This window comes from Clostridium sp. (assembly GCF_032576335.1).
Classification (GTDB): Bacteria; Bacillota; Clostridia; order Oscillospirales; family Acutalibacteraceae; genus Faecalispora.
The window spans coordinates 1-57,671 of the sequence record NZ_JAWFXC010000003.1 but is presented as its reverse complement, the minus strand read 5'-3'; the positions used below and the strand labels follow the sequence as shown (position 1 = coordinate 57,671).

The following is a 57,671-nucleotide window of genomic DNA, read 5'->3' as shown; positions in this document are numbered from 1 at the left end:
CATTTTAAATAGGCGTTTCCCATGGGTTGCCTTAAAATAGCTCACTTGCAAAACCACAGATAGCATTTCGCAGAGATATACTATGCCAATGGGGAGCAACAGAATGGGAAGATTCAGCCCGAAAGCAAGTGCGCATATCATACCACCCAAAAACAGCGAACCGGTGTCTCCCATAAAAACCTTTGCCGGATTAAAGTTCCAAATTAAAAAGCCTAGGCAGGCACCTGCGAGAGCACCTGCGGCAATACCAATGCCGTTCATTGTTAGCACACCAGAAATTACTAAAAAAGATAATGCAGCAAAAAAAGTAACCGAAGCATTGAGGCCATCAATTCCATCTGTAAAATTAACGGCATTAACCACTCCAACAATAATAATCATTGCCAGTACCCAATACAGCATCCCTAAATTAATGCTGCCCATAAAGGGAATTAAAGTTGAGGAGCCCACCCCAGAAAGATACAAAGTTGCAAGGTAGGCACCTGCCGCCAAGAACTGCAAAACCAGCTTTTGGCGAGCGGTTAGGCCAAGGTTACGCTTCTTGACTACCTTAATGTAATCGTCAAAGAAACCGATTGCACCAAACGCCAACGCCATACCAAGGCCGCCAAAGATACGTGTTCTCATATTTAAGGGTTCTAATAGTGCATTACCAGAAGCACTGCCAAAGTAATAAACGGGAATAAAAATCACGATAGATGCTGTAATCCCCAAAATAAACATGATTCCTCCCATGGTAGGAGTACCTTGCTTTTTTTTATGCCATTTAGGGCCGTCTTCCAAGATTGTTTGCCCAAAATGCACCCTGCGTAAAAATGGAATTAACCATTTACCTGAGATTCCGGTAATTAGAAATGCAGTAATTGCCGCTGCTCCTATTTCAAACCCTGTCATTTGCTGTTCCACCTTTTATGTTCTGTTATTTTCTCCTGTACTTTAGCCAAAATTCCGACTCAAACGCGGAATTTCATTGAGCGCATCTGTAACCCGTGCAAACGGAATGCCGCAACGGGTTGCAGCGAGTGCTGCCACCAAAGCCGGGCGAATCTCCTGCTCCTCCGCCATTGCCACACGGCCTACAATCCCTCCGCACTCCAGCTCGAATACCACCCCATAGCTATTGGGACGTATATTGCGGGCAAAAACGTCCGCTTCCGGGCTATGCACGGAATAGCAAACCCGCTGTGCACCCGGAAGAACCGGGAGAGCCGTTTCATATTCTACCGCGTGGTAGCGGAAAGGGCAAGAGATACTTTGCGAGAATATTTCTGAACTTTCCAGTAATGTATAGTCTAATCCTTCTAAGCGAACCGGCGTACTGTCTGGAGAGACCAATAGAAAATCAGTTGCAGGTATTTCCGATAAATCGCAAGTTACCCGGTAACCACTGCTCTCCAGTAAATAGTATAGTAATCTTGCCGCCTCGGGATTTTCGATTGCCAATAGCTTTACTTGGGGCTTGGTTTGCTCCGAATACCACGGTTTCATATTCCATCCTCCGTAAAGTTCTGTGGTTTTACACACAGAAGCTTTCTAAAAGCGATTGTATTCTCGACCCCGCCCTGTGACGGGGTTGAGAAAAGCGTTCGTTAACTCATTATTGCACTTGGTCAAACTCAATAAAGCCAACATTTACAACCGTTCCGGGAGACACCTTTGTTCCCGCAGTAATGCTCTGCGAATGTGATTGTGCCTTACCGCCGGTTAGTGCTGCACCAGACACCGTAATATTAATGCCTGCCTCTGCCGCCGCACTATTTGCCTGCGATAAGCTAAGGCCTACCAAATTAGGAACGGTAACCTGACGGTTGCCGCTGTCTGCATCGGTCATCAACACTACCGTACCGTTTTGCGGTACACTCTTGCCGGGTTCTGGAATTTGCTTTACAACAGTATCACCGTTTCCATACACTTTCTGCTTTAGGTTCACTTTTTGAATTGCTGCTTTTGCAACGTCCAGCTTCTTACCCGTTACGTCTGGTGTGGCAACATCCAGTTTCTCCATTTCTGCATCCGTATATTTCCGTTCAACACCCAAATACGGTAAAATTTCTTCCATCATCTTTGCAAACACTGGGCCTGCAACTGCACCACCGTAGTAACTGTCCCCCTGCGGTTCGTCAAAGAATACAAGCAAAGCAATCTGCGGGTCATCTGCGGGTGCAAAGCCGCAATAAGAGGCAATGTACTCCATCTTTTTCTTACCGCCGGCAATATACTCTGCCACTTTTTCAGAGGTACCTGTTTTACCCGCCACTCGGTAGCCGGGAATGTAACCGTTCTTTGCTGTACCTGTAGTCGCATTCATTTGCAAAATCTTGCTCATACGGCGCGAAACATCTTCCGAAATAACCTGACGTTTTACCTTAGAATCAATCGACTGTACAATATTTCCATCACTGTCGAGCACCTGGCTCACCACATGAGGCTGTACCAGATTACCGCCGTTTGCCACTGCCGCGGCAGCGGTTATCATTTGAATGGGAGTAATACTAAAGTTCTGGCCAAAAGATTCGGTTGCCAGCTCTACGGGGTTCAGCTGGCTGGCTGTATAATAAAGGCTTCCCGCTTCGCCGGGCAAGTCAACACCTGTTTTTTCGGTAAGACCAAAGGCGGCAAAATATTTAAAGAAGCGTTCTGCACCCAGCATCTCGCCTACTCGGATGAACACCGGGTTACAAGAGTTCATTAGTCCCTGCACAAAGGTTTCGCTGCCGTGGCCGCCATGCTTCCAGCATCGAATGGTGGTACCTGATACAACTGCTGCACCATTGCAAAAGAACTGTGTGTTTTCATTTACCACACCTTCCTCCATTCCCATGGAGCCAGTTACCATTTTGAAAACAGAACCAGGGTAGTATGTATCACTTACCGCTTTGTTTCTCCATTGAGCCTGCTGGGCAACCATTTTGGCCTGCGATTTCGCTTGCTTTATTTTTTTGCCTTCTTCCGTGTTATTATCACCATCCGGCATATTTGCAACACGGGCTGCTTCAGTGGGGTCTGAAATAATCAGAGGGAAGTTCGGGTCAAAATCACCTTTTACCGCAAGACCAAGAATTGCACCGGTCTTTACATCCATTGCAACGGCGGTTGCGCGGTTCTTAACCTTGTTATTTACTACGCCCTCTTCCAAATACTTCTCCAGAAAATGCTGTACGATTTCATCAATCGTAAGCACCATGCTGTAACCATCCTGCGCCTCCACCTTTTGTTCATATTGGAAGGGCATATCGGTTCCAATCGCATTTTTGGCTGTAACAAGACGCCCGGCAGTGCCGGTAAGCTGTTTGTCGTAATATGCTTCTAGACCGGAAAGGCCTTGATTATCGGTTCCCGTAAATCCCAAAATGGAAGCAGCAAAGCTGCCGAAGGGGTAATATCGTTTATAATCTTCTATTAAACGAATACCATTACCAATCTTCTTTTCTTCCTTAAATTTTAAAATTTGATCTTTTACTTCCGTATCTACTTTCCGCTTTAAAACATCATAATAGCTTTTTTTCTTGGCGTGCTCCAGCACCTCGTTTTTGTCCATACCAAGTATTTGGGACAAGCCCGTGGCGATATTTTCCCGCTGTTCATCCGTTGTAAGGTAGGCAGGCTCCAGCACCACTGTCCAAACAGTAGCGCTCTGGGCAAGGGGACGCATATTGCGGTCATATATTGTTCCACGCATCGCTGGAATCGTTGTATCTTTCATTTGCTGCTCTACGGCACGCTCCTGAAGACTTTGCCCTTCCACAATTTGCAGCTTAATTAAACTGAAAATGATTGCACCAAACCCTATCACCATAAATACAGCCAGCAGAAAGAGTGTTCTGCGCCACATTCTTATGGTTGTTCCCTTTGCCATAACACAATCCCCCGTACTTTCCGGCATACATGCTTTTGTATAATGAGTATTCAACTTCCAGCTTTGAAAGACTGGTATCGGTAAAAAACTTTATTACTCATAATTCTGATTTTACTAACTAAATTTGTAAACTATTGTTACAAAAACGAGAGTTAAGATTATCTCTCAACTCTCGGCTATCCATTCCCGGTTTACAAAACTCCGGTATTCATACTTATTTGTAAGCCGCCATAATTATGACAGCAGGTTTTGTAGCGAATTCCAAGCGGAGGTCCACCAGTTACCTGCCGCATTGGGATCAAGAACATGCCCTTTGTCGCCGGGAGATAATTTAATGCACTCTACCTGATTATATGTAATCTTACGCATACCTAGTTGATCCTTCGCGTACACCTCGGCGGCCTGGAGGGTCATTCGGGAATCGGACTTTACTTTCAGCTGTGTATGCACGCTTTTCTGCTCTTCCATTCTTTTGGTGGCAACGTTTATCTGCTCGGTAAGCTCAGTAAGCTGAACCTGACCATACACCAAAGTTCCCAGAATAGAAACCATAATAGCCATAAAAAAGAAGGTAGCAACCAGTCTGAATGATTTTCGCTTAGGGCGTCGATTTTCCTCTAACTGCCTGGAAGGCAGCTCAATGACATTACTCGGCTTTCTAGGCAATTCCTTTTGCTGGGGCTCAAATAGAGAAAAATCGTATGCCGTATTTTGTTTGCTCATTGACTGGTGACACTCCTTCCTAATGTTCGTACTCTAAATTACAGTTTTATGCACACTCTCAACCGAGAACTGCGACTACGTGGATTTTCAATTAATTCTTCTTCGGAAGGCGAAAGCCCTCTTTTATAAAGAAGCTCCGCCTGCGGGGTTTTACCGCATACGCATACCGGGAAATCTGGCGGACAAACACAACCTTGGCACCACTGTGCCATTCTCTTTTTCACAATGCGGTCTTCTAACGAATGAAAGGTGATTACCGCGAGGCGCCCACCTGTATTTAACAATGAAAACGCAGCGTTAAGCCCTTCAGAAAGACGATCAAGCTCACCGTTCACTTGAATCCGAAGTGCTTGAAAGGTTTTGCGAGCCGGATGCCCCGGTTCTCTGCGCACTGCCGCCGGAACAGACTGCCGAACAACCTCAGCAAGCTGCAAGGTGGTGGTAATAGGGCTTTCTTCTCTGGCTGCTACAATCCCTTTGGCAATTCGAACTGCACTTTTCTCTTCACCGTATTGGCTTAATATTCTGGCAAGCTCTTGCCAAGAAAGCGTATTTACAAGGTCTGCCGCGCTTGTCCCCTTTTGACTCATACGCATATCAAGAGGTGCATCCTGATGATAGGAAAAGCCGCGCTCCGCTGTGTCTAACTGGTGGGAGGAAACGCCAATATCCATTAATATACCGTCCACCCCATGAAAGCCACACTCTTCAGCGAGGGTTGCCATTTGAGAAAAGTTCCCCTGCCGAACCAACACATTCGGGTAATTCCCCAACCTTGTTTTTACCGCCTGAATCGCATCCGGGTCTTGGTCAATTGCCAAAAGGGTTCCCTCTGAACCAAGGCGCTTAGCAATTGCCTCTGAGTGGCCACCGCCACCTGCGGTTCCATCCACATAAATTCCATCTGGCTTTATATTCAATGATTCAATTGTTTCTTGAAACAATACTGGTACATGCCCAAAGCTCACAGTTATTCACCCGCTCCATAACGAAAATTAGATACCCGCTCACCGGCGAGAACTCCAATGGTTCATCCTCAAGCGGCGGTCATACTCCCGCTTCGAGTACTTAGGCTGTATCACTTAACAGCCATTTTACAGTTCCAGTAAATCCATTGCTTCTGCAATGCTGTCTTCCGTTAGGCCAGAGTTAAACTCTGCCCAGCGTGCTGCATCCCAAATTTCGGCTCTGCTGGAAGCACCAATCACTGCTACGTCTTTTTGGATTTGTGCATAATCCCGTAGCTGCTGTGGAATCAATACACGTCCCTGCTTGTCCGGTTCAACCTCAGCCGCACCGGAAAAGAAAAAGCGTTGAAGGCCTCTGGCTTTCGAGATTGGCATCTGCCGGATTTTCTCCTGCAAACGCTCCCACTCAATACCAGAAAGCACAAAAAGGCACCCATCCAAGCCCTTAGTAATGTAAAACCGCTCTCCCAAATCTTCGCGAAATCGAGCGGGAATAATCACTCGGCCTTTTGGATCAATATTATGTTGGTATTCACCAATCAACATAACTGTTTGTCCGGGCAGTAAATGCAAACCACTTTGCTCTACTTCCCTCCACCTTTCACCACTTTTGTATAAATTATAAAGGATGAGAGGGAAAAAAGCAATCTTTTTTTTCGCCCTGGATACGACACAAATCAAGTAAATTCGGGGCTTAAAAGCAGTATCCATTCTAATTATTGGAAAGTATTTCCACTCCATTTTTTTAAAACTTATTAGTTAGTTTTCCCATAAAAAGCAAAAAGCCATTCTTTTTTAGCTATACGTCCCCCACTTTGACCGCAAAACAGCTCTAAAACCAAATTATATATTCAAATACGAACTAAATAGCCACTGTTTCAGTCAAAGGTCTGAATCTATTCTAGAATCTATCTATAAGGTAAAAAACGAGACGAAAATCTTTATATGCACTTTATGTTCTTCTTTCGCATAACTTCTTTGCTGCAATTTAAATTGTAGCTTTTTGTGGTATCCAGCTAGCTCCAAAGAAAAAACCAAAAAAATGAGAAAGAAAAAATGAAAGACATCCGCTCCTTTGAACTAACTAATGGTATGCCTCGTCAATTATTTGAAAAAGAGAAGCCGGCGTCTAATAGACGCCGGCTTCAATCAGGCTTCAATGCTATCAAATTGCTTTCCTTAAATAGTCATTCGTTGCAGTATTCGTCTAACTATTTCTAACGTAATGGATTTTTTTAAATTCTTCTTTTCAACTTTCTCACATTTGAAAAACATATGTTATTTAACTTTGCTACCCACCACAGTATGGTTTTTTATTGCAAGTTGTCTGAAACGATCATAGCTACTTTGCCTAATTCTTCTGTGACCTTTTCAGCATTTGATTTATCTGATCTTCCGTCAACCCAAGTTCTTTGAGCTGACTTTTTTTCTCTTCTGTAATGGTTCCGTTTGTGGTAGATTGCAATATCTCCATAGCTTTTTTCATCGTTTCAAAATTCATTCCATCAGGAGCACCGCGTTCCATTTCGCCTTTATCACCTAATACAGTCAAATTTACAGAAGAGGAATCTATTAATGAACTTGAATTTGTTTTTTGACCCTCTGTTGTAGAAGGAATGGTGCCACTAAGCTGACCTTGAATACTCTCTGCACGAAGCGCACCTAATTTCTTTAGCTCTTTAACCGCAGTCTCATACTCCTCGAAACTGAAAAATGCGGAGGGGTCATCTTTTACATAACTTGAAATTAGGGTATTGACTTCATTTACCTTTTCTTCAAATTTCCCATTTGTAAAATAATTGTCTAAAATTTGCTGTAAATATTCATGGTATTTTTTCAGGTTTTCCGGTACCTCCAAAAGCTTCGATATCATGGGACGATCTTCCATAGAGACTCCAGAAACGGGAGTATCAATTGGAAAATTCACAACCGAGCTTGCATCTTTAGATTGGAACCCCCCAAAAGCCATGTTATAATCCCATGGCAGCATACTGATTTGTCCGTTGTTTTCATAAAGATAATAGTTGTGTCCCATATTACTCGAGTAGCTATCTAAATTTACTACGGCCGTATGTGCCGCCAGATAACGCAGTGTCGCATCTACATCCACATACTTTTCCAAATCGGTTCCACTATTTAAATTTTTAATTGCCTCAATCACACGCTTGTGATCCGATTCATTGGTTTTTGTTTCTGCATTATCAAATATGGAGGAATAACTGGATTCTTCATCATCTGTATAGATCAGCGCAGTGGCATCGTCAGACTGCATTCCTCCCCCCTTCTCAAAATCGGGTGGAAACTGTTTGTCTTTATCATTTTTCTGCTCGTTTGCATTCGACGAAGCGGTGGATGTCTGATTTGCGGAAGATGATGATGATGCGCTACTTTCTGTTCGTGCAGGATTGCTTGACTGTTCGCCCTGCGCATTCCATACGATACCTCCACCCATCTTTTGGCTATCCGGTTTATATAATTCACCCTCGCCGTTCTTCGTGCGTTCCAGGTAACTGCTGTCCAATGCTTCAACCGCTAGGTAAAAACCCCATGATTTATCATTTACACTAATGTTGGCATAAGAGACCAACGGCGCATCCACTCCAATGTAATTCATTATATCGTAACTAAGATATTCCTTCATAGAAGTCGCATCTGAATAATTGTTATTCAATGCCAATATATCTAGGCCCATCCACGTTTGGCCATCCACATATTCATCAAACTTTATTTTAAAGCTGTAACGTTCGCTGTCGTCATTTTCTGCAATCGCCTTAAGGCTGGAATTCCCCTTAGGCTTAATGCCAACGTTCTTAATGGTTGTCCCATTTATGGTAACATCCGCAGAAATGTATTCTTTTTGCGACGCATTGTCTAGCATTGCTTGCCATTTTTCCGGGTCAGCCGAAATTTCAACTGTCATCACAGAATTTTTGTTTATTTGTGAAGCATAAGCCACACTGGATTCCGATGAAGACGCTTGCCCTGTACCCGCTGAACACGACGGTAACAATAAGGCCATTATTAGTAGTATAGTTATAACCGGGATGAATTTTCTTTTGTGTATCATGTATATCTCCTCACTAAATATTTCATTTTTTCTCTCGCCGATGAAATTTTATGGTATTATAACATCCCATTCTGAAATCAATCTGAAATAAAAACCAACGCCAGCAAAAGCTGACGTTGGTTTTTATTATTTTAAATATTTGATTTTAATCGGTTAACAGCTTAATCCAACTAATTTCATCTCGCATGGTTTGAGATTGAGATGCCAATTCCTCGCTGGAGGCGGAGCTTTCTTCCGCCGTGGCCGCATTTGTTTGCACAACCGCAGATACTTGCGCTAAGCCTGTATTAATTTGTTCAATCGCTTCTACCTGCTCTGTGGAAGCTTTTTCTATTTTGCGCATCGACTCTTCTACCACAGCCGCTTTTTCTGCAACTTCAAGCAGTACTGCAGCCGTTTCTACCGACATTTTTTCGCCATCTGCAACTACTTCAGACGAATGCTCAATCAAAGCAGTAGTCTGTTTTGCTGCATCCGCCACTTTACCTGCCAGTTCACGAACCTCTTCGGCAACTACAGCAAAGCCCTTACCGGCCGCTCCTGCGCTCGCAGCTTCAATCGCTGCGTTGAGCGCAAGAATATTCGTCTGAAAAGCAATATCTTGTATTACCTTTATTATATTTGAAATTCGCTCGGAAGCTTCTGCTATTTCATTCATGGCCTTATCTAGCTTTTGCATGTGTTGGTTTCCTCTATTTAGTCCTTCACTTGCAATTACCATGTATTCCCCAGCCATGCGAACCGTTTCTGCATTCTCCTCTGCCTGCTGCGCTACGCTGCTAACAGAAGCATTCAGTTCTTCAATGCTTGCGGCCTGCTCCGTAGCACCGGAGGCCAATAGCTGGGCACCAGAAGATACTTGGTCGGCACCTGCAGCTACCTGATTAATAGAATCTCTAAAATCCCCAAAAATGGTATTCAAATTAGAAATTACTCCATTCAGTGCTGATTTGAGCGGATCAAAATCACCTTTGAGATCCAACTGAGCACTTACCGTGCAGTCTCCTTTTTCAACACTGCCTAATACAAAAGACATTTCTTCAATAATTGCTTTGAGCGTGGCAACCATATTAGTAAGAGACTGTGACAATGTACCGATTTCATCTTTCGTGCGGAACTGCGGTACCTCAGTATGTAAATCGCCTTCCTCTGTAAGCAGTGCTAGCCGACGCACAATGCTAATAATCGGGTTCACAATGGGATTCGCAATTCTCGCTGCAAAAAAGAACGAAGCAAGGATAAACAAAACCAACAATACAATCATGATACGAATAGAGGTGTAAAAACTGCCCATCATTTCTGAAGTTTTTGCAGATACACCAATCGACCAACCGTCCGTATCGGCAATCTTGGTGTAGCCTACTGTTAATTCACTGCCTTGGAACTGCACTGTCTGTACATTTGTGCTACCAGTAATCATATTGGTAATAATTGTGGCAACTTGTGTATAACTATCATCTTTTTTTGCCAACTCAATATAATTGGTTTGCTGAGTCACTGTTTCCTGATTTTTATGAGCAACAATAGTGCCGGTTTTGTCCACAATAAATCCGTACCCAGATGTACCAATAGAGATATTCTGAATCATTTGACTGAATAAGTCGCTGGAAAGTCTCGCATAAACCACTCCAGTTCCGCCGTTGAGTTGCGTGGAAATAATTAAAACCATTTTACCGGTAGCTTTGCTTAATAAAGGAGAGGAAAGGTAGGTTTGCCCTGCAAGTGATTTTTGAAAATACTCGCGTTCCTTTACATTAACCCCATCTGAAGTATCGCCGTTGGGATCAGCAATAATTACGGATTCAAAGCCATACTTTTCCGCAGCCGCAGCCAAAGCAGCATTCCTTTGATTTACACTTTTCGTTGGGTCAGAAATAGTGGAATCATGAGCAATCGACTCTATTTTTGCTTTGTATATATCAATCGCATTTTGAACAGACTGGCTATATGCAGCAGCTCCCTCCTGTATCCGAAAAGTCATGTTCTCCTTTGCATCATTCATTAACAGTACAGAACTGACCATACTTAAAATAGATGAGACCGCTATCACTAACACTATAATGCTGATTTGTAATCTTTTTTTAATAGAATCGCCACTAAAGATTTTTGTAAAAGCAATTCCTCGCCTTGGAACGCTTGCTTTTTCTTGTGCCATATACTCTCCTCCATAAAAAATATATTTTGTAGGGATATAGTATACATATTATATTCTATTAATTACGTTGTTTCAAGCTTCAATGCAAAAATACGCGAAAAAAAGAAGAATCTGTCATAGACTCTTCTTTTCTGTAAGGTTTTGCTTATTCATTTATAATTGCTTCGATAATACGCTCAACCATTTGAAGCTGCTCTGGTGTCAGGCGTTTGCATTTTTCAGCGATGCCTGAAAGAATTGTAAGTTCATTCCACTCCACACTATCCTGTACAAAGTAATCCAGCGATCGATGCAGTACATTACAGAATTTAATTAATGTTGAAATGCTGGGTTGATATTTTCCAGATTCAATTTGCCTGACATACACAGCACTGATATTACATTCCATGGCTAATCGCTCAGAAGTATATCCATTTTCCTTACGTGCAGCCGACAATCGTAATCCAAGAGCTTTTCGATCCAGTAAACCCACCTCCCAACGTAGATAATACGATACAAAAATCTTACTATTAGTTTACTTTCTTTCTCTTCATTTTAATAGCAGGATATAAAATACAACAATGTATTTTATATCCTGCTATTTAAATATTTATACGATTTTTTAGTTATTCTAGCAATTTTTCTCGCAGTCCTCGTAAAATCACCTTTTCTCTGCGAGAAACCTGCACCTGGGTCATTCCCAAGGCTTCGGCTGTTTGCGCCTGCGTTTGGCTTTTAAAGTAACGGTACACTATAATGCTTCTGTCCTTTGGTTCGAGCTCACCAATCACCTGCTGCAAAGACAACAGTTCTGAGATACGCTCATCCGGCGCTTCTACCGGCACATCTATTTGCCCGCCGCCCTCATCATCTCCCGCAGTGAGCGAAAGAGGCTGCTGCCCGGCATTTACCGCCTGCGCTGCTTCGGTAATTTCTACCCCAAGCACCGCTGCCAGCTCCCCAATGGTGGGGGTTCTGCCATGAATGCGATTAAACTCTGCCGTAGCTCTTGTTGCTTTTAAGGAAAGCTCTTTGAGGGAACGCCCCACCTTAATGCTGCCTCCGTCTCGAAACAGACGGCGCATTTCGCCTAGAATAACCGGCACGGCATAGGTAGAAAAACGCAGCCCGCGTTCTTCTTCAAAATGATCGACCGCCTTGACCAGCCCCATACATCCCGCCTGAAACAAATCCTCATACTCCACACCGCGCGCCTTAAAGCGTTTGGCACACGCGTGCACCAGCCCGATGTTCTCGCTGATCATGCGGTCACGGTCAATCATTCGAAGCCCGCCTGCGGGCCAGCTTCTTCTTTAGAGTAACCGTAGTGCCTTTCTGCACGCGTGACGTAACACCAACAGCATCCATAAAGCTTTCCATCACAGCAAAGCCGAGCCCGGCACGTTCTTCGCCGCCTGTGGTAAACAGAGGCTCTCTCGCCTTGGTTACATCTTCAATTCCACAGCCCTTATCACGAATACGAATTTGCACTGCACCGTCTTCAAACAGCTTAGCGGATATGTAAATCATGCCCAGCGTATCTTTATAAGCATGTACAATGCAATTCGTTACCGCTTCAGAAACAGCCGTTTTAATGTCTGAAATTTCATCAATGGTTGGGTCCATTTGCGCTACGAATGCGGAAACAACCGCCCGTGCAAAGCTTTCATTTGCAGAACAGCTTAGAAAGGACACGTTCATTTCATTCATCGGTTTCACGGTATACCACTCCTTTTTCAAATTTCACCAGCTTGTCCAATCCCGCCATAGAAACCACCTTTTCCACTTTCTGTGGCAGGTTCGCAATGGTGACGGTTCCCCCCAGCACCTGCATCAATCGATAACGACCCATAATAAGCCCTACTCCTGAGCTGTCCATAAACTGCACTCTGGAGAAATCCAAAATCAGCTCCTTTGGTTTTGTTTTTCCAGCCGTTTCATCAATGGCTTCCCGAATACCCCGGGCATTATGATGGTCGATTTCACCACTGAGAAGGGCTGTGAGTGTGCCTTCCTTTAAAATCAGCCTGACATCATTCATGTTTCTTCCTCCCGGATTCACCCGCATTTGTTTTCTTCTTTATTATTTCCAGATTTTTCACATTATTCTTTATATTCTAATTTTTTTGACAAAATTAGAGCTTTTTCTGGAAAACTTATTTGGGAAAACAGCCTGTCCCATTCTCAGAAAAACCACCGCGGGAAATAAAAAAACCTCTACCCATAAGGATAGAGGTTCATCGTTAAAATTTTACTCGAATTATGCGGACGGGGACTTCTCTTTTAAAATTTCAATCGCAATTGGCCGAATTTCTGCCGCAAGGTACAGCGAACCGCACACAACGATTGAGCCATCATTACCGGCATGCTCCAGAGCAAGCTTAACAGCATCCCGGGGAGATGCTGCTGCTTTGGCAGAAACGCCCATGTCCTGCCAAAGTGACGCAAACTCCTCTGCCTGCATTGCGCGGGGATTGTCGGGAGTAAGAGTATACACTTGATCAAGCAAGCCGTTTAAATAGCCAATGGAAGCGTGGCTATCTTTGTCTGCTAGCATTCCCATAATCGCTGTAATTCTGCGGTCGGAGAGATACTGCCTGAGCGCAGCCGCAAGCGCCTGCACTCCATTGGGGTTATGCGCACCATCCAGCAAAAAGATGGGATTTTTAGAGAGCAGCTCCAAGCGTGCAGGGAATGCAACCTGAGCAAACCCTTGTGCCACTGTAGACAATGGTAGTTGAAAGCCTTTTCGGCGCAACACACCTAAAACCGCCAAAACAGTTGCCGCATTGAGCACTTGGTGCTCGCCGATAAGCGGCATATGCATTGATTCACCACGGTAAACGAAGCGTGTACCTAACAGGTCGCTTTCTACATTCTCCATTTCCTCCGGCTCTGCTACACAGAAACCATTATTGTGCTTGCGAGCCTCTTCACGGATAACCTGCATAGCACCGTATTCCTGCCGTGGGAAAACAACCGTATCTCCATCTTCTTTAATGATACCGGCCTTTTCAAATGCAATTTTCTCTACCGTATCGCCAAGAATACCTGTGTGGTCAAGTGAGATGGACATGATTACCGATACAAGAGGAGTTTTTATTAAATTGGTAGCGTCAAAACGGCCGCCAAGGCCAACCTCTAGCACAACAACATCACAGTTGCTGCGGGCAAACCATTCCATGGCCATCGCAGTAATGAACTCAAATTCAGTTAGGGAATCCCCCTCCTGCTCCATTTCATGAATCAGCGGAAGAAGTTCCTCGGTTAGCGAGGCAAGCTCTTCCTTCGGAATCATCTGCCCGCAAATCTGCATGCGCTCACGGAATTCAATAATATAGGGGGAAATATACAAACCTGTTTTATAGCCCGCCGCAGTCAACACAGAAGAAAGCAGCGCGCAGGTAGAGCCCTTGCCATTGGTACCGGCTACATGCACAAACTTGAGGCGATCTTGCGGATTGCCCATTTTGCTCAGCAGCTTGACCATACGCTCAAGACCCGGTTTAATTCCAAATTTAGCTTGTGAGGAAATTTGTTCCAGCGCTTCTTGATATGTCATGATGCGTCCCCTTTCCGACCATTCGCCGTAAAGGTGCAGCCACCAAAATGGCGGCTGCACTCAAATGAGTCGGTTCGATTTTATTTACTTAGATTTTGGATTGCCAAACGGATACCGGCAGCTTTTTCCGCCAGTTTTTCCGCATTTTTACGAACACCATCCACAACATTGTCTGGTGCCTTCGAGAGGAATGTGTCATTCTTCAGCTTCGCTTCCGCGGAATCAAGCTGCTTTTGTACAGACTCCAGTTCCTTTTCGAGTCTTGTAAGCTCTGCCTTTTTATCTACCAGTTCATCGGTGGGGATATACAGAGTTGCCGCATCCGTAACAATTGTAACAGCATCCGGTAAATTCCAAGCATCCGCAATTTCAATTTGGCTTGCATACGCAAGGCGTGAAATCACGTCAATATTCGCACGGAATGTATCTGCGGCAGTACCGGTAACAGCTACGGAGAGGTGCGCCTTACGCGACGGCGGCACGTTCATTTCTGCACGGCGGTTACGAACAGCACGAATGGCATCCATAACGCGCTGCATCTCTATTCGATCCTGCTCAAAGCTCAGCTCTGTATTGTACTCTGGCCATTTTGAAACCATGATGGACTCGCCCTCATGCGGCAGAGACTGCCAGATTTCTTCCGTAATAAACGGCATGAACGGGTGCATGAGCTTGAGTGTATTCGACATAACCCATACCAAAACCTGGCGAGCACTTTGAGCGGTTTGCTCATCCTCACCCTGCATACGGATTTTGGCAATTTCAATATACCAATCGCAGAAATCATCCCACAAGAAATCGTAAAGCTTCTGCACAGCAATGCCAAGCTCAAATTTCTCAAGATTTTCGGTAATCTCTTTGGCAACCTCATGGAACGTGCCAATAATCCAACGGCCTGCCTGTGTGAGGTGCTCTGGCAGTCGGTTTTCTACCTCATGATCTTCAATATTCATGCGGATAAAGCGAGCGGCATTCCAAATTTTATTGGCAAAGTTTCGGCTGGCACTAACTTTATCGTCGGAGAAACGCATATCGTTGCCCGGGCTGTTGCCGGTTGCGAGCGTAAAGCGCAGTGCATCTGCGCCAAAATCTGCAATAACTTCCAGAGGGTCAATGCCGTTACCAAGGGATTTTGACATTTTACGTCCCTGCGCATCACGTACCAAGCCGTGAATAAGAACCGTGTTAAACGGAACTTGATCGGTTTGCTCAATTGCAGAGAAAATCATGCGAGCTACCCAGAAGAAAATAATATCATAACCCGTTACCAAGGTGTTAGTCGGGTAGAAATAGTTTAAGTCTTCGGTATTCTTCGGCCAGCCAAGAGTAGAGAAAGGCCACAAAGCAGAAGAGAACCATGTGTCGAGCGTGTCGGGGTCTTGGTGCAGGTGGTGGCTGCCACACTTGGAGCAGGTGCTGGGTTCTTCTTTGGCGACGATCATTTCGCCGCAATCTGCACAATACCAAGCCGGAATACGGTGACCCCACCAAAGCTGGCGAGAAATACACCAATCACGAATGTTCTCCATCCAGTGATAATAAATCTTTTCAAAACGCTCAGGAACAAATTTGACTTCACCATCGCGTACACGGTCAATTGCAGGCTCTGCCAAAGGCTGCATTTTAACAAACCACTGCTTGGAAACGCGCGGCTCAACTACGGTAGAGCAGCGGTAGCAAGAGCCAACATTATGCTTAATGGGCTCCACTTTCAGCAAGAAGCCCTGCTCGTCCAACTCTTTGACGATTTGCTTTCTTGCTTCTAGGCGATCCAACCCCTGGTATTTGCCGCCATTCTCATTAATGATACCTGCTTCGTCCATCACGTTGATTACAGGCAGATTGTGGCGCAGACCAACCTCAAAGTCGTTCGGGTCATGCGCGGGTGTAATTTTCACCACACCGGTTCCAAATTCCGGCTCAACATAGGTATCTGCAACAATCGGAATTTCCTTGCCTACGAGCGGCAAAATCACGGTTTTACCAATCATATGCTGGTAACGCTCGTCATCTGGGTGAACGGCAATAGCAGTATCACCTAGCATTGTCTCTGGACGGGTCGTAGCAAGATGAATGTCGCCGGAGCCATCGCTCAGCGGGTAGCGAAGGTGCCAGAAGTTACCCTCATGCTCGCTGAATTCCACTTCAGCGTCAGAAATAGAAGTACGGCAATGGGGGCACCAGTTAATAATGCGCTCACCGCGGTAAATCAACCCTTTTTCGTACAGGTGTAAAAAGACCTCGCTTACTGCTTCAGAGCAGCCATCATCTAATGTAAAGCGCTCACGCTCCCAATCGCAGGAGCAGCCTAGCTTTTTCAGCTGACCAATAATGGTTCCGCCGTACTTTTCTTTCCATTCCCAAGCACGTTTTAAGAATTCTTCACGACCGATTTCTTCCTTCGTGATTCCCTCTTTACGCATCGCCTCCACAATTTTTGCCTCAGTTGCAATGGAAGCATGGTCGGTACCCGGCAGCCAAAGTGCAGAGTAGCCCTGCATTCTGCGCCAACGGATTAAAATATCCTGCAAAGTTTCATCCAGCGCATGCCCCATGTGAAGCTGGCCGGTAATATTCGGCGGCGGAATAACAATGGTATACGGGTCTTTCTTCGGGTCCACCTCCGCGTGAAAATAGCCGCCAGAAAGCCAGAATTGATAAATTCTGTCCTCTACCTCCTGCGGCTCGTACGTTTTCGCAAGCTCCTTGCTCATTCTGTTTCCTCCTAAAATCGATCCAAATAAAGGCGGCGCTATTCAGCGCCAAACGGGCAAAACGCCCGGTGTAATGGGTACAAATTATAGATACAATTACCGCCTGAAAAGCACAAAGCGCGGGGATTCCCACGCCCTGTTTTCCGCAAAATCCGGTTCAAAATAAGTCATTTCGCGGCTGTTCGCATCATTCTCATATTATCCCATCGCTCTGGGGCTTTGTCAATGCTTAATTGGCAGGCACCGCACACCCCGGGCCACATAATGCGGCATTATCTACAATAACGGCAAGGCATAATGCAAGCGGTACATCCGGCTGTTGCTCCACCTGTATCCCGTAGCCGTCCCCGTTAGGGGTCCAGCATGGCGCATGGGTCATACGCACAACACCCTTGCTGTCGACCGCATCAAAGCAACGGGTGAGTAAATCGCCCCGCAAGCTCCAATCCGTTTTACTTAGCTTTAGGCTGCTGCTTGATGATGCCAAATTATACGTAACGCGAAGCTGCTCCTGCTCCTCAATCTGCACACTGTATTTACATAGGCCATGAATACCCACACAGCTTATTTTGGCTATTTCGGCTCCGGAAGTGTCTTTTAAATACATCTTCCCCCCAAACGAACCCCATTCGCCTTCTACCGCATAAAGACAGGCACCGGTTGTGTCATATACATCAAACAGAGTGGAACCTGCTTCGGTATGTCTGTTCAGATAATAATCCATCGGTTGTCCCCTTTAATCGTCTATCGATTTCCGTTGGCGTATGAATGGAAAATAAAATATTCCAAACTGCCCTTATCCTTATTTTCTGGTAAATTGGTAAGAATATTCCGTTTCTTTCATAACAACTGAGCCACCCAGCATTTGCTCAGCCATGCGCTGCGTTACCGGTTGTGTACCGTTATTGACTCCGTAAGGCGCTTTTACCACATATAAAAGTGCTGGGCGATTCTGCGGATTTTTCTGGAAGAATATCTCCGTTCGTTTGGAAGGCAGCTCCACACGCCAAAGCGATGGTGGTGCCGGTCTTTGCTGAATGCACATATAACCAAACGGCAATAGCTCATTGAACATCACACGCCCATTGCCCGACGGCACGGAACTTTGAATATCCTCCACGAGGCCAGTATAACGAGCCGCCGCAGCCGGTGTGGTATAAAGCCCTTTTGCCGGACCTGTGGTAAGCTGTGTGCGCAGGTAAACAATCGGTTCATCCCGGTAAACAGCCTGCGCGCGCATCACCGTATTGCACAGTACCAAAAGTACGAGTGAACTGGCAAATGCCGCCCAAAGGGTTTTCAGCATTCTGCGGCGTGCAGCGGGCGCCTCCCGCTCTGCTGTATAAAAATCATATGCGATTAAAACCAAAGCCAATGAGGAAAGATTTAAAATATACGACGCGCCCGTCATGCCATTATTGCTCGCCGTATAAACTGCCCAGCTAAGAACCAGCGACGGTAAATATAAAACCCAAATGACAATCCGGCTACGGCGCTGAGGACGATAGGCAGTTAGTATCAGCGGCCAAAGTCCTGCACAAGCCTGAATGTAGTTTACTTTAGAGGTAAAGACCAAGTCCGATTGAATGAGTACCATACCAACATTCACAATCAGGCTAAGAGGCATGCAAATCCAAATCATTACTTCTAGCACAGGTGCCAAATCCAGCTCGGTTTTTAATTGGCGAGATAATAAAATTAGAATTAACAATGTAATTTCTAATAAAGAAAGGATGGTCAGCATCTGGTAATCCTGCAAAAACAGCGAGGTTTTCACAAACAGGTTTTGGTATGAATGCTCCGGATCTTCAAAAAGGTATTTTACATTATCATGTATTCCCCAAATACCACCGCTTACTAACAAAAGATATGCGCCCGCCAAAAACAACAGTAACGCGCCTCCGCAAAGCATGCCAAACAGCGGGGCAAGAGACTCCGGCTCAAGGCCATTTTTTCGCACACGAGGGCGAATTCGGTAGAGTGCCAATAAAAAAATTGGCACTGCCATGATAAAGAACGGGTAGGAAATGCAGGCAAACGCCAGTAGAATTCCGGAGAGAGAGCCAATCAAAAAAGCCCCGTGAATAGAAAATGAATCGCCATACAAAATAAACACCAACATGGCGGCAGAAATCGTAAAAAGATACCCCATGCTGTTATAAGAAAAATTATTAATTCCAAATGGGGTAAATGAAAAAAACAAACCTGCGCAAAGCAATGCCGGCATTCTGCGGCGAAACAAGCGGAATACTGCACGGTATACCAATAGAGCAACTAGGGCATCTACACAAATATAGAATATTCGCATGAACAAAAGCACCCCGGTCATATCCCCCACTACCAGACGATACAGCCATAAAATAGGTGCAATTAACAAAGCACCGGTCTGGTGAATGTCCCAAGAGTCCAGAAACGGGCGGTCTCCCAAAGAAAAGCGATAAGGAAGCGCCAAATAGTAGGTTTCGTCGGACCAATCGAATCCGAAAACAGAACGGACCAAAAATAAAACCGTCATCCCCGCGATGACAACATAAGGCAAAATGTGAAGCAATTTAGAACGAGACTGTGTAAGAGATTTTAACATGGCCTGCTCCCGTAAATGATGTTAGAACAGCGTTACCTGAATTATTTAGCTTTATAAACAGCAACTAAAAAACTTACAGATTATTTTCCCAAATACAACGCCATTTTTATGAGTTATTTAGAATTTTAAGTAACGCAATTCATAAATTAATATGAATTTTATTGTATCACAATCGACCAGCTTTTGCCAAGCGCAGAAACCAAGATTGCCCTAGAAAATAGACGTTGCTTTCTGACTAAAATATAGTTCTGAATGGAAAACAGACTATTTTCTTTTACTTTCAAGAATTGGTATTGTATAATTAATTTATTGCAACCTGTTTTTGGTACATATGAAATAGAAGTCTTTACGGACAAGCCCTATACCAATAGATTGCAGGTGACGATTTAAAGGAGAAAAATGAGTTGAAAAAGTTCATTTCATACAAGCGAAGCTGGTTTTCCCTATTGCTTCCACTTTCGCTGGTGGCATTATATCTTTTTTCATTAAACCCAGACTGGGCGGAGTGGTACTGTGTAACCCTCTACCCGGTATTCTCGCTGTTTATCAATCGGATCAGCTCTTTATTCCCTTTTTCACTTATAGAATGTATTCTGGCAATTTTAATCGTACTTCTTCCCGTCTTACTGATACGCCTGATTGTTCAGCTAGTTCGCAATAAGCAGGAGCGAAAGGAGCGGTTGCTGCGCGCACTGGCAACACTGCTTTGTGCATTCGGTATAATTGCCCTTAGCTATACCTTAAACTGCGGGCTAAACTACTCACGTTATCCTTTCGCGCAGGTAGCAGGGCTGACTGTACGCCCCTCCTCTACGGAAGAACTAAAAGCGCTATGCACGGAGCTGGCACAACAGGCAAATCAAGAGCGGGTGGGCATAGAAACGGACGACCAAGGCGTTACCATTCTTTCAGACCGTAAAAAAGCGGCAGAAACCGCCCGCATCACAATGAATTCCATGGAGAAAACATACCCTACCCTAAAAAGCGGCTACGGTAAACCAAAACTCGTAATGGCATCACGAGTGATGTCGTACCTAAACATTACAGGTATCTATTTCCCTTTTACAGTAGAATCGAATGTAAATATGGATGCCCCCGCTTACAACATACCCGTTACTATGCTACACGAGCTAAGCCATGTACGAGGATACATGCGCGAGGATGAAGCCAATTTCATCGCTTACCTAGCATGTCGAAATAGTAACAGCCAGGCATTCGCCTATTCTGGCACAATGCTCGCTTTTCTACACGCAAGCAATTCCCTATATTCTGCAGACGAATCTGCCGGACGGGAAATCTATGCGCTTTTAAATGATGGAGCTCGAAAAGACCTCGCCGCCAACCAAGCTTACTGGAAGCGCTTTGAAGGTCCTGTAGCAGATGTAGCAAGTAAAGCCAACGACACATATTTAAAAGCAAATCGCCAGGAAGACGGAGTGAAAAGCTATGGCCGCATGGTAGACCTTTTGCTGGCAGATTACCGGCAGCGCCACGGTTTACAATAAATGATTTGTTGATAATTCTCCCACACAGATATTTTAAGAATCAAACTGATTCGTTTAAATATTATTTTAGGATGCAAAAGCGATTTTAGCTGCCATAGATTGTAAATATTTATTTAACTGTACAAATCCTTTTCTAGAATTGCATTGTAAATATATATAAAAAGAGGATAGAGCAAATGCTCTATCCTCTTTTTGCAGGCAAAAACAGCCTATTGATTGAAATCTAATCATTAACTTAAGAAGGCAGGCGGAAAATCACTGGCTTTACGGTAGAATCCAGCTTATCGAAGCGGTAACCATTCTTCTTTAGTGTTTCAATAATCTTCGGCAACTCTTTTACTGTATTCTGTTTCGTGGAAGCATCGTGGAACAAAATAATTGCTTTTTCATATTGGAGCGCTTCATTAACCGTGTTTTGGTAAATGGATTGTGCTGTTGCGCCCTTTTCTGCATCACCGGCACTCACATTCCAATCGTAGTAAGTGTACCCTCTGCGCGTTAGTTCATTCGCAACCGGGCGGGCAATGGTTTTGTTGTAGCTGTTCACGCTACCACCCGCAAAACGCATAACTTGCGGTTTAACACCAGTCGCGTCAACAATTAAATCGCTTAGCTTCGACATATCGGTAAAAAACGCAGTCGGCGAAGCATAGATTTGCTTGTAGTTGTGTGAGTAGGTGTGCATACCAATGGTATGGCCTTGATCCACTATGTCCTTCATCCATTTTTTAGACTGTGCATCGGTGCGCCCAATTACAAAGAAGGTTGCCTTGGCATCGTTATCAGCCAATATCTTTAGTACTTCCGGTGTTAAATTGGAAGGGCCGTCGTCAAAGGTAAGGTAAGCAACCTTATCCCCTTTTTGATGCGGAATGATTTCCGAACGATCCACATAAAAATTCGGGAACATCGTCTGAATCGCCTGCATTTCTTTCGAGATTGCACCAGAATTCACAGGTGCCTGGGAAGAAGATGAGGATGACGGTGCTTTAGAAGGTGTGGAAGAAACCGGTTTGGAGGACGGTGCTTGTGAGCTTTGAACCGCCGATGATTCCGGTTGCTTTGAAATTGGTATTGATGTTACCAGCTGTGCAGACACATCTTCATTTGATACAACAACGGAGGAGGCGTTTGGCTTCGATGACGTTGTAATATAACCAGCAACGGAACCAATAATAACCCCCACGCCAATTGCTGCCACTAGCATAGAAGCAGCAATAATAACTCTTTTTTTCCCGACAGACACCTTCAGCACTTCCCTTTTCTTAGGTTTATATTAATTTTTAGTAGCATTTTTACCAGTTTCAAAATCGTATTTTACGACGATTAATGAAACGTTATCTAGTAATTTTAATGGAAGCATTTGTGTGCTCTCATCATTTACTAATGTGTTGCTTATTATAGCACAAGCCGTTCAAAAAAGAATGCAGTTTAACAGGATTGTAACCTTTATTTTGTTTCCATTATGCACCATCTCCACAACATCATGAAAACAACTACTATTTTAGAGGACTGCCTCCAGAAAAGCAGAGAGCCGGTTATAGCAATATAACTCTGTGTTTATACTAGAAATTCTAAGATTATTAAATTCTAAGATCATTATTTATTTACTCGTTAATAAAGGAGATAAAAACTCGAACTCGATTACCGCATTTTCACGCAGTTAACGAGTTCGAGTTTTTATCTTGTTTCAATATGAAAGCTCTCGGTCTAATTTATACAAAATTGAAGGAGTTGGTACGTGCCGCGTATTCATACCAAACCCTAAAATGCAATGCCGTGGTTTTTATTCCGTAAATAGCGGAGTGGAAAGATAACGCTCACCAGTATCCGGTAATAAAACCACAATCATTTTACCGGCATTTTCGGGTCTTCTGGCAAGCTGCTCTCCTGCCCAAAGAGCGGCACCGGAAGAAATACCAACCAGCAAACCATCGGTTTTTGCAACCTCTTTGCTCTTTAAAAAAGCGTCTTCATTTTCTACCAAAATTATTTCATCGTAAATAGTGGTATCCAGTACCTCCGGTACAAAGCCTGCGCCTAATCCCTGAATTTGGTTTGGTCCGGGAGTCCCGTTCGACAATACCGGAGAATTTGCCGGCTCTACCGCAATAATCTTCACTTGCGGATTCTGACTTTTTAAATATTCACCCACACCAGTAATAGTGCCTCCTGTTCCAACTCCGGCAACGAAAAAATCCACTTTGCCCTCTGTATCCTGCCAAATTTCAGGTCCAGTAGTTTCTTTGTGAATCTCCGGATTGGCCAAATTCTCAAATTGGCCCGGTATAAAGGAGTTTGGTATTTCTTTTGCAAGCTCTTCTGCCTTTATTATAGAGCCTCTCATTCCCTTGGAACCCTCTGTAAGCACAACCTGTGCGCCATAGGCCTTCAAAAGATTTCTTCTTTCTATGCTCATCGTATCAGGCATAGTTAAAATAACGCGGTAGCCTTTTGCAGCGGCTACGGATGCAAGACCAATACCGGTGTTTCCGCTGGTAGGCTCAATAATCACAGAACCCTCTTTTAAAACTCCACTTTTCTCAGCGGCATCAATCATCGCTTTTGCAACACGGTCTTTCACACTGCCAGCGGGATTAAAATACTCTAATTTTGCAAGTATAGTTGCATTTAACTCCTGTTTTTTCTCATAATTCGTTAGTCGCAACAAAGGCGTTTTTCCTATTAATTCAGTTATGCTATTTACATAATGTGCCATCTTGCAAACTCCCTCTCCCTATAATTTTAATCTTCAAGCTCAGGGTACAGTCGAATCAAAACCGCTGTAAACACCCAAGTATACATATCTATTTATTATGTTTTATTATAGCACTCAAATATCATCTGCATATTTCCATAATAGAAATTAGCTGTTCTCTATATTCGTAAAGCAACAAAGGCATTCCGGCATGCGCCTTTTTCGCTACTCGCACATTTTCAAAACCAGTACCGGTATCCCGGTACTGGTTTTTACAACAAAAATGAAACTGCTAAGCTTCTTTATTAATAAACATGATTGCAAAACCGATTAGCAAAAATATTGAACTTACTATAATTGCTTTCTCATACCACAAATGGATGCAAAGACTCCCTGTAATTGCTCCAATGACAAAGATTCCAATAATAGCCAAATATAATAAACCGGTTTTCTTTTCTTCTTTATTTTTGGTAAAACCATAATTGCAAATATTCTGCACAGCAACTCGTAAATTGCCAATACACATTGTAGTGGCAATTCCATTTCCGTTCACTTTTCGAAAACTCTCCACCTGCGCACCACAGGCAAATGAAATCAGGCTATTTGCAAACAGATTCAGACTTTGGGGAATAAATGCAACAATAAATAGAATAACGACTTCTGCCATAAGTACAGCCTGACGCCAATGGAATCGCCGCGCATTCTTAAAATACATTTTAATAATTTCCGCAACAGCAATACCAAAAGCAAAAGATAAAACAGGTAAAGCATATTGCCAAGCTAAATGAAAATTGCCCTTTGAAAGATTAACCCCAAACAATAATAGATTTCCGGTTTGGGCATTTGCAAAAACCTCATCTCGACATATATAAGAATACGCATCCATAAACCCACCGGATAGCGTTAATAAAATTACAAGAGGCAGGGACTCGGACATTTGTTGAGATTTCTTCACTGGTTTCTCCTTAATTTACTCGCTAAATTAAAACGAATTCTGTTTCTCAATATTTTAAGCACAATTATATAACACATTTCTCAGACTTACAACCGCACCAGGTTAAATATGTATAGTACTTCCTTCCCACAATCTTCTTACATAATATGAAAATAAACGCTCCAGCTTTCTTTAAACTTCATGCAAAAAGGAGCCCGTCAATAAAGACGAACTCCTTTTTTTTAACATTTGGGAACTGCCTGTACGACCCTATCATAAAACTCGCCATAGGAGTTGCACCCTTGCATTAGGCGAAGCTGATCCAATTCCGGGAGAGCATCAAAAAACTCTTTCAGCTTACGGTCTTCCGATAGAGCCTGAGAGAACGAAAAGTCGGAATAATCCATACAATATCACCTCATAGATAGTCTATGGAAAATCCGTTCATTCATACTGTGCAATACAAAATCGTGTTACCTAAAATGACCTAAAACCACCAGCAACTATTGCTGCGATTGCACCAAGGAATACAATGACCATTGTAACAGAACCACCATCTACAATTATACCATACCCACACATTGAACCCTCCTTTTTTATAGGGTACCCTATTATATGTACAAATCATAAAATTGGACAATCATCTAAGATAGAATCCTTTACGGGTTTTTTAGCAGAAAGAGAACAGGCTAGCTGATTTACAGCACGCCGGTTCTCTTTCTAAAAATTATATTTTTTTATAATAATACGAATCCAAATTTGTCCCCTGTATTTAAATGGTCTTTACAGAATGTTATTGGGATATGGCATTTCCGTATCTTTTAATGTATGGATTTGGTTCATAGCGCGGCTGCATTCTGCTCTAGCTTCATCCTGTGTGCCGGTTTCTAAAAAAGACTTTGTTGTTGATAGTGATTGACTTACGGTTTCTAATCGCTCATGCGGAATAAAAAAAGACATTATATGGTGGTACCCATGCCAAGTTTCTACCGCATCCTTAATAATTACTTTTGAATTCTCTTTGTCACCACTGTCTATGCTATTCTGGACTTGTACCAGCATTTCTGAAACCTCACCTGTCATTCTGTCTACCTCATAGGCTCCCCAAATACTAATACTGAAAAGAACCACCAGAATCGCAAGCGCTGCCCAAATACGATTCATTGTGTCTTCCCTTCCTTTTTAATGATTTGAAAATCACCTGCTGTATTGGCGGTCATCAAAAACACCTGGTCTAAGGTCAGATTTTTCGATTTTACTACGCCTTCAACCCACGCAACCGATTTTTTACATAGCTGAGCGGAAACCTCCGAAACCACACCATCACTTACAACTACCGTTTCAATTCCTGTATCCGGAACAATTAGCTGAAGCATGTCTGGCGTTACGGAATCTTTTCCGGGCTTTTTAATCACACTCAATTTGCCATTTGTTTCTACAATGGCATAAGCTACATCCGAAAGTGAAAGAATACTGTTTTGGCGCAAATCTTCGAATAAATCTTCAATGGACATACGCAGCCGCCTAAGCTCACTTTGTTGAATTTTCCCATCACTAATTACTACTATAGGACTGCCACAAATGATTTTGCGAAATCCTCCACTTTTTAGCATTAATATAGACAGGATTATTTCAATCGCTACAAGCGTAAAAATAGGAACCAGCCCACTGACCAAGGGCTGGCCTGTATTTTGCATCGGAATGGATGCTATGTCTGAGATAAGGAGGGTAACAACCAGCTCAGATGTTTGTAATTCACTAATCTGGCGTTTTCCCATTAATCTTACTGCAAAAATAATGACGATATAAAGCAGAAAAGTTCGTATTAAAGAAACAATCATTTTTATCACCTGACTCTATTCTGGCCTTGAAAGCAGGTTTTATACGGCAAAACGGCTTCCCCATATTACGGAAAAGCCGTTCTGTTTTTTTGTTATTATCTCTTGTTTTATCGTATTTTTTAGCCTAAATCATGAAGAAATGCATCGGCGGTTTTCTCTAAATAATGAATCGAATAACCTGAGCATTTTGAGGTTTCACCTAGAACCATCTACCGTGATTTGGAGTGCATTAATCAAGCGGGAATTCCTATTGTATCTACCTCTGGCCCCGGAGGTGGTGTCGAGATTTTAAAAAGCTATAAAATTGAGAAACGATTATTTTCTGCTACCGATTTAATCGCTCTTCTTATGGGTCTAGGGAGTATTCAGAGCAACGTTCCCAATAAGCATGTACTGGGACTAGATAAAGCAAGCTTTTCACATGTTGATTTAGTAAATGTGACACTACGGGTTCATGAAAACATAAAAGATACCATCTCAAACCGATTTGGCGAAAACTGCTTAACTCCAGACGGCGACCGTTTTTATATTGCACACGTACTAATGCCAATTGATCAACTGGCTTGCAGCTATTTATTGAGCTTGGCAGATAACTGTGTATGCATTGAGCCGGATAGTCTGAAAAGCCGGGTGCGCCAGCTTTCTGAACAAATATATTCTCAATACCATTCTACGCACTTTTCCTATTAAAAAATGCACAAAAACCTCCTGCCATCAATCATACGGCAGGAGGTCTTTATTGCTTTATACAGCCAATGTTTCTAGTAAATTAAAGCTGAAACGTAATATCGTACCGCTTGAGCCAGAAGTTGATTTGCAATAGATAAGCCATTAGTTGGGGTCCTGCCATTAGCTGACCAAACCAAGGTTTACCGTAATCTGATTTTTCGTGGAGCAGTTCTTTGGCTGCACTTTCATTAATTAAGCGATGAATTGGTTCTACCGGGTCTTCCAAAATCCTTGCTAAACGGTGGCGAACCAACGCTTCATAGGATGGATTATGCGTCTTGGGGTAGGGACTTTTCTTACGCATGAGAATATCTTCCGGCAGCCATTCTTTTGCTGCATCGCGCAGAAGCGCCTTTGTAATACCGCCGTGGTTCTTATAATCCCATGGGGTATTAAATACATATTGAACCAACCTGTGGTCTGCATACGGCACACGAACCTCCAGCCCGCAGGACATGCTGCAGCGATCCTTTCGGTCTAACAGAGTAGACATGAACCAGTGAATATTGAGGTAGCTTATTTCTCTGCGTCGCCGCTCTTCATCGCTTTCCCCTGCAAGGCGTGGGGTAGCCTCAACAGATTCGGTATAGCGATTATCCACATATTCATCCATTCCCAGTTCATTGAGAATTTCGGGTTTTAGAAGCGCTTTACGAATGCTTAAATCGGGTGACCATGGGAACGTATTGCCCTCAAAGGCTTCTTTTTTATGGAACCAAGGGTACCCGCCAAAAATCTCATCGGAGCATTCACCCGATAAAGCAACCACGTGCCCGCTCTTTACTTGCGAGCAGAAATGCAGTAAAGAAGAATCTACATCTGCCATTCCGGGCAAATCCTTAGCAATAACGGCATCGTAGAGGCGGTCCGCCAAGGTTTCGGTATCGCACTCCAAAAACCGGTGATTGGTTCCAAATTCCTGAATCATCCGGTCAACCCAAGGTCTATCCTCATCCGGTTGAAAAGCGGTTGGTTTAAAGTATTTTTCATTGTTTTTATAATCAAAGGAATACGTGTCGAGCATCCGGCCTTCCTTTTTATACTGAGCGGCTGCCAATGCTGTAATAATACTAGAATCCAGCCCGCCAGAAAGAAAGGTACACAAGGGAACATCAGAAACCAACTGGCGGCTAACTGTGTCTGACAACAGCTCTTTTACACGCAGAACGGTGTCTTCGTAGCTATCCGGATGTTCATAGCTTTCCAATTCAAAATACGGGTATGCCCGTAAACCTTCACGGTTATATACCGCGGAATACCCTGGCTTTAACTCTCGGATTCCCTGAAACACACCGCACCCTGCTGTTCTTGCCGGCCCTAAGCCGAACAGCTCACACAAGCTCGTTTTGTCAAGCACCGGATTAACCCCCGGGTACTCGAACAGTGCCTTCATTTCTGACCCGAACACCAGGCGATCATTTACCGCAGTGTAAAACAGCGGCTTTACCCCAAAACGGTCTCGGCATAAAAAGGTACAGTTCCTACGCTCATCATCAATGGCAAATGCGTAAATTCCATTCAGCTTTTCTGCACAGAACGGCCCAAAATGAATGTAGCAATACAGCAGCACCTCTGTATCGCTGTGCGACTGGAACTTGCAACCCAATAAGCGCAATTCCTGCCGAAGCTCTTCCGTATTATACAGCTCACCATTGTAAGTTATGGTGTAGCGGTAGCCATCCTGCAGGCGGGTCATTGGTTGCTTACCGCCCTCTATGTCCACCACTGCAAGCCGGGCATGCGCAAAAGCTGCATGGCTTGAAACATGTACTCCGGAGTCATCCGGACCCCGGTGTCGAAGCCGGTTACCCATCCGTTTGGCCAGCGCACCCCAAAGCGGGGCTTCTTCTGTTAACGTATCGTGATAATCGCAAAATCCCGCAATTCCACACATAGTATTCCCTCATTTCTCTCACTGCATTGTTTTTCGTCTTTTGCTATAATATGAAGGAACATTATTCTGGTTAACCAATTAGAGGGCAATTTCCATTATCAATAATTCACGAAAGGACAACCTGCATTTCAGCAGGTTGTCCTTTCTGTTTGCCATTATTTCTCTAAAATTTGATTGCTCATGGTTCGAAACACTTTGCAATAATTTCGAAAACCATTCTTTCCAATAATATAAATATTCGGCATATAACTCATGCGTTTTTTCGAGTAAGCAATGCGTTCCAACCCATTGTCTACCGCAGTGTGGTTGCTTAACGCAACGTCAACATTATGGAACTCTGCAACACTCATAAAATACTCCAATGAAGCCAAGTACTGTTTTACTTCTGGTTTTGTTCTGGGAGGAGTTGTGCCGCCCCATAACGCCGCCATGTGGGTTACACCCTCCTCTTTAACCGGAAATATAAAACTGAACCCACCTGGTGTATGCCCGGGGGTACTGTAAGCGTAAATCGTTTTATCACCTAATGTTATGCAATCTTCATTATTTAGATAAACATCAATCTGATAGTCTTTCCATGTATTCGGTCTGTCCGGCTTCACTGGGTGGTCGCGCCAGTAACTGTCATCGATTTGAGACATGAAGGTCGTTACCCCGTATTTTTCAACAAACCACTTACCGCAGCCCGTGTGGTCTACATGCCCATGGGTTAAAACCAGCTTTTGAATGCTTTCCGGCTCCCACCCTACCTCTCTCATCGCACTAACGATTGCATTAAAAGCTCTTTGATCCGGCCATATTGCATCAATTACAATTAGGCCTTCCGTCGATTTTAAAACAAAGCAATTGGTTTCTTTTTGCGAAACAATCAGTAAATCGTCAAAAATAAGAGCGTGGATAAAAAAGGACATATCCTCCATTGATTCAATGGTTTCCCTAGTGATAAGTGGTCGATTTATTAAATTCATTTGTATAATTACTCCTCTGCACAAAATTATTGTTTAAAGTGCAGAGGTAACTCGATTTTTGGGGTGTTTCAAGCAACGAATTTTCACCATACCACCTTCTTCTACTTGATAAACGTCTAATTTTTAATTTCTCTTAAAACAACCGGACTTTATTATTGCAAATATTCCAAATCCACCGCCAATGAGTAACACTTCAATTGCCCCAGCCGAATGCAAGCCTATATTTGCATTCGTTCGTGTAAGCGCATAAATCAGGTGGTGTCCACCCAAGAGAATACAAAGGGAAAGTGAAATAATAGTAAGAATTTTTGCGTAATCCACGTTACGTTTTATAAGGGTAAGTACAATCCCAATGTCTAATCCGACATTCCATAACGCAATTTCTGTTTGCCAGCCCCTGCTGATACCCCATACTGACATACTTTCTGCAATGTTAGGGAAGAACATTTGCCATACAAACGCACCCGCTGTCATCAACAAAAACAACCACAGATAATAAAATAAAAACCGTTCTTTTCTCACTTGTTTCCACCGCCTAACATTTAAACACTATCTTATTCATTATTTAAATTGCTCGCTTTTTGTTACGCAATATAATAAGTGACAAAAGTATAAATTGTAATCAAAACCGCAGCCACCAATGCAAATAAATCGCGTACAATACAAGACGTTCTTGTTTTCTTATTACGGTAGCTTCCGCTTTGAACACTATCCACAACAAGGACAACCGTGGAACCCCAAAAGCAAAGACTCATCAGTGTAAAAGCAACTGTCATAACAGTCGGGTTATTCCAGCCGCTTGCTAGCCAAGAAAAAAGAGCAAGAACAATTACTATAAAGTTAAGGACAGTTGAAATACGATTTAAGCGACTTAGTTCTTTCATGATCATTTATCCTCCGATTCAGCCTTTGAGCGGGAAATCTCACTTAAAATTCGTTCTGCAACAATTCGCCTTGCAGATGCCTCAATTGCCAAAGCGCAGGCTAGCCAAAGAAGGTCTTCTTCCCCATGCTCCACCGCCGTGTTCACACGTTCGCAAACGCTAGCCAACTCCTCCTGCTGTGCCACACGGAAGCTTTCATATATCTCTTTTTGGAAATCTTCGCCACTACCAGAATTGAGTACGGCAGAAATATCTTGAATAGACAGCACCTGCTTTAACAGGCTGATTATCGTAAGCATAGCCAAATGCTCGCGACCATACTTTTTCTTGTCTGGTCTTGGCAATACACGGTCCTTTACATAGTTATTAATCATACTGGGGGTAAGTAGCACACTTTCTTCGTCACGCCCAAACAGATTAAGCTGTCGTTCCATATACGTAATGACCTGATCCATATAAAGGTAGATTTCCGGTAAGGAATCCCACCCGGCCGTTTGGTGTTCCTGCACCTGCTGCGCCCATTCTTGTATTTTATCACGTGCATTCTCCATGTTATTTCTCCTTTTCCGCTTTTTGTGCGGTCTCCGCAAATTTACTCGGAGGCATTCCCTTTAGCTTGCGAAATACCCTTGAAAAGTAAAGCTGGTCTGAAAACCCGGTAGAATACGCTGCCTCTCCTACAGAAAGGTTCTCATTTTTTAATAAATCCGCCGCTTTATTGATACGGTATTTCGTGAGGTATTCATTCGGGGTCATATCCGTATGCTGTAAAAACAAACGGTATAAGTGACTACGGCTTACTCCTGCGTTTGCAGCAATTTGTGTTATATTTAAATCTTCTCGAGAATAATTGTAATCGATAAATTGAATTGAACGCTGTACATAGGCATAGCCTGTATCCTTTCGGCAATTCTGGTCGCCGTTCAGCACCATCATTGCAGCAAGAAAGCGCAGCAGCGCTGCTGTCATTTGGGCTTCATTACTGGGGCTTGGCCCCGTTGCAGTATAAATATCGTTCAGCATATTCTCAATAGCACTGTCTTTATCGTAGTGAAACAACGGCTGCTCTTCTGAAAGACCGGTTTCATTCACGAGGCGACGGGCATCGGCACCGTTAAACCCTACCCAACAGTATTCCCACGGCTCTTTGTGATCGGCCTGATAAGAAGAAATGACACCAGGCACCACGAGAAAACCATCTCCAGCGGAAAGAGTGTATCTCTTTTTCCCGCTGTCAAATCTACCTTTCCCGGAAAGTATATAATGGATTAAATAATGATCGCGGATACCCGGCCCCCAAGAGTGGTCCGGCGCGCAGCGCTGCAAACCGGAGCGGTAAACCGCTAAACCCATACTATTTTGAAAGGGAGTGCGAAAAGAACGCTTAAATTTATCGTTTTCCACAAAAACCCCTCCTCAATAAATCACACAAATAATACATTTATTATAAAGCTTGCCGCCACAGTATGCAACGATAAACTTCACGAAAGCTTTGCTTGCTTTCTGGCGAAAAAGAATTGAAATCATGGAAAGAATCGGGTATAATAACTTTAATTGGGATTTTGCATTACGCTTTGGGAGGACAATCCCTTAGCATTTACCGTTCATGCGAGCGCATCGCTCTCAAAAACGGAGTCTTCCCGAACAGAATACTTACAAGAAATGGGGATGTTTTTGATGGAGGCTACACAGCTTCAGATTTTCACCATTATTTCAGCAATTGCGGCTATTGCAGCATTGGCCGTACTGGTCGTTTTGCGTGGTACCTTGCAAAAGCTGAATGTATTGAATGAGAAACGTGAACAAGCACTGCGTGAGGCACAGGCCGTAAAGCAAGCGCCTGCTCCGGCACCTGTTTTTAGTCAGCAAACTGTCGCTCCGGCAGCAGTACCTGCTGTTACTACACCTCAGGCAGCTCCCGCAGCACAAGGAATTTCCGGTGAGATTCTGGCTGTAATTGCTGCAGCAGCATACACGTTGTATGATATTCCAGCCTCCGCAATTCAGGCGGTCACACTGGCAGAAGCTGCACCGCTTGCTGTAGCCACTGCTGCTCCGGCACCCCGTACCCGTTCCACTTGGGCAACTGCTGGTTTGCTGGAGAACACCCGCCCGTTCTAAATTTCGTTCTTTACTCAAAGCGCCCGGGTCTTTTGCCCGGGTGCTTTTTTTTGGGAACAGTCATTTGCCAAGCACTGCAAAATAGAGTATAATTATTTTATAAGTGGCCAGAGTGCTAAAACAACAGCAGCCCAAGGCGGAGATTTTCCGCGGGCCGCCGAAAATCATGGCGAAACCGGCCCGACCTGATGGGCCGGCGCCCTTTTTTCTGTACCCTTTCGTTTTCGTGTGTATTCTTAGTCTTTATAAATTAAGTATAGGCTAAAAACACCATGCATAACGGCCCGCCGGTACAGAGAAGAAATAGGAGGATTGCGTTAAATATGTCCGTACTGAATGAAACGCTGCTATCGCAGAATTTTTCCAAGATGAATCCAAGACAACAGGATGCCATCCGGCACAAAGAAGGGCCTCTTTTGATTTTGGCGGGAGCCGGAAGTGGAAAAACCACCGTACTGGTGAATCGTGTTGCCAATTTAATTCGCGAAGGGTGCGATCCTTACCGGATTATGGCCATTACCTTTACAAATAAAGCCGCAGGTGAGCTCAAAGAACGCCTAGTTACCATGCTTGGTGATAAGGGCAGCGAGGTCTGGGCCTCTACCTTTCATTCCACCTGTGCGCGTATGCTCCGGCGAGACGCAGACAGACTGGGCTACACGCCACACTTCACCATTTATGATTCTGACGATTCCCGCAGAGTGATGAAGGACTGCCTAAAGGCTCTTCAAATTGATGAAAAAGAGCTTCCCGTGAAATCCGTTTTAGGTGAAATCAGCCGCGCAAAAGATTCTTTGGTAAACGCTAAAGAGTTTGCTGATCGCGCCGGAGACGATTTTCGACTTAAGAAAATTGCAGAAGCGTATCTCATGTACCAAGGCCGCCTGAAGGCCTCGGATGCAATGGATTTTGACGACCTGATTTTTAACACGGTAGACCTGTTCCAAGTTTGCCCGGATGTTCTGGATTATTACCAGAACCGCTTCCAATACTTTATGGTAGATGAGTACCAGGACACAAACCACGCACAGTACCTGTTTGTATCTCTTTTAGCGAAGAGAAATAAAAACTTATGTGTTGTTGGTGACGATGACCAGAGTATTTATAAATTCCGTGGAGCTACCATTGAAAATATTCTAAGCTTTGAAAAAACTTTCCCGGGAGCCTTAGTCATTCGCTTAGAACAAAACTACCGCTCAACTAAAAATATATTAGATGCAGCAAATGCGGTAATTGAAAACAACACACAGCGGAAAGGAAAATCTTTGTGGACGGAAAATCCACAAGGCTGCCCCTTATATATGCACACATCCTTTAGTGAGCAGGATGAAGCAGATTATATTGCCACGCATATTCTGGATGGTGTGGCAAATGGACGCAAATATTCCGACTTTGCTGTTCTATACCGAATGAACTCTCAATCGAACTCCTTGGAAAAAATGATGGTGAAATCGGGTATTCCTTACCGTATTGTAGGCGGCGTGCGTTTTTACGATAGAAAAGAAATTCGTGATATGCTAGCCTACCTGAGTGTAATTAATAACCCGGCGGACGAAGTTCGCCTGCGCCGCATCATTAACCAACCGAAACGTTCCATTGGTGAAAAAACGATTTCACAGGCAGTTGAAATCTCGCGCGAAGCAGGAATGACTTTATTTGATGTAATTACCAACGCAGAGGATTTTGAACCACTGCGCCGTTCTGCGGCAAAGCTGCAAGCCTTTGCGCACCTTATGCTCGAATTAATTGAGGCTTCGAATAATCCGGATATATCTTTAAACGACTTATATCAGCTTGTTCTTGAAAAAACTGAATACATTGCCTCCCTGCGAGCCGAAGAAGACGATGCGCAGGATCGAGTGGACAACATTAACGAACTTTCTTCCAGCTTAATTAAATATCAGGAAGACAACCCGGAATCTTCCCTCTCTGGTTTCTTGGAGGAAGTTTCACTCTTTACGGATATTGACCAACTGGATACCAATAAAGATCAAGTAATTCTAATGACCATGCACTCCGCAAAGGGCTTAGAGTTCCCTGTAGTTTTCCTCCCCGGAATGGAAGATGGCCTCTTCCCCGGAATGCAGGCTATTTATAATCCTTCTGAAATTGAGGAAGAGCGCCGATTGGCTTATGTTGCAATCACCCGCGCACGTGAAGAGCTGCACTTAACCAATGCGGAAAGCCGAATGATTTTTGGTTCGACCTCTCGCAACAAAGCGTCGCGCTTTTTAATCGAGATTCCGGAAGAACTGGTAGAACGCAGCCGCTCTCGGTCTTGGAAAAAGCCGGAGCCCGGAACCGATTTGCCAACCTCCGCTTACGAGGCACGCACAATCTCTATACAGGCTGCCCGCCAGTTTGGCCCTGTGGATATTCCTGCACGTAAATCCACTCAAAGCTACCAAACCGGTGACCGTGTGGAACACAAAACCTTTGGTGAAGGAAAAATACTCTCGGTTACCCCTATGGGCAACGATAATCTTCTTGAAATTGAATTCCAAACAGCTGGCACGAAAAAACTAATGTCTAATTTTGCTCGATTGACCAAACTATAATTCCTGTATAATAGACGCTTCTCTGTTTATGAACAGGCTAGGTTGGCTGCACTGCACACCGCACCAAGAGAAAGAAGCGGCATTCTTGTACATGCCGCTTTTCTTTATAATAATTACCGTGTAACAAAATTGAATCTGAGCCATAAAATGTTATAGAGAACATGGGAATTTAACCTGTTAGGAGGAACAATTTATGGCTCAAGATTTTAATATTGCGTCCGATGAGCGCGGAACAGGATGCTTTAAAGAAGCTGTTTGCATTGACGCCATGCGTATCTATGATTCGTGCAGCGAAGAAGAGTGTTCATGTGGTAGAACAGCCCGCTCCCCTTGCCAGAAGGGGAGCGGGCTGTTCTGTTTTATGTGCAGTTATTTTTTAGATGAATTCTCTGCCGCCATGGCGTCAGCCTTTGTTCTATGAATCGTTCCATGCGGGTGATGCGGCGGCGCGTAGATTGTATAAAGCTTTAATGGAACATCCCCGGTATTTATTAAGTTATGCCAGGTTCCAGCTGGTACAAAAATGGCGCAGCCGGGAGAAATATTTTGCTGTAAGCCCACTTTATCTTTACCGTTCCCCATCTTTACAATTCCGCAGCCTTGTTCAATCCGTAAAAACTGGTCGGTATCCGGGTGCACCTCGGTCCCAATATCTCCTCCTACCGGAATACACATTAAGGTTGCCTGAAGGTAAGTGCCAGTCCATATTGCTGTTCTAAAATTGCAATTTTGTTTTGCTGCTGCCACAATATTTAGAACATATGGCTGCGGGCCCATATCCATTCCTCTACACCCTTGGCTAGAATTAGAATTCGACGCACTACTCGCTTTATTATTCATAATACGAATCCTCCTTTTCTTCAGTATATGCTATGTAAAAAAAAAGTTTAAGTTTTAAGAATTATTGATACTAGAGCTGCAAGTCTTTTTTAGCTTTAAACAATTCATTATTGAAAATATAGATAGAAAATTTATATTTTTTATCCTTTTGTTTCTAGTAAAGAGTCATTCATGGACGAGTTAAAAAATACAGCATATACTGTAATATCTTTATAAAGGAGGCAACAAAATAATGGCAAGATCATCTGCTGATTTCTGGAACGATAGAGTTTCCAACGGCAACAATCGGATTTCTGATAGCGACGATAGAGAAAGCATGAGCCGTGGTGGCAATTCTGATTGTGACCGCGAGAGCTCAAAAGCTCTAAAAACCATTCTATCTCAACTCGACGATCTCAATAATTCAGATCTACGTTTGCTGAATGATATTATTGAAAGATTGTTGTGCACTCGCAGGTGCTAATAACGATTAAATAAAAGTTATAGTAGCAAATGAAAAAATCAGTGCTTATCCTTTTGGATTAGTACTGATTTTTTATATACAGCCATGCCGCCATACTCAATTTTATATAAACCGATTAGAGGAGAGGTTATTTATCCCGAATTGGTTTTTTCTCTATGCAATAACCGAATTTGTTTTATTGAGAATTCTCTTACGGTATTCAAAAACATTGCTAAAGAATACTATGGAGAGAGGTGATGACATGCTGAGAGAATTTACCCCCGAAGAAATCGCATATTTATCGACTACTTTTGCTCTGGCAATGGCAAAAGATCAGGATATTCATTCGCTTCGGGTACTATGCAGTTTTTTTACGAATGTCGTTGCCACCATTAATGTAGTAATTAACCAGCAAGCTTTGCTTGAAAACAAACAGAACTATTACTAGCCATTTCTAAATTTCTTTGGGTTAAATTCGTACAGCGCAATCATTTCCCCTCTTTTTCATCGAGATTTGTTATTTGACGAATGCGAGAAAACGCCTCATGTACATTAAAAAGCTGCCGCGCCTCATAAATATGTGTTAAACGGTTAATTTCATTCAAACGCCTACGCAATTCTTCATTGGTTATTATGAGTGGGTCTGGATGATATGCCTTGATAACCAGACCATTCTCTTGCCCTATAATCTCGATTGGATCACCGACTTCCCAGCCCAGAGTACGACGCAGCTCTTTGGGTATTACAATACGGCCCGCCAAATCAATGTTTCGAACAACACCTGTAACATGTTTCATTCTCCAATCCCTCATTTCACATTTTTTTGCGGCGGCCGTATTTTAATTTCTTTTTTTACTTCTGATTTATATCAGTTTCCCTCTCCTTTTGCTGCCTGCAAACGATACTGGATACCCAACAGGGAAACAGGAAATTCGGCTGCCGGCTGAAAAGATTATTTTACCATACACAGCACCCAAACCAGAATTGTACTCCTAATTTCTTTCTATTGCCGTACTCAAAGCTTCCTCTTAAGGCTGCAAAAAGCTTGTCCAATGATTCTTTTTCTCCTGTTTATGAATCATTTTATAAACTATTTTTGTTGTGGTACTTTTTATAGTCTTCTGCATTCCCTTCCCAATCGAGTTCAACCGCTGTTTTAAAGCCATTGATACGGGACAAGCCCATTTCAATTGCTGCCTGAAAAGCCGTTCTATTGTTCGCTACTTCTTGGGCTGTTGCAGATAAAAAATGGATGGCAACTGCTGGTTTTCCCATATCTTTCTTTTTCAAGCGATTCACCCCCCGTTCCTCAAAATATGATTTTAATCGATTGTCCTATGCCTTACCTCAATATTGTGATAAGTAATAAAGAGAAATCGTGCCTCATACATAACAAACAGATAACACTTTTATAGAAGGAGGGCTTCGATGAAAAACATAGCGATCTATTTAAGAAAGTCTCGGGCTGATGACGCCGATGAACCGGTAGAACAAACACTGGAGCGCCACTACAAGACCCTCCTGGAATTTGCAGAGAAAAACACGCTTAAAATACCCCCAGAGAACGTATATAAGGAGGTTGTATCCGGTGATGCACTGTACGCCAGGCCAGAAATGCTGCGCCTCCTGAAAGACGTGGAGGAAGAAAAATACGACGCGGTTCTTTGTATGGACATCGACCGCCTCGGGCGTGGCTCCATGGCAGAGCAAGGCGTGATTTTAGAAGCATTTAAAACCAGCGGAACAAAAATAATGACACCAGCAAAAACAGTAGACCTTGACAATGATGCTGATGAAGATTATACCGAGTTTAAAACCTTTCTCTCTCGGCAGGAACTAAAAATGATTAAACGCCGACTAAAAGCAGGAACGCAGAGAACTCTGTGTGACGGCGGGTATATTGCCAATGCGCCTTACGGGTATGAGAAAACCATTATAAACAAAAAGCCTACCTTAAAAATTGTTGAAGAAGAAGCGAAAATAGTGCGTTTGATGTACCAAATGTATGTAGAAGAAGGCGTTGGCTGCCAAATCATTGCGGAAACGGTAAATGCCATGGGTGCCAAACCTCGTAGATCCGAGCGATTTGGCAGAACCAGTGTGATGAAAATCCTAAAAAACAACGTATATATTGGGAAAATTATCTGGAACCAAAAATCGCGCATGCGAAAGAGCAATGGGAGAGTAATCACAGTTGCGAATCCAAAGGAGAAATGGATGATTACCCAGGGAATTCACACTCCCATTATTGAAGAAGAATTATTCCATAAAGCGCAAGAGATATTTGAAAAAAGATACCATCCCCCTTCTTACACAGGCCGAGTAGAAAACCCCTTAGCTGGCCTCATTTACTGCAAAAATTGCGGCAGTTTGATGCAGAGACAGCTGATGAACCGCAGCTCACAAAGTTATCTTCTTTGCTCAAAAAAGGGCTGTGTTGTATCTAGCCAATTACAGCTTGTAGAGCAGGCAATCGTAAAGGAACTAAAGGAGCAATGTAAGACCTTGCTTTTACGGCAAATGCCGCAGCAGCAAACAAAGCACCCTTATGAAGAAACGGTGAGCTCCATTCAGCAAGAAATTGAGGCGACTAACAAACAATTGCATGCAGCCTGCGATCTTTTGGAACGCGGTACATACACCACAGAATTGTTTTTAAAGCGCGAAGCCTCAATAAAAGAAAAATTGGCACAACTATACCACTCACAAGAGGAATTTAGACAGCGCTTTCCTGCACCAAAGCTTAATACTTCTGAGATGGGCATTCGTATTCAAAATGCGATGTTGCTATACGACTCCATGGATGCTCAAAGCAGAAACCGGCTTTTAAAATCACTCGTTGACCGAGCGGTGTATTACAAAAAAAGGGGCTCGAAGCCTGCTCAGTTTCAAATTGAGCTTTTTTTAAAGCCAATTTACCTGTAAGGTGCATACTCTTGCGACAAAGACTGCTTAGAAGATTTGCGTGTATACTTTACGCCAGATAGACAGCAGTTGATTAACGAAGCGGCAAACGTTAAAGTAAGAAATGTAGAAGTAATTACGGTTTACCTTGATTTGGAACCGGTACCATTCAACAAGGGATTCTATTCCGTAGATATGACTTTCTTCTTTGATGTTGCTCTGGATGTTTACTGCTCGCCTACCTCTGGCCCCGTCCAGGTGAACGGTATTTCTGTATTTAACAAAAAGGTCATTCTGTACGGCAGTGAAGGCAACGTAAAGATGTTCAGCTCTGACTGTGGGCTGGATGATTTGGAAGTTCAATCATGGGCTTGCCGTGCATTGCCAAAGGCAACCGTGCAAGTAGCAGAACCCGTTGGTCTTTCTTCCAGAGTGTGCGACTGCCCCGCAACCCCCTGCGACATTTGCTGCCGCATCCCTGATTGCATTTGCAGAAGATTTGGCAGTGAATTTGTAATGGACTCTGTACGCCGCACGGTTTATGTAACCATCGGTATCTTTACCATCGTACAAATCGTACGCAATGTACAAATGCTGATTCCTGCTTACGATTTCTGTATTCCAGAAAAAGAGTGTGAGGCTACATCGGATGATCCTTGCGAGCTGTTCCGCCGCATTGATTTCCCGACCGATGAGTTTTTCCCGCCTAAGGCCGGAGACTGTGGCTGCGAAGACAGAGGCTGCCGCCAAAGGTAGTAATCCAAAACAACCCATGCACCCTCCAAACTCGAAAGAGCACATTCTAAATATCAGGGTGAATTCCTCTGTTAAGTGGAATCACCCTGATTTTATGTTACAAAAAGCGCTTTCCCGTTTTTTATTCGGTAAAGCGCTTTTACTTATTTGTTTCAAATATTCAAATAAATTAAGGCTTGATAATAGGGTGCGCCTTTTGTTTCGTGTGTTTTGCCTTCCCTTGCAGTTCCGGTACAGGTGGAACATCATTTTTGGGAATATGCGTTTTATGATTGCTTTCAGTTCCATGCGGCTCTTTGGGGTCAGGTCTACGCATTCCTGCTTTCGCCATGAAAATTCTCCTTTCCAGTTAATTTTTATAGTATTCCCATACACATCAAACACAATCCTTTGAATAAAAGAACGTTAAAAATCTTCTTATGACCTTACTTCATTCAAAAATAATAATTTTTATTAGAAATTTAATTCGTTCCCTCTATCTGTTGTTAAGTAGATAATAGGGAACATAATAGCCGGATGCTTTACGCACCCGGCTATCTTTTAAATTATCGGCTTTTTACCAATTTATTGAGTTCATCCATAAATGTATTTATGTCTTTAAACTGCCTGTAAACAGAAGCAAAACGAACATACGCTACTTCATCAATGTTCTTTAGCTTTTCCATCGCGTACGTTCCAATCAGGCTAGAGGGTACTTCTCGATCCAAAGAATTTTGCAGCATAGTTTCGATCTCATCTACGACTCGCTCAAGCGTATCAATGGAAACCGGGCGTTTTTCGCAAGCACGCAAAAGGCCGTTGAGCAGCTTGTTGCGGTCAAACGTTTGGCGAGATTTGTCCTTTTTAATTACCACAATTGGCACCGTTTCAATAACCTCATACGTGGTAAAGCGTTTGGCGCATTTCAGGCACTCCCTGCGGCGCCGAATTCTCTCGCCCTCGTCCGTTGGGCGGGAATCAATTACCTTGCTTTCCTCAAAACCGCAATACGGGCATTTCACAGATCATGACCCTCCTCTGTTCTATTCCATTAACTTCAAAAAAATTATAGCATTATTGTGCTGTTATTTGCAACATTTTGAAAGATTTATTTCACGAATTGTTCTACAAAATGCCTACTTTCTACCAAATGCTCCATTTTAGGAATGCTGGTGCGGTACACTTCTATAATAAAATCACCGCTGTACCCATATTCGGTAAGCTGATTCATCAGTCTTGCATAATCCATATTACCTTCACCAGGCAGCAGACAATCTGATTTCTCATTATTGTCGTTTAAATGAATATGAACCAACCTGTCTCCCATAGCATGGCACATCTCAAATGGATCTTTTCCCGCACGAACCGCTTGCTTAATATCCAGCACAAAGCAGCAGCCGTCTCCCAGATAATCTCGCATACGCCTTATAAAGCCAGGGTCTTCACTGCGAAAGCGATTTACATTTTCTTGCGCTACCTGAATTCCACAGCGGCGGCCTGCTTCATAAAGCAGTGCGTATCGCTCAAAATACTCTTGCTCACTAAGCTTGCTTAGCATGTAATCACGCTGGCCATGCAGAACTAGAATTTTAGCTCCAATGCGGTTAGCTGCTTCAAAATACCTGCGGTAAAATTCAAGTGAGTCAGTAAAACGGTTATCGTAATCAGAAAAAAACATCATGCTTTCAAATCCGGAGGTAAACGGGTGAATCGATTTTACAGAAGAACCCGAAGTATCTAAAATGGATTTTAAATTATTAAGATAATCTTGCCGAAGCTCACTGTAGGTATTAAAAAAGATTTCAAACAATTGAAACCCCATGTTAGTCAGCTTGGCCAAGGACTGAGCGGTCTCCTGTGGATACAGGCACGCCGTTGAAATACCGTATCGAATAAACAGTTCCCTCCCTTACAGGAATACTTGTACATAAAACCATTATATCATAAATCATAGGAAATGCTACGATAAGCATTGCTGAGAATTCAATGCTCTTTTGAACACTCTATCTTCTCATACTTGTTTAATTTTATTCTATCCTTAGTATCTACTCGTTTTACAATCTGTTACAGCAATTGAATGAAGTTATTATAACATTTACAGCGCACAAAAATCTACAAATCTACTGTTTACGCTAGACAAAACAGTTGTTTAGTGTTTTTCTTGATTTCATTTGCAAATTCCACTATAATAGAAAAAAGAAACGGCGGCCGATTACCGGTCTTCAGGCGGTGAATGACCGCCTTTTCTATTGTATAGCCGTTTTATGAAGGAGCTTTTAGTAACATGGCTTTGCTTAGTACAAGTAATTTAAAAAAGGCTTTCGGCGCTGAGGATTTGTTCAGCGGCGTATCCTTTGAAATACAATCAAACGACCGAATCGGCCTTGTTGGCGTGAATGGCTCGGGAAAAACGACTCTATTTAAGCTGCTCACCGGTGAACTCTCGAACGACGGAGGAGAAATTCACCTATCGCGTGATGCGGTAATTGGCTATATGGAGCAGCACGTATGCAGCAATTTAGAGCAAACTGCTTATGCCGAGGTACTCAGCGTTTTTGCACCCTTGCTCGAAATGGAGCGGGAACTAGAAGAAATTAATTTGGCTTTGCAGGGGAAACCGGAAAATCAAACCGAGTTAATTGAGCGCCAAATGCTGCTAAACGACCGTTTTATGCAGGATGGCGGTCTCACCTGCCGTTCCAGAGCACGCTCTGCACTGCTCGGTTTGGGCTTTGACGACGAACAAGCCGCTATGCCGGTTGGTGTGTTAAGCGGTGGGCAAAAAGCAAAACTGCAGCTTGCAAAGCTTTTGCTTTCCGGCGCGAATCTTTTATTGCTCGATGAACCGACCAACCACTTGGATATTGACTCCGTAGAATGGCTGGAGGATTTTCTAAAGGGGTATTCCGGTGCATTCCTCGTTATCTCACATGACCGTTACTTTTTGGATCGCGTAACGGGAAGCACCTTTGAGCTTTCAAACCGGCGCATGACCTGCTATAAGGGCAACTATACAACTTATTTAGCGCAAAAGCAGGAAAATGACCTAACGGCACAAAGAAAATATGAGAATACAAAAAAAGAAATCACTCGCTTAGAGGGCATGGTTACACAGCAGCGGCAATGGAACCGCGAGCGCAACATTCGCATGGCAGAAAGCAAAATGAAGGTGATTGAACGTCTGGAAAGCACGCTTATTAAGCCGGACGAAGTAGAAGATAGCATTCGGTTCCGTTTTGAGCCCTCCCAGCGAGGTGGAAACGACGTTCTAAGCGCCACAGATTTATCCCTTTGCTTTGATGATGCTCCCCTTTTCCGCAACGTAAATATGGAGATTCACCGCGGCGAGCGCATCTTTGTAATTGGGCCAAATGGCTGCGGCAAAACCTCTTTACTCAAAACACTCCTCTCTCGCTACCTGCCAAACAGCGGCGAGGTTCGCTTTGGTGCGGGAATTGACGTAGGCTATTACGATCAGATTCAAGAGGATTTGCACCCAGAAAAAACTGTGATGGACGAGATATGGGATTCATACCCCTCCATGACGCAGACAGAGGTTCGCAACGCGCTTGCGATTTTCCTCTTTCAAAACGACGATGTATTCAAACCTATTGCAGCATTGAGCGGCGGCGAGCGTGCCCGTGTTTTACTACTGCGGCTAATGCTCTCTCGTGCCAATTTTTTGCTGCTGGATGAACCGACAAACCATTTGGATATTGGCTCCTGTGAAGCACTGGAAAATGCGCTTCAAAACTATGAAGGCACTCTCCTGATTGTATCGCATGACCGTTACTTAATCAATAAGCTTGCCGACCGGATTTATTTCTTAGATAAAGACGGCACAACCGAATACATTGGCAATTACGATGCGTATTTGGAACGGGCAAAAGAAGCGATAAAGGAACAGGTAAAGGAACAGCCGGAGCCAGAACAAAAGAACCTTTACAAGCAGCGCAAGGAGCAGGAAGCAAAACTTCGCAAAGCACGTGCCGCCATCAAGCGTGCCGAACAGGAAATGGAACGGCTCGAGCAGGAAATGGAAGAACTGCAAAACAGCTTGCACGCTCCTGAAATTGCAGCTGATTACGAGAAAGTGTTAGAGCTCACAGAACAGCTCACTAAGCTTAAAGAAGAATCGGAAACGGTATTTACCACTTGGAGCGAGCTGTCGGAAGAACTGGAGCAAACCGGCGAAAACACGTAAAAAAAGCCCGGAAAATCCGGGCTTTTTCGGTGACCACACCAAATAATATATTATATTATGCGTTCTGTGGTGTAAATTCAGTAAGCTGTGAAATAAAATGCTCTGCCTGAGGACCTTCAAGTTCAACCGTAACCGGTTTGGACAGGTCTAAACTAAATACTCCCATGATCGACTTCGCATCAATTGAATACTTGTCTGTTCTAAGATTAATTGGGAAGTCGTATCGGTTTGCCAAAGAGACAAACTTTTTCACTGCTTCTATGCTGGACAACAGAATATCGGTCGTATACATAGTCGATATCTCCTATTCTTCGATTCTATCGAATTGCTTTGAACATTGAACTATCTAGCTCCTATCATAGCGTACAGTTGACGGTTGGTCAATATCAAAAAAACAGTTATTTCTGTTCTATTAGACTTTTTTAGAGCTTTTTTCACAATTCTTCAGTTATCTTCAATATTTTGTAGAATAAGATATCTTTTTCACATATTACGCTTTATCAGATTTGGCAATAAGAAAGGAATCCTCCATGAAAGTACATGTGATTACACTCGGCTGTAAGGTGAATCAGTATGAATCGCAGGCAATGCTGCAACAGCTTCAGCACGCCGGGTTTTCCCCTTCCATCGGGGATTCAGCAGATGTAGTGCTGATTAATTCCTGCACCGTAACCGCAACCAGTGACCATAAAGTTCGACAAACTCTGCACCGTGCACGTCGGCAGAATCCAGACGCTGTGATTGTGCTAACTGGCTGTATGCCACAGGCATTCCCTGAGGAAGCCACCGCTTTAGCAGAAGCAGACATTGTTCTTGGTAATTCAAACCGCAGCTCACTGCTGCCCAACATTTTAACGTATCTCTCAACGCGCCAAAGAATTATAGACATTGTTCCCCATGAGCGCAAGGGAGAATTTGAGCCCATGCAAATTGAAGATTTTCAAGAGCGCACCCGCGCTTTTATTAAAATACAAGATGGATGCAACCGCTTCTGCTCCTATTGTATTATTCCTTATGCAAGAGGGCGGGTACGTTCCAAACCATTGGAAGATTTAGAGAAAGAGCTTCGGTTACTGGCTGATAAGAGCTTCCGCGAGGTTGTGCTGACTGGAATTAACCTTTCTGCATATGGGCAGGAGCTTGACCTACACCTTTGCGATGCAGTGGAGGCAGCCTGCCGTACACCGGGTATTGAACGGGTGCGCCTTGGCTCACTTGAGCCGGAACAGCTTAGCCAGCCGGTGATTCAACGGTTGGCCACTCAAAAAAAGTTTTGTCCGCAGTTTCACCTTTCTCTGCAAAGCGGCTGCGACGCTACTCTGCGCCGAATGAACCGTCACTATAATACGGCAGAGTACCGTGAGATTGTTCAAAACCTGCGTCTAGCTTTTGAAAATCCCGCCATCACAACAGACATTATGGTGGGTTTTGCCGGTGAAACGGAAGAGGAGTTTGCCGAATCCCTTGCGTTTGCGAAGGAAATCGGCTTTGCAAAGGTTCATGTATTTGCATACTCCCGCCGCCCAGGCACGGTTGCCTATTCTGCACCGGATCAACTCACAAAAGAGATAAAAGACCGCCGCAGCAAAGCTATGATTGAGGTTACACAGAAAACCATGCTGGAGTTTTTTGAACGTCAAATTGGGCTAACCGCCAATGTTTTATTCGAGCGTGAATGTGCCTCTGGAGTATATGAGGGATATACGGAAAATTATACCCCCGTAACCGTAAAATCGGAACATCCGCTGCAAGGCAATATTTTGGCGGTTCGCATTCAAACCGCCAGCAAAGACGGTTGTACTGCGGAGCTTATATAGTACTGAATTTAAAAGCAAATTTCATATTATTTCGCTTAGTTCAGCAGCTTAATTACGTTTTTTACCTCTTCACGGCTATGCTCTGCATCTAACTGGTCATACGCATAGAACATAAAGCCTCCAGAACCAATTTGTCTGCCAAGCTCTACCTGCTTCTGCAGAATGTCGCTGGATTTTTTCCAGGTTCCCTCATCCACATCCGTACCGGCTTTGTACACTGCAAGGCCAAAGTAGAGCTGAACTCCTTTTGCGGTAACCATTTGCCGCCACTGCTTTGCCCCTTGGTCAAACGGAAGAATGGGGTTCTCAAAATTAACATAGAGCTGCGGGCATATGTAATCCACATAACCGGTGGTAGAAGCCCACGACACAACGTCCGCCCCCATTCGCATGTCATTTTGAACATTCCCTTGCGGGGAAATACCAAACAAAACATTGGGCTTAATGCTTTTAATTTCACGGTATGCCATCGAAACCATCTTATTTATATTTGCTCGCCGCCACTCCAGCAGCTCCATAGCAGAGCCACTCTTCTTTGCTTCGGCTAAGTATGCACCGTAAGAGCCGGTATCGAACACACTGCTCTCCGTGGGGTAAAAATAGTCGTCGAACTGGATGCCGTCCACATCGTATTTCTTTACAATTTCACCTACGCCGTCGGTGATTAGCTTTAATACCTCTGGATATGCGGGATTATAATAAGAGCCGCTGTCGAGCGTAACTGTTCGCCCGGAAAGCTTTTGTAAACTCCATTTATGGTAAGGGTTGCTCTGTGCAAGCACCGTGGGTGTATTGTTCGTACGAATGCGAAGTGGGTTCACCCAAGCGTGGATTTTCATGCCCGATTTGTGAGTGGCCTGAACCATATAGGCAAGCGGGTCGTAACCTGGGTTTACACCCTGCGTCCCAGTTAAAATATGCGACCATGGAAAATAATTGGATTGGTACAGTGCATCCCCAAAGGGCCGCACATGTACAATCAATGTATTCATCCCCTTACTTTTTGCATTCGCAACAATAGCATCAAACTTCTTTTGAAAAGCTGCCTGACTTTGGTCGGCTTGCGAGCTCATGGCAAGGCTCATATAAGGCACCCACACCGCTCGCATCTCATCTTTTGGTGCGGTACTAGTGGGAGCAGCGGCAGAACTGGAGCTTGCCTGAGAGTTGTCCTCAGAGGAAGCCTGCGATGACACGGTAGGTGTAGATCCTACACCAATCGGCTTCTCAGTAGGAGGCCCTCCCTGCACCGCCATGGTAAGAAGAACGGAGACAATTAACAAGGCTACTGCGAAAACGCTTGGCACATAGCTTTGCCATATTCGCTCGTTTTTCATTTTACAATCCTCCTTTTTAAAAGTCAGTTCACATTACATGAATTTGTTATACGTGATTCTATATACCTGTCCCGGGTACCGTTCCTTCTATTTATAATGCGGTTCTTATGCAAAAAAGACCTGTCCGCTTTCATTTCAGCAAAAAATGGACAAGAAAGAGAGCTTTGTGTATGTTTCAACTTATCTTTTCAAACATAGTGGGTATCGTGCTGTACCTTGGTGTTATTAACCTGTTAGCCGCCGCTGTTACCGTGTACGATAAAAAACAAGCCCGCGCGCATGGGCGGCGGGTGCCTGAAAAGAATTTATTTACTTTGGCAATTCTTGGGGGTGTACCGGCGATGCTGGTTACCATGCATATTATACGGCATAAAACCCAACACAAGCGCTTCATGCTCGGGCTACCGCTTTTGCTACTTGCACAACTAATTATCGTAGCGCTACTCTACCGGATAAATCACTAAGGTATTTACCACAAAAGAAATACGCAGTATAATAGTGCAGTATTCTTAAATTGCAAAGGCTCCTGTTATGCTACCATACTCCCCTACCGGGTCTCAAAGGTAAATTGTGGGCAACTGCTCAATTGGCAGCATTCTCTGCTGCAAAACGGGAAGCTTTCATACACAAGATAGAAACTAACACCGCATTGACAGCGGTAAACAGGAAAGGGAATCAGGAATGCTCAACGAATTTTCAAGAACACAGCTCCTATTGGGGAAAGAGGCCATGCAGAGCCTGCAAAACGCAAAGGTTGCTATTTTTGGAGTAGGAGGAGTTGGCGGTTTTTCCGCAGAAGCGTTGGCTCGCTCGGGTGTAGGAAGTTTTGCGCTGTTTGACGACGACCGAATCTGCCTGACGAACATTAATCGTCAAATCATCGCCACCCGCAAAACCGTAGGCAAAAAAAAGGTTGAGGTAATGGCAGAGCGGATACTCGATATTAACCCAAAAGCACAGGTTGAGCTTCATGAGGTTTTTTACGGCGCGGAGAACGCCGACCAGTTTGATTTTACCGGGTACGATTACCTAATAGACGCCATTGATACTATCTCCTCCAAACTGATTTTAATAGAGCGTGCCAAGGCAGCGAATGTGCCGATTATTAGCTGTATGGGCGCTGGAAATAAGCTCGACCCCACTCGCTTTGAAGTTGAGGATATTTACAAAACCTCTGTTTGCCCTCTGGCACGAGTGATGCGCAGTGAGCTGAGAAAGCGTGGAATTGATTCCTTAAAGGTGGTTTATTCAAAGGAGCCAGCCCTTACCCCCATTGATGACGACGCAAACAGCTGTAAGCATAATTGCATTTGCCCACCAGATACCAAACGCAAATGCACCATCCGCCGCCAGGTACCGGGCAGTATCTCCTTTGTTCCTTCCGTTGCTGGGCTTATATTGGCTGGTGAAGTGGTAAAAGATTTGATACGTGTAAAATAAAAAGGAGCCATTCCGTTTTTTTCGGAATGGCTCCTTTTTATTTTACACTGGTGAATACTATTTTTTAGAAGAATCTGTTCCATAAATAAATTCACGAAGCACCTTACAGTTCGCCTCTAAGTCGGGGTTTAGTACATCCCCAACACCTGAAATACGCTCATTTTCATACAATCCGGCGTCTGGCATGTGAAGTGTTTCCATCGGGTAATTCATAATATTCACTGCATTTGCTGCGAGGCTCAGCATTTCACCATCTGTCAGATTCGTGGTAACGTAACCCATATAATCGTGCAGTAAAGAGGATAGTTCAATGGGGTTTTTCGATTTGAGCTTGTCTATCATACAACTAATTACCTGCCGTTGGCGACTAGTGCGCCCAAAATCACTGTCGATTCTTCGAATTCGGGCATAATACAGTGCTAAGGTTCCACGCATATGGTTGCGGCCGGCAGTCATCTGGGCATCCATTACCCGGTTCATTTCTTTAGCCTCTGCCTTGCTGACGTTGACCTCAATTCCACCCATTTTATCAATTATCTCAGCAAAACTGTCTACATCAATGGTAACAAATTTATCAACATCAATACGAAAGTTATTTTCAATTGTTTGCATTGTCAATGCGGCGCCACCGTTGCTAAAGGAAGCATTCAGCTTTGTTTTTCCAACGGTAGGTATTTCTACGTATAAATCACGTAAAAAAGAAGTAAGCTTTACTTTTTTTGTCTTATTATCTAACGAAACCAGCATCATCGTGTCAGACCGCTGCAAACCATCTTCCACTCGGTCGGTACCAATCAGTAAAATATTGGTTACCCCTTTGTCCGAGATAACTCCCCACTGAGGTGCGGCGGAGGGCTGCTGAACATAGCTTTTTGTATCCGTATTATCTCTTTTTATTTGAGAGAGCAAAGACGAAGCGTATGCAAAAACCGCTGCACAAAAAAGAATCACCACTGCCAGTAAAATACCAACAACCATTTTTCCTTTTTTCTTCTTCGGTGCGCGGCGTTTCGAAGATGTTTTTCTTACCGTACCGGAAGATCTAGGAGCATTGCGCCCGCTATTACTGTAAATGTCGCGTTCTACATAATTATAACGGTCTATTTCTCCGCTTGGTCTTCGGCTTTCGCTGCGACCACGGCGGTCATCTTCTCTTCTTGCCATATTTTTCTCCTTATTCTGCACGTTCCATGTGACAAAAACCATTCTATTGCAAATAGATACGCTTGTCAAGGTTGGTTAAAACACTGTATCTTTCTTCCCTTTCTTATCATTTGTTTACAGCTAGGTAACATATCTTCCACCATTTTTAGGTATAATAGAACAGGTTTCAGAATGGAGGGGGAACGTATGCCGCAAATAAAGCAAAAAAAGACGAACGCAAGCAACCATGCTCTTTGGGTGCGAATTGTCGCACTCGTTTGTGCCCTACTGATTGGCGGCTCTGTTCTTTCCATTGTATTTTACCTGTAAACCAGAATAAAATACGTTTGGTGTCAGTCGCCTTGTGTTAACCTGCCGGAGGCTTCCTGCAGGTTTATTTTGCTGTGTAATTTCGTTTTTAGGAGGTTCAACCATGTTTGAGTATGATGTAATTATTGTAGGGGCTGGCCCTGCAGGAATCTTTGCTGCGTTGGAGTTGGAAAAGACGGCTCCGCAGGCAAAAGTTTTAATGATAGACAGCGGCAGCACCATTGCTCGCCGAACCTGTCCCGCCAGGACAAAAGGAATCTGCGCACACTGTAATCCTTGCCATATTATGAATGGTTGGGCGGGCGCTGGAGCTTTTTCAGACGGCAAGCTTTCCCTCTCCTACGAAGTGGGAGGAAATGTAACCGATTACCTACCGCGTGAGGAAGTAACCAATTTAATTCATTATGCAGACGATATTTACTTAGGCTTTGGCGCACCCGAAACGGTTTACGGCCTGAGTGATAAATTTGCAGATAAAATTGCTTATGATGCGAAAAAGCATAATATTCAGCTGGTGCCGTGTCCCGTTCGCCATATGGGAACGGAATATTCTTTTGATGTACTTCGCGGCATGTACGACTACTTAAATGCAAAAGAGAACTTTACCTTTTTAGAATATACAACCGCAGAATCTATTCAAAATGAGAATGGCAAAGCCACTGGTGTGTGGGCGGTAAATAAGCAAGGGGAACGTAAATGCCTGACTGCACCTTACATTGTTCTTGCCCCCGGCCGCGGTGGTGCAGACTGGCTGAGCCGTGTAGCTGCCGAGAATGGTATTTCAACCACCAACAATGCAGTAGACATCGGTGTTCGCGTTGAGGTGCCAAACGCTGTGATGGATCCTCTCACAAAGCACCTGTATGAAGCGAAGCTCGTGTATTACTCCGATACCTTCGAGAGTAAGGTTCGCACCTTCTGCATGAATCCGGGCGGAATCGTAAGTGAAGAGCATTACGAGGGCGGTGTTGGAGGCAAAGGCATTGCAGTAGTAAACGGACACAGCTATGCGGACGAAGGCCGCCATACGGATAATACAAACTTTGCGCTACTCGTTTCCACCAACTTTACGGAGCCCTTTAACCAGCCAATTGAATACGGGCGCTACATTGCCCAGCTTGGCAACATGCTGACTGGCGGCGGTATTATGGTGCAGCGTTTGGGTGACCTTTTGATGGGACGCCGAACAGACCTTTCTCGGCTCAAGCGCTCTACTACCGTTCCCACTCTTAAAAACGCAGTACCGGGAGATTTATCATTTGTTCTTCCCCACCGTCACCTAACTAGTGTAGTGGAAGGACTTCGTGCGTTTGACAAGATAGCACCTGGTCTCTACTCTAAAAACACCCTGCTATATGGTGTGGAAGTGAAATTTTACTCCTCCAAGGTAAAGGTGAAAAACACATTTGAAACCTCTGTGGAAAATCTTTATGCCATCGGTGACGGCGCCGGCATTACCCGAGGGCTGATGCAGGCCTCTGTAACTGGCGTGGTGGTAGCAAGAAATATTGCCAAAAGCATGAAAGAATCGAAATAAACCATACTCCCCTTCTACGGTAAGCTACTGTAAAAGGGGAGTTTTATTTTGCTGTGGCGTTGCCCTGCGCACTTGCATCGGTTATAATGATTTTATGATAATTTGAATCGTTTCAAACTACGCCGTGCGGAGGAATGAATCATGACACTGCAACAGTTAAAATACATTATTGAAATCGTTAATTGCGGTTCGATTAACGAAGCTGCAAAAAAGTTGTATATTACTCAACCCAGCCTCTCTAACGCAGTGAAAGAGCTAGAGTCGGCAATGGGGATTGAGCTTTTTCTGCGTACCCCAAAGGGCATTACACTCACCTCTGACGGAGCGGAGTTCCTCGGCTACGCCCGCCAAGTAATTGAGCAGGCAAGCCTGTTAGAGCAGCGATATATAAATAAAAAGCCTTCCCGGCAATTATGCTCTATCTCTACTCAGCACTACGCGTTTGCAGTCAATGCATTTGTGAATATGATTGAAAAAAGCGGTGCGGAAGAGTACGAATTTACACTGCGCGAAACTAGAACCTATGAAATTATTGAAGACGTGAAAACTCTGCGCAGTGAGATTGGTATTTTATACCGCAATCCATTTAATCAAAAGGTAATTGATAAATTATTAAAAGAAAATCATTTGGAATTCCACCCCCTCTTTACGGCCAAACCTCATATTTTCATCAGCTCCAATAATCCATTGGCAAAGCGAGAATGCGTTACTTTGGAGGATTTGGAAGAATACCCTTATTTGTCTTACGAGCAGGGCGATTTTAATTCCTTTTATTTTTCAGAAGAAATACTAAGCACAGTCTTTCATAAAAAAAGCATTCATGTGAGTGACCGTGCAACTATTTTTAACCTGATGATAGGTCTTGACGGTTACACCATTTCCACCGGAATTGTAAGTGCTGATTTAAATGGAGACAACATCACTTCCGTGCCACTGATTGTAGATGATCAAATTCAAGTTGGCTGGATCTCAAACCGGCAAATACAGCTGAGCAAACAGGCACTCTCTTACGTTGAAGAACTTCGTGCTATTATAGACAGCTATGGACTTACACTGGAAGAATGATAATTCCATATTTAATAACAAACGGGCGCTGGCAGTCTTAATCTGCACAGCGCCCCAATTTTATTTTTAAATCTTCAATAATAACTCTATTATCAGAGTAACTTCTCTATATCGGCTTCCAGCTTTTCTGGCTTATCCGTAGGTGCAAAGCGGGCAACGACATTCCCATTTTTGTCTACTAAAAACTTTGTAAAGTTCCATTTAATATTCGAACTTAAAACACCCTTTTGCTGGCTCTTTAAATAGGTGTAAAGCGGTGATTCATTGGGGCCGTTTACTTCAATTTTAGCAAATTGGGGAAACGTTACATCATACTTTAACTGACAGAAACTGTGAATTTCTTGTTCCGTACCCGGTGCCTGATTGCCAAACTGATTGCAGGGAAAATCGAGAACCTCAAACCCGCGGTCACGGTACTTCTGGTACAGGTTTTCAAGCCCTTCATATTGCGGGGTAAAACCGCACCCAGTTGCAGTATTTACTATGAGCAATACCTTACCTTTATACTGAGATAGTGATACCGGTTGTTTATTCATATCAAGCATATTATAATCGTAGATTTTCATTTTTAAAATCTCCTTTTATTTAAATTGTTCTAAATTTAATTTTATACAATTAAATTAAAATGTCAAGTGTTTTTTCTTGACCAAAGCAATTAAATTTGATACTATTTAATTGTACTATGTATATAGAGGTGAAACCTATGAAAAATACAGATGAAATTCTAAAGCTGGAAAACCAGCTTTGCTTTGCGCTCTATGTTAGCTCTAAAGAAATTATTCGCAAATATAAGCCTTTTTTAGAACCCTTGCACTTAACCTACACCGGTTATATTACCATGTTGGCGCTTTGGGAGAAAGACGATGTATCTGTAAAAGAGCTAGGTAGCCAGCTAACGCTTGATTCTGGCACGTTAACACCCCTGCTAAAAAAGTTGGAGTCTCTTTCGTATATTGAACGGATCCGAAGTACCGATGATGAGCGAAGCGTGCGTATTCGCCTTACTGAAATTGGCCGCTCTTTGAAAATACAGGCCGCCACAATACCAGAGAATATGGTCTGCTCCACCGGCCTTTCTCCAGAAAAACTGGCGCCCTTACTTCAAGCCCTGCATTCCTTCATGAGTGACCTTGCCGAAGAATGCTAATATGTTTTATTTTTATAAGACTTGAGAACTGGTTGAAATTCAAACAAAACCGTGTTATTCTACTGTGTAGTACCAAATGTGAGAAAGGTAAGCCCTCGAAAAACATTCTGATTCTATTATGTCTTTAGGGTTCTGCTTCTAATCACACCATATAAGATTCTGGGAATGAAGTTCTCCCTCGGTAACCCCGAAACCGCTATTAGGCTGATGACTTCTGCTATTTGCAGAGTTGTCAGCTTTTTTTGCATTCTTTAAAATAATCTGCACCGTAAAAGCGCTTCAATATCATGATTCAAAATAGATTTATCTGGAGGATTATAAAATGAAAAAGATTCTTTATTTAACCTGCGGCAGTGCTCTGGGCGCCGTTACAAGGTATCAACTCGAAAGCATAACAATAGGGGGTTACCAAGGTTTTTTTCCGCTCAATACTCTCATTATCAATCTTTCCGGCGCATTCCTTATCGCTTTTATTTTAACTGTTTGGTCTGAGGTACGAGAGTTTGATCCCGACATTCGCCTTGGCCTCACCACCGGGCTAATGGGTGCCTACACCACATTCTCCACCTTGTGTAAGGAAGCCTCCTCCCTCCTATTTGCCGCAAAATACCTCACCGCTTTTTGTTACCTCTCTGCAAGCTTATTGCTGGGCTTAGGGGCTGTGTACTTAGGTACAAAGGCCGCCCGCACATTGGGAATTTGGGTCATGAAATATCCGCATACAGCGGCGGAAAAAGAACAGGAGAGTGATTGCAAATGAATTTAACTCTTGTTGCCATTGGTGGAATTTGCGGCGGGCTATGCCGATACCGTTTGGGACAGTTTCTTTTAAAGAAGAGTGCAACAAAATTCCCGCTAAATACATTTATCATTAATCTTTCCGGTGCTTTTTTGCTCGGAGTGCTTACGGCATTTCAGCCGTCACATTCTGCCTATCTTCTGCTTGGGGATGGTTTTTTGGGCGCTTACACCACCTTTTCCACATTTGCTTATGAAGGGTACCAGCAATTAGAGCAAAAGAACTCTTACGCCTTATTTTACCTTGTTGGCTCATTGGTTTTGGGCGTTGCCGCATATTTGATTGGCTTTGCTGCTACGAAGGCATTTTCGCCCACGTTCTATTCATAATCGAGGTTTTTAGTAGAGCCCCTTTCATTTTTAAGAGAAGAACAAAGCACCCCCAACGGTATCCGTTGGGGGTGCTTTGTAATGGGGTTAAGAAGTACATAATGAGATATTTTACTCTTATTATTCAGAAAAAAGAGGTGTGGAGAGATAACGCTCACCGGTATCTGGCAGAACGGCTACAATTACCTTGCCAGCGTTTTCCGGGCGTTTTGCAAGCTCGGTAGCAGCCCAAATGGCGGCGCCAGAAGAAATACCTACCAAAAGGCCCTCTGTTTTTGAAAGCTCTTTGCCTACTGCAAATGCATCCTCATTTTTTACACGAATGATTTCATCGTAAACAGAGGTATTTAGCACCTTCGGCACAAAGCCGGCACCAATCCCCTGAATTTTATGAGAACCGGATTTACCCTCAGACAATACGGGGGAGCCATCTGGCTCTACGGCAACAATAGATACATTGGGGTTCTGTGATTTTAGGTATTCGCCAACACCGGTAAGAGTACCACCGGTACCTACACCTGCCACAAAAATATCTACTTTCCCTTCTGTATCATCCCAAATTTCGGGACCTGTTGTCGTTTTGTGAATCTGCGGGTTCGCAGGATTTACAAACTGGCCGGGAATAAAGGAATTTGCAATCTCTGCTGCAAGCTCTTCTGCTTTGGCAATTGCACCGTTCATTCCCTTTGCGCCTTCTGTAAGCACCAGCTCTGCACCATACGCCTTCAATAGATTACGGCGTTCTACACTCATGGTCTCTGGCATGGTAAGGATGATACGATAGCCATGCGCAGCCGCAACCGATGCAAGACCAATACCGGTATTACCGCTGGTAGGCTCAATAATAACCGAGCCGGGCTTTAAAAGACCTTTTTCCTCTGCATCCTCAATCATCGCCTTGGCAATACGGTCTTTTACACTTCCTGCTGGGTTAAAATACTCCAGCTTACCAACTACGGTTGCCTTTAAATCATGCTTCTTTTCATAATTTGAAAGCTCTAAAAGAGGGGTTTTCCCAATCAAATCAGTCAGATTCTTATAAACCTTTGCCATAAGACTACCTCCCAATGTTATTTAATCATATATGCTATATATGTTTTACTGTTGCTACTATAATACTGCGGTTTTTCAAAAATGTCAATCCATAATTACATATATTTTTTATTTTTTTATAGAGATTATGATATCTTTTCTATTATTCTAAAAATGATATTATTTTTTTGTAATTCTTCTCTTGAGTTAGCTGAACGAAATATGGCATAAATCGGCGATATGGTGGAGAAGTCATATCCTTCCGCCTAATAACAGCACCTCATTATACACCTGTATTAATACAAAACAACAGCCTTTTTCATATGATTAGGCAGGGTTTCATTTTAAAGAGAGAGTCCGAGTAAAGAATGCTCGGACTCTCTCTTTTCTTGCTATCGATTGGTTTCTTTTTTGTTGGTACGCCCCAGAATATAATCCACACTCACACCATAAAAATCTGTCAAGCACATAGAACGTGCGGCGGCACCATTCGCTGGCCGCTTTCATAGTAGGCATAGCTGCGCTGGGGTACTTGAATCAGTTTGCCGATTTTCTCCTGCGTTAAATCTGCATCTTCTCTCAGTTCACGAATTCGTTCGTATTTCGCCATTTTCATCACCAGTAATAGAAGAGTTTAGAACAAGTTATTTAATGGCATTATAGCACATTCATCCAGATTTTGCTGCTTTCAGAATTAACTTAGATAAGAATAATAATGTTAGCTAATCGAGAAATAAATATCCGCCGGCTAAGCCGGCGGTTTTTCTTAGTCGCCTATAAGGCTCCATTACTGGCCGCCCTTGCAAGGGCATATTACGGTCTGACACTTG

Annotated in this window: 59 protein-coding genes, 1 pseudogene and 1 riboswitch (1 of these 61 running past the window's edge); of the genes and pseudogenes, 20 read left to right on the top strand and 40 right to left on the bottom strand. The window is 43.6% G+C overall.

The window, feature by feature from the left end; translation table 11 throughout:
• From mraY to E7L17_RS04130, 16 genes are all read right to left on the bottom strand, one after another.
• A protein-coding gene (gene mraY, locus E7L17_RS04205) for a phospho-N-acetylmuramoyl-pentapeptide-transferase (RefSeq protein ID WP_316322010.1) crosses the window boundary here: on the bottom strand, positions 1–894 show its 5' portion. 123 nt of this gene lie to the left of the window's left edge; only the first 894 of its 1,017 coding nucleotides appear in the window; the start codon lies at positions 892–894; its stop codon lies beyond the left edge, outside the window.
• 42 nt (positions 895–936) lie between these two features.
• Complete coding sequence (locus E7L17_RS04200) at positions 937–1,488, bottom strand: hypothetical protein (protein ID WP_316322009.1); 552 nt, start codon at positions 1,486–1,488, stop codon at positions 937–939.
• A 109-nt stretch (positions 1,489–1,597) separates the two neighbouring features.
• On the bottom strand, positions 1,598–3,856 hold the full coding sequence (locus E7L17_RS04195) for a penicillin-binding transpeptidase domain-containing protein (RefSeq protein WP_316322008.1): 2,259 nt from the start codon (positions 3,854–3,856) through the stop codon (positions 1,598–1,600).
• Between the two features lie 234 nt (positions 3,857–4,090).
• Positions 4,091–4,579, bottom strand: coding sequence for a hypothetical protein (locus tag E7L17_RS04190; RefSeq protein ID WP_316322007.1), 489 nt, complete (start codon positions 4,577–4,579; stop codon positions 4,091–4,093).
• Positions 4,580–4,617: 38 nt separating this feature from the next.
• Complete coding sequence (rsmH, locus tag E7L17_RS04185) at positions 4,618–5,547, bottom strand: 16S rRNA (cytosine(1402)-N(4))-methyltransferase RsmH (protein WP_316322006.1); 930 nt, start codon at positions 5,545–5,547, stop codon at positions 4,618–4,620.
• A gap of 126 nt (positions 5,548–5,673) precedes the next feature.
• On the bottom strand, positions 5,674–6,093 hold the full coding sequence (gene mraZ / locus E7L17_RS04180) for a division/cell wall cluster transcriptional repressor MraZ (RefSeq protein WP_085834313.1): 420 nt from the start codon (positions 6,091–6,093) through the stop codon (positions 5,674–5,676).
• An 805-nt stretch (positions 6,094–6,898) separates the two neighbouring features.
• Positions 6,899–8,614 (bottom strand): CotH kinase family protein, encoded by a 1,716-nt coding sequence (locus tag E7L17_RS04175; RefSeq protein WP_316322005.1) that lies wholly within the window; start codon positions 8,612–8,614, stop codon positions 6,899–6,901.
• Positions 8,615–8,759: 145 nt separating this feature from the next.
• A complete protein-coding gene (locus E7L17_RS04170; RefSeq protein WP_316322004.1) occupies positions 8,760–10,769 on the bottom strand; it encodes a methyl-accepting chemotaxis protein in 2,010 nt (669 codons plus the stop codon).
• Positions 10,770–10,914: 145 nt separating this feature from the next.
• On the bottom strand, positions 10,915–11,241 hold the full coding sequence (locus E7L17_RS04165; protein ID WP_316322003.1) for a helix-turn-helix transcriptional regulator: 327 nt from the start codon (positions 11,239–11,241) through the stop codon (positions 10,915–10,917).
• A gap of 133 nt (positions 11,242–11,374) precedes the next feature.
• Positions 11,375–12,031 carry a sigma-70 family RNA polymerase sigma factor gene (locus tag E7L17_RS04160; protein ID WP_085833152.1) on the bottom strand — a complete coding sequence of 219 codons (657 nt, stop codon included), beginning with the start codon at positions 12,029–12,031 and terminating at the stop codon, positions 11,375–11,377.
• Positions 12,024–12,467 carry an anti-sigma F factor gene (spoIIAB, locus tag E7L17_RS04155; protein ID WP_316322002.1) on the bottom strand — a complete coding sequence of 148 codons (444 nt, stop codon included), beginning with the start codon at positions 12,465–12,467 and terminating at the stop codon, positions 12,024–12,026. Before spoIIAB ends, E7L17_RS04160 begins: the two co-directional genes overlap by 8 nt.
• A complete protein-coding gene (locus E7L17_RS04150) occupies positions 12,451–12,789 on the bottom strand; it encodes an anti-sigma factor antagonist (RefSeq protein WP_316322001.1) in 339 nt (112 codons plus the stop codon). The genes spoIIAB and E7L17_RS04150 overlap by 17 nt, the downstream gene beginning before the upstream one ends.
• A gap of 219 nt (positions 12,790–13,008) precedes the next feature.
• Positions 13,009–14,310, bottom strand: coding sequence for a folylpolyglutamate synthase/dihydrofolate synthase family protein (locus E7L17_RS04145; protein ID WP_316322000.1), 1,302 nt, complete (start codon positions 14,308–14,310; stop codon positions 13,009–13,011).
• Between the two features lie 80 nt (positions 14,311–14,390).
• Positions 14,391–17,024 (bottom strand): valine--tRNA ligase, encoded by a 2,634-nt coding sequence (locus E7L17_RS04140; protein ID WP_316321999.1) that lies wholly within the window; start codon positions 17,022–17,024, stop codon positions 14,391–14,393.
• A gap of 229 nt (positions 17,025–17,253) precedes the next feature.
• Positions 17,254–17,748, bottom strand: coding sequence for an LURP-one-related family protein (locus tag E7L17_RS04135; RefSeq protein ID WP_316321998.1), 495 nt, complete (start codon positions 17,746–17,748; stop codon positions 17,254–17,256).
• A gap of 78 nt (positions 17,749–17,826) precedes the next feature.
• A complete protein-coding gene (locus E7L17_RS04130) occupies positions 17,827–19,608 on the bottom strand; it encodes a hypothetical protein (RefSeq protein WP_316321997.1) in 1,782 nt (593 codons plus the stop codon).
• Positions 19,609–20,012: 404 nt separating this feature from the next.
• Here E7L17_RS04130 and E7L17_RS04125 point away from each other — a divergent pair, with 404 nt between their 5' ends.
• Positions 20,013–21,113, top strand: a complete 1,101-nt coding sequence (locus E7L17_RS04125; RefSeq protein WP_316321996.1) for a DUF3810 domain-containing protein — start codon at positions 20,013–20,015, stop codon at positions 21,111–21,113.
• A 235-nt stretch (positions 21,114–21,348) separates the two neighbouring features.
• Here E7L17_RS04125 and E7L17_RS04120 read toward each other — a convergent pair whose 3' ends face one another.
• The 6 genes from E7L17_RS04120 to E7L17_RS04095 form a co-directional block, all read right to left on the bottom strand.
• A complete protein-coding gene (locus E7L17_RS04120; protein ID WP_316321995.1) occupies positions 21,349–22,359 on the bottom strand; it encodes a polysaccharide deacetylase family protein in 1,011 nt (336 codons plus the stop codon).
• Between the two features lie 540 nt (positions 22,360–22,899).
• On the bottom strand, positions 22,900–23,832 hold the full coding sequence (cysK, locus tag E7L17_RS04115; RefSeq protein ID WP_316321994.1) for a cysteine synthase A: 933 nt from the start codon (positions 23,830–23,832) through the stop codon (positions 22,900–22,902).
• A gap of 271 nt (positions 23,833–24,103) precedes the next feature.
• Positions 24,104–24,766, bottom strand: coding sequence for a YoaK family protein (locus E7L17_RS04110; RefSeq protein WP_316321993.1), 663 nt, complete (start codon positions 24,764–24,766; stop codon positions 24,104–24,106).
• Between the two features lie 221 nt (positions 24,767–24,987).
• Positions 24,988–25,152 carry a hypothetical protein gene (locus E7L17_RS04105; protein WP_316321992.1) on the bottom strand — a complete coding sequence of 55 codons (165 nt, stop codon included), beginning with the start codon at positions 25,150–25,152 and terminating at the stop codon, positions 24,988–24,990.
• Positions 25,153–25,528: 376 nt separating this feature from the next.
• On the bottom strand, positions 25,529–25,909 hold the full coding sequence (locus tag E7L17_RS04100) for a DUF4363 family protein (RefSeq protein WP_316321991.1): 381 nt from the start codon (positions 25,907–25,909) through the stop codon (positions 25,529–25,531).
• Complete coding sequence (locus E7L17_RS04095) at positions 25,906–26,586, bottom strand: DUF421 domain-containing protein (protein ID WP_316321990.1); 681 nt, start codon at positions 26,584–26,586, stop codon at positions 25,906–25,908. Before E7L17_RS04095 ends, E7L17_RS04100 begins: the two co-directional genes overlap by 4 nt.
• Positions 26,587–26,778: 192 nt before the next feature.
• On the opposite strand from E7L17_RS04095, the pseudogene E7L17_RS14945 reads away from it, so the two are divergent.
• Together E7L17_RS14945 and E7L17_RS04090 are read left to right on the top strand one after the other, a co-directional pair.
• Positions 26,779–26,847 (top strand): annotated as a pseudogene (locus E7L17_RS14945) (hypothetical protein); the annotation flags it as partial.
• An 87-nt stretch (positions 26,848–26,934) separates the two neighbouring features.
• Positions 26,935–27,276 carry a WYL domain-containing protein gene (locus tag E7L17_RS04090; RefSeq protein WP_410470644.1) on the top strand — a complete coding sequence of 114 codons (342 nt, stop codon included), beginning with the start codon at positions 26,935–26,937 and terminating at the stop codon, positions 27,274–27,276.
• Between the two features lie 79 nt (positions 27,277–27,355).
• On the opposite strand, the gene asnB is transcribed toward E7L17_RS04090, so the two are convergent.
• From asnB to E7L17_RS04060, 6 genes are all read right to left on the bottom strand, one after another.
• Positions 27,356–29,209 carry an asparagine synthase (glutamine-hydrolyzing) gene (asnB, locus tag E7L17_RS04085; RefSeq protein ID WP_316321989.1) on the bottom strand — a complete coding sequence of 618 codons (1,854 nt, stop codon included), beginning with the start codon at positions 29,207–29,209 and terminating at the stop codon, positions 27,356–27,358.
• Between the two features lie 155 nt (positions 29,210–29,364).
• Positions 29,365–30,177 (bottom strand): MBL fold metallo-hydrolase, encoded by an 813-nt coding sequence (locus E7L17_RS04080; protein WP_316321988.1) that lies wholly within the window; start codon positions 30,175–30,177, stop codon positions 29,365–29,367.
• A gap of 123 nt (positions 30,178–30,300) precedes the next feature.
• Positions 30,301–30,699 (bottom strand): hypothetical protein, encoded by a 399-nt coding sequence (locus tag E7L17_RS04075; protein WP_316321987.1) that lies wholly within the window; start codon positions 30,697–30,699, stop codon positions 30,301–30,303.
• A 62-nt stretch (positions 30,700–30,761) separates the two neighbouring features.
• The gene (locus tag E7L17_RS04070) at positions 30,762–31,061 is read right to left on the bottom strand and encodes a hypothetical protein (protein WP_316321986.1); all 300 of its coding nucleotides are present in this window, start codon (positions 31,059–31,061) and stop codon (positions 30,762–30,764) included.
• Positions 31,062–31,063: 2 nt separating this feature from the next.
• Complete coding sequence (locus tag E7L17_RS04065) at positions 31,064–31,612, bottom strand: DUF1836 domain-containing protein (protein ID WP_316321985.1); 549 nt, start codon at positions 31,610–31,612, stop codon at positions 31,064–31,066.
• Position 31,613: 1 nt separating this feature from the next.
• Complete coding sequence (locus E7L17_RS04060; RefSeq protein ID WP_316321984.1) at positions 31,614–32,465, bottom strand: AraC family transcriptional regulator; 852 nt, start codon at positions 32,463–32,465, stop codon at positions 31,614–31,616.
• A gap of 273 nt (positions 32,466–32,738) precedes the next feature.
• Here E7L17_RS04060 and E7L17_RS04055 point away from each other — a divergent pair, with 273 nt between their 5' ends.
• The 3 genes from E7L17_RS04055 (at position 32,739) to E7L17_RS04045 (ending at position 36,161) form a co-directional block, all read left to right on the top strand.
• A complete protein-coding gene (locus tag E7L17_RS04055) occupies positions 32,739–33,182 on the top strand; it encodes a hypothetical protein (protein ID WP_316321983.1) in 444 nt (147 codons plus the stop codon).
• A gap of 323 nt (positions 33,183–33,505) precedes the next feature.
• A complete protein-coding gene (locus E7L17_RS04050; protein WP_316321982.1) occupies positions 33,506–35,740 on the top strand; it encodes an ATP-dependent helicase in 2,235 nt (744 codons plus the stop codon).
• Between the two features lie 193 nt (positions 35,741–35,933).
• Positions 35,934–36,161 (top strand): hypothetical protein, encoded by a 228-nt coding sequence (locus E7L17_RS04045; RefSeq protein WP_316321981.1) that lies wholly within the window; start codon positions 35,934–35,936, stop codon positions 36,159–36,161.
• Here E7L17_RS04045 and E7L17_RS04040 read toward each other — a convergent pair.
• Positions 36,110–36,580 carry a cupin domain-containing protein gene (locus E7L17_RS04040; RefSeq protein WP_316321980.1) on the bottom strand — a complete coding sequence of 157 codons (471 nt, stop codon included), beginning with the start codon at positions 36,578–36,580 and terminating at the stop codon, positions 36,110–36,112. The two genes, E7L17_RS04045 and E7L17_RS04040, sit on opposite strands and share 52 nt — an antisense overlap.
• A gap of 232 nt (positions 36,581–36,812) precedes the next feature.
• On the opposite strand from E7L17_RS04040, the gene E7L17_RS04035 reads away from it, so the two are divergent.
• Positions 36,813–37,043 carry a hypothetical protein gene (locus tag E7L17_RS04035; protein WP_316321979.1) on the top strand — a complete coding sequence of 77 codons (231 nt, stop codon included), beginning with the start codon at positions 36,813–36,815 and terminating at the stop codon, positions 37,041–37,043.
• A gap of 241 nt (positions 37,044–37,284) precedes the next feature.
• On the top strand, positions 37,285–37,470 hold the full coding sequence (locus tag E7L17_RS04030) for a hypothetical protein (RefSeq protein ID WP_316321978.1): 186 nt from the start codon (positions 37,285–37,287) through the stop codon (positions 37,468–37,470).
• Positions 37,471–37,510: 40 nt separating this feature from the next.
• Here E7L17_RS04030 and E7L17_RS04025 read toward each other — a convergent pair whose 3' ends face one another.
• Positions 37,511–37,819 carry an AbrB/MazE/SpoVT family DNA-binding domain-containing protein gene (locus tag E7L17_RS04025; protein ID WP_316321977.1) on the bottom strand — a complete coding sequence of 103 codons (309 nt, stop codon included), beginning with the start codon at positions 37,817–37,819 and terminating at the stop codon, positions 37,511–37,513.
• Positions 37,820–38,105: 286 nt separating this feature from the next.
• Entirely contained in the window at positions 38,106–38,312 is a 207-nt protein-coding gene (locus E7L17_RS04020; RefSeq protein WP_316321976.1) for a hypothetical protein, read from the bottom strand.
• Between the two features lie 138 nt (positions 38,313–38,450).
• Between E7L17_RS04020 and E7L17_RS04015 the strand changes: the two genes are divergently transcribed.
• Both E7L17_RS04015 and E7L17_RS04010 read left to right on the top strand, forming a co-directional pair.
• Positions 38,451–39,947, top strand: a complete 1,497-nt coding sequence (locus tag E7L17_RS04015; protein WP_316321975.1) for a recombinase family protein — start codon at positions 38,451–38,453, stop codon at positions 39,945–39,947.
• Positions 39,948–39,983: 36 nt separating this feature from the next.
• On the top strand, positions 39,984–40,682 hold the full coding sequence (locus tag E7L17_RS04010) for a hypothetical protein (RefSeq protein ID WP_316321974.1): 699 nt from the start codon (positions 39,984–39,986) through the stop codon (positions 40,680–40,682).
• Between the two features lie 169 nt (positions 40,683–40,851).
• Here the strand turns inward: E7L17_RS04010 and E7L17_RS04005 are convergent, their stop codons facing one another.
• The 3 genes from E7L17_RS04005 to E7L17_RS03995 all read right to left on the bottom strand — a co-directional run bounded on the left by E7L17_RS04005 (position 40,852) and on the right by E7L17_RS03995 (position 42,501).
• A complete protein-coding gene (locus E7L17_RS04005) occupies positions 40,852–41,013 on the bottom strand; it encodes a hypothetical protein (RefSeq protein WP_316321973.1) in 162 nt (53 codons plus the stop codon).
• A gap of 214 nt (positions 41,014–41,227) precedes the next feature.
• Positions 41,228–41,683, bottom strand: a complete 456-nt coding sequence (gene nrdR / locus E7L17_RS04000; RefSeq protein WP_085833125.1) for a transcriptional regulator NrdR — start codon at positions 41,681–41,683, stop codon at positions 41,228–41,230.
• Between the two features lie 86 nt (positions 41,684–41,769).
• Positions 41,770–42,501 (bottom strand): sugar phosphate isomerase/epimerase, encoded by a 732-nt coding sequence (locus E7L17_RS03995; protein ID WP_316321972.1) that lies wholly within the window; start codon positions 42,499–42,501, stop codon positions 41,770–41,772.
• A gap of 444 nt (positions 42,502–42,945) precedes the next feature.
• Between E7L17_RS03995 and abc-f the strand changes: the two genes are divergently transcribed.
• On the top strand, positions 42,946–44,865 hold the full coding sequence (gene abc-f / locus E7L17_RS03990) for a ribosomal protection-like ABC-F family protein (protein ID WP_316321971.1): 1,920 nt from the start codon (positions 42,946–42,948) through the stop codon (positions 44,863–44,865).
• A gap of 55 nt (positions 44,866–44,920) precedes the next feature.
• On the opposite strand, the gene E7L17_RS03985 is transcribed toward abc-f, so the two are convergent.
• Positions 44,921–45,157, bottom strand: coding sequence for an HPr family phosphocarrier protein (locus E7L17_RS03985; RefSeq protein ID WP_085833122.1), 237 nt, complete (start codon positions 45,155–45,157; stop codon positions 44,921–44,923).
• Between the two features lie 238 nt (positions 45,158–45,395).
• Between E7L17_RS03985 and mtaB the strand changes: the two genes are divergently transcribed.
• The gene (gene mtaB / locus E7L17_RS03980; protein WP_316321970.1) at positions 45,396–46,682 is read left to right on the top strand and encodes a tRNA (N(6)-L-threonylcarbamoyladenosine(37)-C(2))-methylthiotransferase MtaB; all 1,287 of its coding nucleotides are present in this window, start codon (positions 45,396–45,398) and stop codon (positions 46,680–46,682) included.
• A gap of 35 nt (positions 46,683–46,717) precedes the next feature.
• On the opposite strand, the gene E7L17_RS03975 is transcribed toward mtaB, so the two are convergent.
• Positions 46,718–48,019, bottom strand: a complete 1,302-nt coding sequence (locus tag E7L17_RS03975; protein ID WP_316321969.1) for a glycoside hydrolase family 10 protein — start codon at positions 48,017–48,019, stop codon at positions 46,718–46,720.
• A gap of 170 nt (positions 48,020–48,189) precedes the next feature.
• Between E7L17_RS03975 and E7L17_RS03970 the strand changes: the two genes are divergently transcribed.
• Complete coding sequence (locus tag E7L17_RS03970) at positions 48,190–48,483, top strand: DUF1294 domain-containing protein (protein WP_316321968.1); 294 nt, start codon at positions 48,190–48,192, stop codon at positions 48,481–48,483.
• Between the two features lie 217 nt (positions 48,484–48,700).
• Positions 48,701–49,459 (top strand): tRNA threonylcarbamoyladenosine dehydratase, encoded by a 759-nt coding sequence (locus E7L17_RS03965; protein WP_316321967.1) that lies wholly within the window; start codon positions 48,701–48,703, stop codon positions 49,457–49,459.
• A gap of 57 nt (positions 49,460–49,516) precedes the next feature.
• Here E7L17_RS03965 and E7L17_RS03960 read toward each other — a convergent pair whose 3' ends face one another.
• Positions 49,517–50,623: an LCP family protein gene (locus tag E7L17_RS03960; RefSeq protein ID WP_316321966.1), complete on the bottom strand. Its 1,107-nt coding sequence runs from the start codon at positions 50,621–50,623 to the stop codon at positions 49,517–49,519.
• 186 nt (positions 50,624–50,809) lie between these two features.
• On the opposite strand from E7L17_RS03960, the gene E7L17_RS03955 reads away from it, so the two are divergent.
• From E7L17_RS03955 to E7L17_RS03945, 3 genes are all read left to right on the top strand, one after another.
• On the top strand, positions 50,810–50,932 hold the full coding sequence (locus E7L17_RS03955) for a hypothetical protein (protein ID WP_278335040.1): 123 nt from the start codon (positions 50,810–50,812) through the stop codon (positions 50,930–50,932).
• A 103-nt stretch (positions 50,933–51,035) separates the two neighbouring features.
• Positions 51,036–52,469 carry an NAD(P)/FAD-dependent oxidoreductase gene (locus E7L17_RS03950; RefSeq protein ID WP_316321965.1) on the top strand — a complete coding sequence of 478 codons (1,434 nt, stop codon included), beginning with the start codon at positions 51,036–51,038 and terminating at the stop codon, positions 52,467–52,469.
• Positions 52,470–52,610: 141 nt separating this feature from the next.
• The gene (locus tag E7L17_RS03945) at positions 52,611–53,534 is read left to right on the top strand and encodes a LysR family transcriptional regulator (protein WP_316321964.1); all 924 of its coding nucleotides are present in this window, start codon (positions 52,611–52,613) and stop codon (positions 53,532–53,534) included.
• 92 nt (positions 53,535–53,626) lie between these two features.
• Here the strand turns inward: E7L17_RS03945 and E7L17_RS03940 are convergent, their stop codons facing one another.
• Positions 53,627–54,100, bottom strand: coding sequence for a glutathione peroxidase (locus E7L17_RS03940; RefSeq protein WP_316321963.1), 474 nt, complete (start codon positions 54,098–54,100; stop codon positions 53,627–53,629).
• Between the two features lie 137 nt (positions 54,101–54,237).
• Here E7L17_RS03940 and E7L17_RS03935 point away from each other — a divergent pair, with 137 nt between their 5' ends.
• The 3 genes from E7L17_RS03935 to crcB all read left to right on the top strand — a co-directional run bounded on the left by E7L17_RS03935 (position 54,238) and on the right by crcB (position 55,809).
• On the top strand, positions 54,238–54,681 hold the full coding sequence (locus tag E7L17_RS03935; RefSeq protein ID WP_316321962.1) for a MarR family transcriptional regulator: 444 nt from the start codon (positions 54,238–54,240) through the stop codon (positions 54,679–54,681).
• Between the two features lie 152 nt (positions 54,682–54,833).
• A riboswitch (Fluoride riboswitch) is annotated at positions 54,834–54,905 on the top strand.
• Between the two features lie 98 nt (positions 54,906–55,003).
• Positions 55,004–55,441 carry a CrcB family protein gene (locus E7L17_RS03930; RefSeq protein WP_316321961.1) on the top strand — a complete coding sequence of 146 codons (438 nt, stop codon included), beginning with the start codon at positions 55,004–55,006 and terminating at the stop codon, positions 55,439–55,441.
• Positions 55,438–55,809, top strand: a complete 372-nt coding sequence (crcB, locus tag E7L17_RS03925; protein WP_316321960.1) for a fluoride efflux transporter CrcB — start codon at positions 55,438–55,440, stop codon at positions 55,807–55,809. Before E7L17_RS03930 ends, crcB begins: the two co-directional genes overlap by 4 nt.
• 120 nt (positions 55,810–55,929) lie before the next feature.
• Here the strand turns inward: crcB and cysK (E7L17_RS03920) are convergent, their stop codons facing one another.
• Entirely contained in the window at positions 55,930–56,862 is a 933-nt protein-coding gene (cysK, locus tag E7L17_RS03920; RefSeq protein ID WP_316321959.1) for a cysteine synthase A, read from the bottom strand.
• A gap of 439 nt (positions 56,863–57,301) precedes the next feature.
• Complete coding sequence (locus E7L17_RS03915) at positions 57,302–57,451, bottom strand: helix-turn-helix transcriptional regulator (RefSeq protein WP_316321958.1); 150 nt, start codon at positions 57,449–57,451, stop codon at positions 57,302–57,304.
• Between the last annotated feature and the right edge of the window lie 220 nt (positions 57,452–57,671).

Coding starts and splice junctions, on each gene's coding strand:
- E7L17_RS03930 (WP_316321961.1), top strand. CDS start 55,004: ATGAAAAAGATTCTTTATTTAACCTGCGGCAGTGCTCTGGGCGCCGTT.
- E7L17_RS04070 (WP_316321986.1), bottom strand. CDS start 31,061: ATGAAAGAACTAAGTCGCTTAAATCGTATTTCAACTGTCCTTAACTTT.
- E7L17_RS04190 (WP_316322007.1), bottom strand. CDS start 4,579: ATGAGCAAACAAAATACGGCATACGATTTTTCTCTATTTGAGCCCCAG.
- E7L17_RS03915 (WP_316321958.1), bottom strand. CDS start 57,451: ATGGCGAAATACGAACGAATTCGTGAACTGAGAGAAGATGCAGATTTA.
- crcB (WP_316321960.1), top strand. CDS start 55,438: ATGAATTTAACTCTTGTTGCCATTGGTGGAATTTGCGGCGGGCTATGC.
- E7L17_RS03975 (WP_316321969.1), bottom strand. CDS start 48,019: ATGAAAAACGAGCGAATATGGCAAAGCTATGTGCCAAGCGTTTTCGCA.
- E7L17_RS03985 (WP_085833122.1), bottom strand. CDS start 45,157: ATGTATACGACCGATATTCTGTTGTCCAGCATAGAAGCAGTGAAAAAG.
- E7L17_RS04100 (WP_316321991.1), bottom strand. CDS start 25,909: ATGAATCGTATTTGGGCAGCGCTTGCGATTCTGGTGGTTCTTTTCAGT.
- E7L17_RS04195 (WP_316322008.1), bottom strand. CDS start 3,856: ATGGCAAAGGGAACAACCATAAGAATGTGGCGCAGAACACTCTTTCTG.
- E7L17_RS03945 (WP_316321964.1), top strand. CDS start 52,611: ATGACACTGCAACAGTTAAAATACATTATTGAAATCGTTAATTGCGGT.
- E7L17_RS04145 (WP_316322000.1), bottom strand. CDS start 14,310: ATGACATATCAAGAAGCGCTGGAACAAATTTCCTCACAAGCTAAATTT.
- mtaB (WP_316321970.1), top strand. CDS start 45,396: ATGAAAGTACATGTGATTACACTCGGCTGTAAGGTGAATCAGTATGAA.
- E7L17_RS03970 (WP_316321968.1), top strand. CDS start 48,190: ATGTTTCAACTTATCTTTTCAAACATAGTGGGTATCGTGCTGTACCTT.
- E7L17_RS04040 (WP_316321980.1), bottom strand. CDS start 36,580: ATGAATAATAAAGCGAGTAGTGCGTCGAATTCTAATTCTAGCCAAGGG.
- E7L17_RS04095 (WP_316321990.1), bottom strand. CDS start 26,586: ATGATTGTTTCTTTAATACGAACTTTTCTGCTTTATATCGTCATTATT.
- E7L17_RS04005 (WP_316321973.1), bottom strand. CDS start 41,013: ATGGCGAAAGCAGGAATGCGTAGACCTGACCCCAAAGAGCCGCATGGA.
- E7L17_RS04130 (WP_316321997.1), bottom strand. CDS start 19,608: ATGTTAAAATCTCTTACACAGTCTCGTTCTAAATTGCTTCACATTTTG.
- E7L17_RS04065 (WP_316321985.1), bottom strand. CDS start 31,612: ATGGAGAATGCACGTGATAAAATACAAGAATGGGCGCAGCAGGTGCAG.
- E7L17_RS04045 (WP_316321981.1), top strand. CDS start 35,934: ATGGCTCAAGATTTTAATATTGCGTCCGATGAGCGCGGAACAGGATGC.
- E7L17_RS04175 (WP_316322005.1), bottom strand. CDS start 8,614: ATGATACACAAAAGAAAATTCATCCCGGTTATAACTATACTACTAATA.
- cysK (WP_316321994.1), bottom strand. CDS start 23,832: ATGGCACATTATGTAAATAGCATAACTGAATTAATAGGAAAAACGCCT.
- E7L17_RS04055 (WP_316321983.1), top strand. CDS start 32,739: ATGGAGGCTACACAGCTTCAGATTTTCACCATTATTTCAGCAATTGCG.
- asnB (WP_316321989.1), bottom strand. CDS start 29,209: ATGTGTGGAATTGCGGGATTTTGCGATTATCACGATACGTTAACAGAA.
- E7L17_RS04080 (WP_316321988.1), bottom strand. CDS start 30,177: ATGAATTTAATAAATCGACCACTTATCACTAGGGAAACCATTGAATCA.
- E7L17_RS04200 (WP_316322009.1), bottom strand. CDS start 1,488: ATGAAACCGTGGTATTCGGAGCAAACCAAGCCCCAAGTAAAGCTATTG.
- E7L17_RS04140 (WP_316321999.1), bottom strand. CDS start 17,024: ATGAGCAAGGAGCTTGCGAAAACGTACGAGCCGCAGGAGGTAGAGGAC.
- E7L17_RS04135 (WP_316321998.1), bottom strand. CDS start 17,748: ATGGATTATTATCTGAACAGACATACCGAAGCAGGTTCCACTCTGTTT.
- E7L17_RS04105 (WP_316321992.1), bottom strand. CDS start 25,152: ATGGATTATTCCGACTTTTCGTTCTCTCAGGCTCTATCGGAAGACCGT.
- E7L17_RS04015 (WP_316321975.1), top strand. CDS start 38,451: ATGAAAAACATAGCGATCTATTTAAGAAAGTCTCGGGCTGATGACGCC.
- E7L17_RS03940 (WP_316321963.1), bottom strand. CDS start 54,100: ATGAAAATCTACGATTATAATATGCTTGATATGAATAAACAACCGGTA.
- E7L17_RS03960 (WP_316321966.1), bottom strand. CDS start 50,623: ATGGCAAGAAGAGAAGATGACCGCCGTGGTCGCAGCGAAAGCCGAAGA.
- cysK (WP_316321959.1), bottom strand. CDS start 56,862: ATGGCAAAGGTTTATAAGAATCTGACTGATTTGATTGGGAAAACCCCT.
- E7L17_RS03965 (WP_316321967.1), top strand. CDS start 48,701: ATGCTCAACGAATTTTCAAGAACACAGCTCCTATTGGGGAAAGAGGCC.
- E7L17_RS04090 (WP_410470644.1), top strand. CDS start 26,935: ATGGGTCTAGGGAGTATTCAGAGCAACGTTCCCAATAAGCATGTACTG.
- E7L17_RS04150 (WP_316322001.1), bottom strand. CDS start 12,789: ATGAATGATGTCAGGCTGATTTTAAAGGAAGGCACACTCACAGCCCTT.
- E7L17_RS04025 (WP_316321977.1), bottom strand. CDS start 37,819: ATGAAACATGTTACAGGTGTTGTTCGAAACATTGATTTGGCGGGCCGT.
- E7L17_RS03955 (WP_278335040.1), top strand. CDS start 50,810: ATGCCGCAAATAAAGCAAAAAAAGACGAACGCAAGCAACCATGCTCTT.
- abc-f (WP_316321971.1), top strand. CDS start 42,946: ATGGCTTTGCTTAGTACAAGTAATTTAAAAAAGGCTTTCGGCGCTGAG.
- E7L17_RS04160 (WP_085833152.1), bottom strand. CDS start 12,031: ATGATTGACCGTGACCGCATGATCAGCGAGAACATCGGGCTGGTGCAC.
- E7L17_RS04170 (WP_316322004.1), bottom strand. CDS start 10,769: ATGGCACAAGAAAAAGCAAGCGTTCCAAGGCGAGGAATTGCTTTTACA.
- E7L17_RS04035 (WP_316321979.1), top strand. CDS start 36,813: ATGGCAAGATCATCTGCTGATTTCTGGAACGATAGAGTTTCCAACGGC.
- E7L17_RS03950 (WP_316321965.1), top strand. CDS start 51,036: ATGTTTGAGTATGATGTAATTATTGTAGGGGCTGGCCCTGCAGGAATC.
- E7L17_RS04050 (WP_316321982.1), top strand. CDS start 33,506: ATGTCCGTACTGAATGAAACGCTGCTATCGCAGAATTTTTCCAAGATG.
- E7L17_RS04030 (WP_316321978.1), top strand. CDS start 37,285: ATGCTGAGAGAATTTACCCCCGAAGAAATCGCATATTTATCGACTACT.
- mraZ (WP_085834313.1), bottom strand. CDS start 6,093: ATGTTGATTGGTGAATACCAACATAATATTGATCCAAAAGGCCGAGTG.
- E7L17_RS03935 (WP_316321962.1), top strand. CDS start 54,238: ATGAAAAATACAGATGAAATTCTAAAGCTGGAAAACCAGCTTTGCTTT.